Origin of the sequence: Devosia sp., from assembly GCF_028290625.1 — a bacterium.
Lineage (GTDB): Bacteria > Pseudomonadota > Alphaproteobacteria > Rhizobiales > Devosiaceae > Devosia.
Window position 1 is genome coordinate 56,334 of record NZ_JAQGJM010000027.1, and the last position, 55,360, is coordinate 111,693.

The following is a 55,360-nucleotide window of genomic DNA, read 5'->3' on the forward strand; positions in this document are numbered from 1 at the left end:
CAAGAGTCTCGTCTTTTCAGGACGTTACCGCGTGGCGGATGGCTGGCGGGTCATGTCGTTATTAGTTGACTCTCATAATCAGCTTATTTACCAAGCGCAATAGGTGATTTTCTGGGTCATGTTTCATGGCCCATCACAGCCAGCCAGCCTCCGCCAGCCAGCACACACAAGAACACTCAGGAGTTTTGAATGGGGCTGGTAAAGTCGAGCGCGGCTGTGCTGATGTGCGGCGTGGCTTTGAGCGCGATCGGGTTGCAGGGGGCTGCGGGCCAATCAACGAAGCCGACGAATGTGAATGCGACCAATATCACGCTGCTGGAGCGGCTGGTGATCGGCGCCGGCGCGCCCAAAGTGGCGATCAACACGCCCCAGGCCGTGACGGTGATCAACCAGGCCGATATCGACCAGGTGCAGGCATCGACGACGGGTGAGCTGTTTGAAAGCGTGCCGGGCGTGACCATGGTGGGCAGTGAGCGCCAGTTCGGCGAGGCGTTCAATATTCGCGGCATCGGCACGACGGAAAATTCGTCGGATGGCTCGCGCGTCATCGTCAATATCGATGGTACGCCCAAGTTTAACGAGCAGTACCGCATGGGCTCGTTCTTCTCCGATCCCGAGCTCTACAAGCAGGTCGAAGTGCTGCGCGGTCCGGCGTCGTCGACGCTGTATGGCGCGGGTGCGCTGGGAGGGGTGATCAACTTCACCACCAAGGACGCCTCGGACTTCATTCAGGAAGGCTACACCGGCGCGGCGCGGCTCAAGACCAGCTTCTCCAGCAATGGCTTGCAGACGCTGACTTCGGCGCTGGTGGCCCAGCAGGTCACCGATAGCTTCGAAGTGCTGGCGACAGCAAACTGGCGCCGGTCGGAAAATCTGGACCTGGCCAAGGGAACAGAACTGGCCGGCTCGGGCTTTGATACGCTGTCGGGCCTGGTCAAGGGCACCTACCATTTCGGCGATAACAATGAGCAGACGCTGCGCGCGTCGTATCAGCGCTGGTACAGCGACGCCAAGGACCAGCCCTATGCGCAGACCTCGACGCAGGCGGCGTTCGGCGTGACCGACCGCACTGTGGTCGACCAGACGGCGGTACTGACCTGGGAAAATCCGGCGGTGGACAATCCATGGGTCGATTTGAAGGTGTCGCTGAGCTATTCGGACACCACCAATGAGCAGACCAATCACCGCTATGCGCTGGGTGCGCCACGCACGGTCGTTGGCCCGGTGTCGCCGGCTTTTCCACAGAACGTGACGGCCGACAGCATCCTGCTCGACACCACCTATGGCTACAAGACCTGGCAGCTCAAGGCCGACAATACGGTCGAGTGGATCGGCGACGATTTCGAGAATTACTTCACCTTCGGTTTCCAGAGCAGCACCCTGGAGCGCACGGCAACACGGCCGGGCGGCACACCTCTGCCGGCCCATCCGCAGGGCACCGAGGACAAACTGGGGATTTTCGCCCAGAACGAATATATCTGGGATGAGAAGCTGACGCTGATCGCCGGCGCCCGCGCCGACTTCCACTGGGTCAATCCGACCACCACCGGGGTGCCGGATATCGACGGCGCCGCCGTGTCGCCCAAGCTGGCGGCCCTCTACGAGATCAACGACAATGTCGGGGTGTTCGCCTCAATCGCCCATACCGAACGTCTGCCGACGATCGACGAGCTTTATTCGGTCGCTGCGGCGACGCCGCCAAGCGTGCGCAACCCGGCAGGTGGATCGGGCAAGACGGCCAGCCTGGCCCTGCGCAAGGAGCAGGCCAATACGATCGAGGGCGGCTTCACCCTCAGCAATGACGACATCTTCCAGCCGGGGGATACGGCCAGCATCAAGACCACGGCGTTCTACAGCGACCTGACCGACCTGATCGCCTCCAACGCCACGCCGGGCATCGCGGTGCCGCCTCCTTCCTATTACGGCAATATCGGCAAGGCCCGGATTTACGGGCTGGAAGTGGAGGGCGCCTATGACAGCGAGGTATTCTTCGCCAGCCTGGCCTATTCGATCACAGTGGGCGATAACCTGGTGACCAATACGCCGCTGACCACCGTGCCGCAGAGCCGGCTGGTGGCAACGCTGGGGGCGCATCAGTCCGAATGGGACCTGGATTACGGCGCGCGGGTGACGCTGGCACAGGTGGGGCGCTATATCGCCCCGGCGATCCAGCAGGGCCAGGTCGTTGCCGACGGCGAGGCCGAGGCCTTCGCCACGGTCGACCTGTTTGCTACCTGGAAGCCCAAGCATGGGCAGTTCAAGGGACTAGAGCTCACAGGCGGCATCGATAACCTGTTCGATGCGGACTATCGCGAGAACCTGTCGGGCGACCGCTCGATCGGCCGCACCTTCAAGGTGACGCTGGCCAAGCAGTTCGACTACTAAGCCGACGCTGTTCAGCCTATTTTGATGGTTCCCACCCCCTCATCCGCCCTTCGGGCACCTTCTCCCACGAGGGGAGAAGGGGGCCTCAGTGGGTGGGTTTGACTGGGAGCCAACCCTCGCCCCTTGTGGGAGAGGGTGGATCGGCCAAAGGCCGAGACGGGTGAGGGGTTGTCGCCGCAAGTGTGGAACGTCGATTCGGGTTAGGCCAAGCAAGGTCAACAAATTTGGGCGCGGTGACCTGCCGCGCCTTTTTTTACGTGGCGTAGCAAGGCCCTCACTCGGCGCGGCGCGCCGACCTTCCCCCGCAGGGGCGAGGTGATAAGTGCATTGTCTGGCAGCGTACGAGGAACCGAAGCCGGCTTGGGCCGTTGTGCAGGAGCTACAGTTTTTTGACGCTAAAAGCTGGAGCTGCCCTGGTCCTCTCACGAGGGTCAGGGCTTTTTCGTCCCATGGCGAGTACGATATGACCGATACCAGCCTGTTCACCAAATTTTCCCATCATGTGGCCCATGCGGCGGGACGGCCGCAGACCTTTGCGCTGGCTTGCGCGGGGATCGTGATCTGGGCCGTCAGCGGCCCGGTGTTCGGGTATTCCGAGACCTGGCAATTGGTGGTCAATACGGCGACGACGATCATCACCTTCCTCATGGTGTTCGTGGTCCAGAATACGCAGAACCGCGATGGCGAGGCGATCCAGGCCAAGCTGGATGAGTTGATCCGGGCGAGCCAGGCCGAGAACCAGTTTATCGGCGCTGAGCAGTTGACCGAAAAAGAACTGCATCACTTGCGCGAGATGTACGTCGAGCACGCGGCCCGAAAGGCCGAAGCGACGGACTAGGGTCGATCGACACTGCGGCTTCACCGCAGGCTGGCGGCTACCCCGCGGCCGCTTTGTACGCTTTGGTACCAGGCGGTGTGGCGACGATCCAACGCTGCATTTGTGGCGTAAGACCTTGTTGGGCACAGCAGTTGAACTAATTTCGAATTGTGAATTAGTCTTGTGCTGTTTCGCCCGGAGGGGACAGGCGTGCGGCCGATGGCGTCTCGAACCAGTGTGGGAAAGATCAGTGCGCCGGTCGCGACCATCGCGCTGGCGGCGTTGTTCTTCGTGCTGTTTTCGGCGCTGACCGCCTTCATGCTCTATTCCGCCTATCGCGACACGATCGACCGCGCGGAGGCGAGGGCAGCATCATCGGCCTATGTGGTGGCCGCCCATACGCAATGGCTGATGGAGGCGAGCTTCCAGGCCCTGCGGCGAATCGACGACGCCGCGGGCAATCGGCTGCAGGACCCGCCCGCCGACGCCATCGGCGATCTCAACGAAGCAGTGCAGAGCCTGCCGGGCAATGTGCAGGCCTGGGTGTTCGACGCCAATGGGGTGCCGCGGCTGACCAATGCCATGACCACACAGGCGGTCAATGCGGCGGACCGGGACTATTTTCTCGCCGTCAAGGCTGGCAAGCCGTTCGACATATCGCAACTGATCGTGTCGCGCTCGACCGGCGAGGACGTGTTCGTGGTGGCCAAGCGGCTTGAGCGCAATGGCGTGTTCGTGGGCTGTGCCATCATCGTGCTGCCCGCCGCGGCGCTGTCGCAGTTTCGCAGTTCGCTGGAACTAGGGCCGCTCTCGACGGTCGGCTTGTTCCGCGACGACGGGCTGATGGTGACGCGGGACCCGGTGCCCGAGCAGGTGCAGGACCTGAGCAAATATGTGTTGTTCACCGACTATCTGCCCAAAGGCTCGAATGGCACGTATTTCGCGCGGTCGCCCACCGACGGGGTCGAGCGGATCGTGGGCTATCGGCGCGTCGAAGGCCTGCCGCTGGTGGCCGTGGCGGCGATCGCCCAGTCGGAAGCCTTTGCGGACTATTGGGAAATCGTGCGCAATGTGCTGATCGTGGCGGTGCCGGGGCTGATCGGGCTATTGGCGATGGCGGTGTGGATCACCCGGCTGCTGCGGCGCGACGAGCGCTCGCGGCAGGAGCTGAGCCAGGCGCTGGAGGGCAACCAGACGCTGTTCCGTGAATTCCACCACCGGGTGAAGAACAACCTGCAGCAGGTTTCAGCGCTGGTGCAGTTGCAGAAGCTGCCACTTGAAGCCAAGCAGGAAATGGAGCGCCGTATCGCCGCGATGGTGGCGGTGCACGAGCATATTTACCGCTCCGACCAGTTCGACCGGGTCGATGTGGCCGACTATATCCCCAAGCTGGTGCAGGAATTGCGCGACAGCTACGGCGACGGCATTGTCATCGACTGCGCAGTGGCGCCGGCCGAAGTGGACCGCGAACATGCGCTGCCGCTGGGCCTGTTGATCAACGAGGTGGTGGCCAATGCGGTCAAGCACGGCTTTACCGATGGGCGGGCCGGCCGCATCAGCATCGATCTGGTGGCGCTGGACGATGCCCGCGCACGCCTGACAATCAGCGACAATGGCGTGGGATTCGATCCCGCTAGCCATTCCAAGGGCATGGGAACCAAGCTGATTCGCGGACTGGCGGCGCAAATGGAAGGCGAACACAGCTTTGATGCGAGGGAAGGCACCCGATTCGTATTGCTGTTCCCGCTGATGCGGGTCACGACCTAGCAGCGAAGCGAGGCGAGCCTCAGCCTTGCTCTGCGCTATCCGCGGAGGCGGCTACCGGTGCCGTCCGGCGGCTGTTGCGGGCGCGGAAATCCTGGCCGAGCAGGCGGGTATATTCGCTCTCGGCCAGGCCGTAGGAGCCGTTTGCCGCCTGCTCCAGCCCCTCGCGGTCGAGAATGATGATGTGGCCGCGATTGGAGCGGATCAGCCCCTTGCCCTCGATCAGGTGCAGCGTCACGGTGACGCCGGGGCGGCGGCAGGCCAGCATGGTGGCCAGCAATTCATGGGTCACGTCAAGCCGGTCGCTGCTGAGGCGGTCATGGGTCATCAGCAGCCAGCGTGCCAGGCGCTCTTCGAGCTTGGCGCGGCCATTGGCCGAGGCCGTGGAGGCGGTCTGGATTTCGGCGGCGCGCACGAAGCGCAGCAGATGGTCGTGCAGCCGCCGGCTGGTGCGCAGCGCTTCGGTCAACACATCGGCCGGCAAGCGCTGGGCATAGCCGGACACCTGCACATTGGTGGCATAGGTGGAGCGGCCGTCATTGAGCAGCAGGGGCGTGCCCGACATGCCTTCGCGGCCGACAACACCCACCTCGACATCGCGGCTGGTCTCGAAGCGGGAGATGACCGAGAGCATGCCTTCGTCGGGGAAATAAACGAAACTGATGGGCTCGCCGGGGCGTTCGAGAACGGTTTTGGCTTCGAGTTGCACCGGCTCCAGCAGGGAGCCGATCAGCGCGAAGTCTTCAGGGTCCATACCGTTCAGGAGCAAGTTTCGCGATCGGTCGCCAAGTGATGGGGACACAGCTCTTCCCTTGGGCAAGAGCAATTATCTCCCAGCCGTCCGCGCCCGAAAAGACGTGCAGACGATGGGGTTAAGGGTATGCGCCATTCGGCTCAATAGACAGTAAAATATGTACATTCGGGTGAGATCGCCGAAACCAATTGTACAATTTGGACAATTGGTCTGATATTTCTATATTGAGCAATCTTCTTGGTTAAGGGCGTCGGCTTGTGTCCAGTTGCATGGCGACGACGGGGTGGGTTGCCAAGCGGGCGGGCTTGAGCGAGCCTGCGGCAAAGCCGGGGGAAGCGCGCATGAAGCATCTGATCACCACATTGGGACCCTACCGCAAGGATCAGCTCGGCATGATCCTGCCGCATGAACATGTGTTCGTGGATTTGCGGACGCCCGACCAGCCTGGCTATGCAGAGGGAAACGCCGACGAGGTGGTGGCGCTGATGGCGCCGCAGATTTCCGCGATTCAAACGCAAGGGATTACGGCACTGGTGGAATGCACCACCGGCGGCGTGGGGCGGCGGGCGGATCTCGACAAGGCGGTGTCGGTGGCGACGGGACTGCCGATCGTGGTGCCGACCGGCAATTATCGCGAGCCGTGGATTCCGGACTGGGTCCGGGCGGCCAGCGATGGGGAGCTGGAAGGCTGGATGGTGGGCGAGCTGACCGGGCAGATCGAGGACAGCGGCGTCATGGCGGCCTGGATCAAGATCAGCGCCGGCGATGACGGGATCACGCCGCTGGAGGAGCGGATTTTGCGCGCGGCGGCGCGGGCGGGGATGCAGACGGGAGCGGTGATCGGCTCCCATACCATCCGCGGCCGGGTGGTGATGGACCAGCTCGATATCATCGAGGATGAGGGTTATCGGGCCGAGCGGTTCATTTCGATCCACACGCAGGCGGAGCCGGATTTCGAACTGCATAAGGCGGTGGCGGCGCGGGGGGCGTGGATCGAGTACGACCATATCGGGCGTGAGCCGGATGATGAAGTCTGCGCGTTGATCCTGCGCGCGCTGGAGGCCGGACTGGGGCCGCAATTGCTGCTGAGCCACGACCTGGGATGGTTTGACCCTGCTTTGCCGGGCGGAGGGACGCCGCGGGCGTACACACATCTGGTGGACGTGATGTTGCCGATGCTGCGAGCGGCTGGAGTCAGCGAGGAGACGATCGTGGGGCTGACACGGGATAATCCGTTTGAGGCGTTTGCGCGGTAAGAGGGCCATAGCCGACGCCCAATACCGCCGCCGTCATTCCCGCGTATGCGGGAATCCATTCGTTCAGAGGCGGGCGTAAGGAGAGTGGGTTCCCGCTTGCGCGGCAATGACGCCGTGGTGTTGGGGCGGCGTAGGCGTAGCGGCGCTGGACCTGTTCTACCGATCCACGTCCGTCACGTTGCCGCGTTCGGTGATGGCGAAATTGTGCAGGGCCACGCTGGCTTCGATATCCTTGTCGGCGGCGGTGATCAGGGACGAGAAGGCGGCCCGGATGATTTCCTTCTTGGAGGCCTTGGGGTGCAGTTTCTTGGCCTGGCGCAGCATTTCCTTGGGGGACATGTTGGGGGTCGCCAGCTTGAGCAGAGTGGTTTCGAGAGTGTCGGAATTTTCAAGATTGTGCATCGTTCGCTCCGTACGTTTTGCGACAAAATGCACAGATGACTGTCACAAACTAGAACAATCTCTGATTCAGGACTGATGCATCTTGGCAATGCAGCGGTTGTCAGTGCTGCACCTTGCCGATCAGGCGGGTACGCAAGGCATTGGAAATATTATCGAAAATGAACACGACGGCCAGGATCAGCAGGACCATGTAGAACACATTGGACCAGTTGGAATTGGTGCGCATGGATTCCCACAGCTTGAGACCAATGCCGCCGGCGCCAACTGCACCAATGATGCTGGCCGAGCGGGTATTGGACTCCCACTGGTAGAGGGTTTGCGAGATCATCACCGGCAAGACCTGCGGCAGGACGCCATAGCGCTGGGTGGTGATGACGCCGGCGCCGGTGGAGGCAATGCCCTCGCGCTGCTTGTCGTCGATATTTTCCAGGCCCTCGGAATAGAGCTTGCCCAGGGTGCCGGTTTCGGTCAGCGCGATGGCGCCGATGCCGGCGAGCGGGCCGGGGCCGAAAGCGCGGGTGAAGAACAGCGCCCAGATCAGCATATCGACCGAACGGAAGAAGTCGAACAGGCGCTTGATGATCTGGTTGACGGGCTTGTTGGGCATGATGTTGCGGGCGGCGAAGAAGGCCAGCGGGAAAGACACGATGGCGCCGATCAGTGTGCCCGCAAAGGCCATGACGATGGTCTGCAGCAGCTTGGTCCAGACGTCGCCGTGCTGCCACTGGGCGTTGAACCAGATATTGTTCGCGGCCAGCGCGACATTGGAGGTGCCGGGGACCAAATCGGGGCCGGAAACCAGCAGCGAGGTGACCTCACCCGCAGATTTGCCGAAGAAGGGCGAATTGATATCGAACAGGAAATTGGGCCAGCCGAAGGCGCGCTTGCGGAACTTGACGCGATCGGGGCTGACGCGCACGTCGCCCACAAAGCCCATATCGGCGATGGCCTCGCCGCTCTTGACCACGAACCAGGACGGTAGATCCTGCGTCAGGACGCGCACTTCGGCGCCGGTCAGGTCTAGATCGACGCTCTGGCCGGCATTGGTCAGCGTGGCGGCGGTCTTGGTGAAGGTGACAGATTGGCCAGCACCGCCCAATTCGATGGTGTAACCGCCTTCACGGGGAACCAGCCAATCGGGGTGCGGGTCGGCGCCAAGCACGGAAAAGCGCGGGTATTTGCCGACGATGGTGGGTCCATCAAGCCGGTATTCGGCATTGATGTCATAGGCGATCCACTGCTGCATGTAATCGCCGAGGCGATCCCATTTGCCGCCTGAGATGACCGACGGCAGGGCGAAGAACCAGACCGCGTAGAACAGGTAAAGCACGACCGCGACCAGGGCGATCAGCGGCGCGAAGCGCTTGAGCACCGACTGCTTAAAAACCGCCGGATAGCGCTGCTCGAGGGTGAGGGTCATATCGGTCATGGGATCACCTCAGCCGTGGATCAGGAAGGCGGCATCGCCAACCAGCTTGCGGCGCACATACGCGGAAATCTGATCAACGATGATGATGGTGGTGAGCAGCAGGGCAATCAGTGCGATGGTCTTGGGACCGAAACCGCGCGAAATGGAGAGCTTGAGCTCCTCGCCGATACCGCCGCCGCCAACCGCGCCGATAATGGTGGAGGCGCGCACATTGATCTCCAGCCGCAGCATCGCATAGGAGACGAAATTGGGCATGACCTGCGGCAGGGCGCCGAAGCGGACGCGCTCGATCCAATTTGCACCCACTGCTTTCAAACCCTCGTCGGGCTTCATGTCGATGTTTTCGATGACCTCGAAATAGAGCTTACCCAGCGCGCCGATGGTGTGCAGGCCGACCGCGATGATGGCGGCGACGGGGCCAATGGAGAGTACGGCGGCAAACAGGCCGGCGATGACGATTTCGGGGAAGGCGCGCAGCACTTCCATGACGCGCCGAACGACCGAGCGCACCAGGAAGGACGGCATCATATTGCGCGCGGCGAGGAAGCACAGCAGCAGGCCGCCGGTGAAACCGATAATGGTCGACACCATGGCGACGTTGATGGTGATCAACATCAGGTAGAAATATTCGGGCAGGTAGAAGCCGGCGCCGAGCTCGACCCGGCCATCGGGGAAATTGTATTCCAGCGTGCCGTTATCGGCGGGGGTGGGCAGATCGAACAGCGCGCGCGGAACATCCATCCAGTCGTGCGGGATCAGCCAGGAGAGAAAATCGAACAGATGGGGCAGCCGGTCCACGAAATGGCCGGCATTGCTCTCATCGGCAAAGATCAGGGAGCCGACCAGCGCCAGCGCCAGGCCACCAAAGCCGAGAATGGAATAGAGCCGCCGCTGCCGCGCCAGATGGCGCCAGGCCAGATCGACGGTACGAACGGTGTCGGAGGCGGGCTGAGCGAGCACGGTCATGGAAGCAAGGTCCCGATAGACGAAGGGCACCTGCCGGATGGCAAGTGCCCTTCAGAGGCGTGAATTAGCCGCCGATGGTGGCTTTGCGGATGTCGATGATCGGCTGGTAGAATTCAGCCTTCACGGGGACGTAGCCCTTGAAGTCGCCGCCTTCGATGGCCGAGAAGCAAGCTGCGTCTTCGGTGGGCAGGTTCAGGTAGAAGTCGGTGATCTTCTTGGTCAGATCAGCGCCGAGATCGTTGCGAACAACCAGCGGGCCATTCGGGATCAGGGGCGAACGCCAGACTTCGACGAAATCTGCGGGATCAACGGCGCCCTTGTCAACGAGCTTGCGGAAGGTGCCCGAGGTGTAGCCGTCAGCGAACTCACCGATACCCGAGGAGTCGTCAACCGAGACGTCCGACTTGCCATCGAGCAGAGCCAGGACGTTGTTTTCGTGACCGCCGTTGAAATCGGCAGAAGCGAAGAACTGGTCGTTCGGAACGCCGGTGGTGACGGGGATCTGGGTCAGCGGGACGAGGTAGCCCGAGGTCGAATCGGGGTCAGCGTAGCCGAGCTTCTTGCCCTTGGCGGACATGATGTCGGTGATGCCCGAGGACTTGAGGGCGAGGCCGATCGAGTAGTAACCGGTCGAGCCGTCAGCCTGCTGGGTGGTCAGGATCGGGGTCACGGCATCGGGGTTTTCGATGGCGATGGCCGCATAGCCCGAAGCGCCGAGGCCGGCAACGTCGAGGGTGCCGCCGAGGAGGCCCTGGATCACGCCGTCATAGTCAGCGGCGGGGAACAGCGAGACCTTCTCGAAGCCGAGGTCGGTCTTGAGGTGATCGGCGAGGCACGCGTAGTTGCGCAGGCGGTCGGCTTCGTTTTCGCCGCCGAGGATGCCGATACGCAGTTCCTTGACGTCCTGGGCGAAGGTGGCGGTCGAGCCGGCACCGAGGGCGACGAGCGCAACGGCGCTCATAAGCATAGTTTTCAGCATGGTTCTCTCCTGGGTTTAGGATCCGCCCCGCTTTTGCCGCGGGGTTGGATGAGGTGTGCTCGGCGTCAGTTGGCGAAGGCTTCGGCCCGTTGATCGAGGGCTTCGATGCGACCGCTCTTGCCGGCAATGGATGTGGAGGTGATGGCCTCCGAAAATGCTTCCTTGAGGCCATCGGCGCCGTAGATTTCGCGGGCGGCGGCTTCGGTCAACTGCGCGGGCGAACCGTCGAACACCACTTTGCCGGCCGCCATGCCGATGATGCGCTGGCAGTAGACGCGGGCGGTATCCAGCGTGTGCAGGTTGGTGATGACGGTGATGCCGTGGTCGCGGTTGATGTCGCGGAGGCTATCCATGACGATCTGGGCATTGCGCGGATCGAGCGAAGCGATCGGCTCGTCGGCCAGGATCATCTTGGGGCTCTGCATCAGGGCGCGGGCGATGGCGACGCGCTGCTGCTGGCCACCCGACAGGGTGCCGGCGCGCTGGAGCGCAGTCTGGGCGATATCGAGCCGATCAAGCGCCTGCAGCGCATCGAAGCGCTCGGCATGGGTGAAGATGTTGAGGAGGCTGGTGATGGTGGAGCGGCCGTTGAGGCGGCCGAGCAGTACGTTGGTCAAAACGTCGAGACGAGGGACCAGGTTGAACTGCTGGAAGATCATGGCGCAATCGCGCTGCCAGTCGCGGAGCGCCTGACCCTTGTGGGTCGAAACCTTGGCGCCGTCGAATTCGATATGGCCGTCGGAGACATCGGCCAGGCGATTGATCATGCGCAGCAGGGTGGACTTGCCGGCGCCGGAGCGACCGATGATACCGACCATTTGCCCATTGGGGATTTCCAGATCGACAGTGTCGACGGCAGTCTTGTTGCCGAAGCGTCGCGTAACCTTGGAAATCTTGAGCATCGCTGCCCTCCGGCGTTGAACCGAGGGGATGACTAGGGCGCGATGATAAACCTGCGATGTCGGTTGCGTGACGGAATGATGACGATATGGGGGGGTCGGGGCACGCCCTCGTGGTTCGAGGCTCGCGAAGAGCTCGCACCTCACCATGAGGGCTACTGGAGGATAGCGCTTGAGGATACGGCTACTGAACTGCGGCAGTTCAGTAGCCCTCATGGTGAGGCGGGAGTTCTTTCGACCCTCGAACCACGAGGGCGTGGCACTAGGCTTCGTACTTGTCCAGGAACGCCTCGGTCGACAGCGTGCGGAAATCCTTGAGGCCCAAACGCAAATGCTCGTGATCCCAGTCCCACCAGGCCAGGGCATCGAGCCGGGCGGCGATGGGATCGGTGAAGCGCTGCTTGATGGTTTTTGCCGGGACGCCGACGGCGATGGCGAAGGCGGCGACGTCCTTGGTGACGACGGCGTTGGAGCCGATGATGGCGCCGTTGCCGATGGTGATGCCGGGCATGATCACCGCGCCATGGCCGATCCAGGTATCGTGGCCGATGGCGATCGGCGTACTGGCGCGCCATTCGAAGAAGGACGGATCATCTTCCTCGCCCTCGAAATAGGAGGCGGAGCGGTAGGTGAAGTGGTGCAGGGAGGCGCGTTCCATGGGGTGCATGGAGGCGTAGATGCGCACATTGGCGGCGATATTGGCGAATTTTCCAATGGTGGAATAGGCGATCTGGGTGCCGCCCACGGCGTAGGAATAATCGCCCATGCTGGAATGGGCGACATGGGTGCCGGCGCCGATTTCGGTGTAGCGGCCCAGGGTGGAGTTGGTGACTTTGGCCGTGGGGTGGATGGTCGGGGTTTCGGAGAGCTTGGTCATGCGGCGATCCTGGGGGCGAAAGCGGTGACGTCGACGATGCGATCGGCGACCTGGCTGCGGACATCCTCATCGTGGAAGATGCCCAGCAGGGCGGTGCCGGCGGCCTTTTTCTCGGCGATCATGGCGACGACGACGGCGCGGTTGGTGGCGTCGAGCGAGGCGGTGGGTTCATCAAGCAGCAGCACCTTGTGATCGGTGATGAAGCCGCGGGCGATGTTGACGCGCTGTTGTTCGCCGCCCGAGAAGGTGGCGGGCGGCAGGGACCACAGGCGTTCGGGCAGGTTGAGCTGGGCGAGGAGCGTCCTGGCGCGATCCTGCGCTTCTGCCTTGTCGGCACCGCGGATGACCAGTGGTTCAGCGACCACGTCGAGCGCCGAAACGCGAGGCACGGTGCGCAGGAACTGGCTGACATAGGCGATGGTGTCGCGGCGTAGGGTAAGCACGAGGCGCGGATCGGCGGTGGCGAGGTCGATGTCGACCCCGTCATGGGTCAGCCAGATATGGCCGGCATCGACGCCGTAATTGCCATAGACCATCTTGAGGATAGAGCTTTTGCCGGCGCCGGAGGGACCGCCGAGGACGACGCATTCGCCTTCATTGACCTCGAAATCGACGTTATCGACCACGGGGAGGACGACGCCATCGCGCAGGTGCATGGTGAAGGTTTTTGCCAGAGACTGGACGCGGAGAGGGGTCACATCACACCTGCAGGATCGAGGAAACGAGAAGCTGCGTATAGGGCTCGCGCGGATCGTCGAGCACCCGATCGGTGAGGCCCGATTCGATGACGCGGCCATCCTTCATCACCATCATGCGGTGGGAAAGCAGGCGCGCGACCGCCAGATCGTGGGTGACGATGACGGCGGCGAGGCCGAGTTCACCCACGAGACCCCGCAGCAGATCGAGCAGACGGGCCTGCACCGAAACGTCGAGGCCGCCGGTCGGCTCATCCATGAAGACGAGACGCGGGGAGGTGACGAGATTGCGGGCGATTTGCAGGCGCTGGCGCATGCCCCCGGAGAAAGAGCGCGGCTGGTCGTCGACGCGGTCCTCGTTGATCTCGACGCGGCCAAGCCAATCGACGGCCGAGGCGCGGATATTGCCGTAGTGGCGGTCGCCAATGGCCATCAGGCGTTCGCCCACATTGGCGCCGGCCGAGACAGTCATGCGCAGGCCGTCGGCGGGGTTCTGGTGCACAAAACCCCAATCGGTGCGCATCAGGAAGCGGCGTTCGGCTTCGCTGAGGTCATAGATATTGCGCCAGACGTCGTCGCGCATGCGGTATTCGGCGCGGCCGGAGGTGGGGGCGAGATTGGTGGAGAGGCAATTGAGCAAGGTGGTCTTGCCGGAGCCGCTTTCGCCCACCACGGCGAGGACTTCGCCGGGGTAGAGCTCGAAATTGACATCGGTGCAGCCCAGGCGGGCGCCGTAGTATTTGGAGAGATTGGAAACGCGCAGCAGCGGAGTGTCGGTCATTCTGCGGCCTCCAGGGCCTCGCCGCTCAGGGCACCACGGTGGCCATGGGCGCGGCGGTCTTCGCAATTGTCGGTATCGGAGCAGACGAACATGTGGCCGCCGTGGTCATCGAGGATGACCTCATCGAGATAGACGCCGGTGGCAGCGCAAAGGGCGCAGGGCTCGGTAAAATGCTGGATGGTGAAAGGGTGATCTTCGAAATCGAGGCTGACCACCTTGGTGAAGGGGGGCACGGCATAGATGCGCATTTCGCGGCCGGCGCCGAAGAGCTGGAGCGCGGCGGACATGTGCATCTTGGGATTGTCGAATTTCGGCGTCGGCGAGGGGGACATGACGTAGCGGTCTTCCACCATCACCGGATAGCCATAGGTGGTGGCGATGCGGCCGTGGGTGGCGATATCCTCATAGAGCTTGACATGCATCAGGCCGTATTCCTTGAGCGCGTGCATGGTGCGCGTCTCGGTTTCACGCGGCTCGAGCATGCGCAGCGGCTCGGGGATCGGCACCTGATAGACCAGCGTCTGGCCGGCCGAGAGCGCCTTTTCGGGAATGCGGTGACGGGTCTGGATGATGGTGGCGTCGGCGGTATGGGTCGTCGTCTTGACGTTGGCGACCTTGGCGAAGAAGGCGCGGATGGAGACCGCATTTGTGGTGTCGTCGGCGCCCTGGTCGATGACCTTGAGCACGTCATCGGGGCCAACGATAGCGGCCGTCACCTGCACGCCGCCGGTGCCCCAGCCATAGGGCATGGGCATTTCGCGGCTGGCGAACGGCACCTGATAGCCGGGGATGGCGATGGCTTTGAGGATGGCGCGGCGGATCATCCGCTTGGTCTGTTCGTCGAGATAGGCGAAGTTATAGCTGGGGGTGGCGCTCATAATGCTGGCTCCATGATTGTGGAGAGAAACCCCCACCTAGCCTCCCCCTGGGAGGGGGAGGAATGACGCGGTGGATGGGGCTGAATGGTGAAACTGTCGCGGAAAGGTTCCTCCCCCTTCCAGGGGGAGGCTAGGTGGGGGTCCAGCACGAAAGCGGTAATTAGGAGCGTCATTCAGCCGCCTCCTGGGTGGCTTCGAACTTGGCGCGCATGGTGCGGATCAGGTCGAGTTCGGCCTGGAAGTCGACGTAGTGCGGCAGCTTCAGGTGTTCGACGAAGCCGGTGGACTGCACGTTGTCGAGGTGGGAGATGACGAATTCCTCATCCTGGGCGGGGGCGGAAATGTCCTCGCCGAACTCGCGGGCCCGCAGGGCCCGGTCGCACAGCGACATCGACATCGCCTTGCGTTCGGACTGACCGAACACCAGGCCATAGCCGCGGGTAAACTGCGGCGGCACCTTGGCCGAACCCTTGAACTGGTTGACCATCTGGCACTCGGTGACGCGGACGCGGCCGAGACTAACGGGGAAGCCCAGTTCGGGAATATCGAGTTCGACCTCAACTTCGCCGATGCGGATTTCGCCGACCAAGGGATGGTTGCGGGCATAGCCGCGCTGGGTGGAATAGCCCAGAGCCAGCAGGAAGCCTTCGTCGCCACGGGCAAGCGCCTGCAGGCGCAGGTCGCGGTCGAGCGGATATTGCAGCGGCTCGCGGGTGAGGTCGCCGACCTCATCCTGTTCCACCGGATCGAAGCCCAGATCGGGCTCCATCAGACCCTGGTGGCCGAGCATGTCGGTAACGCGGGGCGCCCGAGCCGGATCGGCTTCGGCGGTGACGGGCTCGGCAATATCATTGCCCTCGGCAATCGCCGGGTCGAGCAGGCGATGGGTATAATCGAAGGTGGGGCCGAGGAGCTGACCGCCGGGCAGATCCTTGAAGGTGGCGGAGACGCGGCGTTCGATCAGCATATCAGCGGTATCGATGGGGCGCGAATAGCCGAAGCGTGGCAGCGTGGTGCGATAGGCGCGGACCAGGAAAATGGCCTCGATCAGGTCGCCGCGCGATTGCAGGATGGCGAGGGCGGCCAATTCGCGATCATAGAGCGAGCCTTCGGCCATGCAGCGATCCACGGCGAGGCCGAGCTGCTCGATGATCTGTTCGGTGCGCAGGGCCGGCACCGCGCGGTCGCCACGGCGGCGATCGGCGAGCAGAGCGTGGGCATTGGCGATGGCGGCTTCCCCGCCTTTGACGGCAACGTACATGGGTCAGGCCTTCTTGATACGGGTGGTGCGGGGCAGGCCGATCAGCTGACCATCGGCAACGAGCAACAGGTCGACGCCGCGCGGGAATTGAGCGCCGTTTTCGGCCCATTGGGTGAGGAAATCGGCGGGCAGGCCGTGGGGCGCGATGGTGATGGAGCCGTCGATGCCAGGGCCGGTCAGGCTCAGTGCCTGACCACCGGAAACCGACTGGATGGCCAGAGCCACGGTGGTGGAGCGATCGGGATAGAGATCGGTGCCCTGGTCGAAGTCGGCCAAGGTCATGGTCGGATCGCGGGTGAGGGCGAACTGGGCCTGGGCGCGCTCGGAGGTGATGGGGGCGCTGGTGTGGAAGCGCAGCCAGCCGAGGACGGCGTCGGTGGCCAGATCACGGTCGAGCCATAGGGTGGTGTCGTGATCGCAAAGGGTCAGCGCGATGGCGGCGAGCTCGGGTGACAGCGACGATGGCGGGACGAGGCCCAGGGCCAAATCCTGCACGGTGCCGGGGTTGGCAAGGCCATCCATGACGGCGCGGAAGGCGGTTTGGGACTGCATGACGGGATCGGCGAAACCGCCGTCGAGAGTGTTGGTGTCCATCAATTGTCTCCCCGGACCATGGTGAAGAAGTTGACCTTGGTGGCGGCGGTTTCCTGTTTGCGCTTGGTGTCGGCAGCAGTTGCGCCGGCGCGCAGCGGGGCCAGGATCCAAGTCTCGACCGTTGCGGGATCGCGCTGGAACAAGGCGTCGAAGACGGCGATCAGGCGGGCCTTGTCGAGATCGCGGCCGAGGCAATAGCCGTGACCGATTTCGCCGCTTTCAAGCCGCACGGTGGCGCGGCTGACGCTGGCTTCGCCGAGATTGAAGGGCGCGCCGCCGCCCCCTGCCCTGCCACGCACCATGACGAGGCCGGTTTCGGGACCACGGACAGGTTTGAAGTCGGGCTTGTCGGACCAGTTGGACCAGGCGGCGGTGAGCGCATTGGCATCAGCGGCGGCCAGGGCGTTGAGCGCCAGGCGGCGCGGGTCGGTATCGGGAACGGGTAGTGCGGTCATTTTGCTTGCCTCAACTTGTCTAATGAACTAGACAACTTAGAACGTAATTTCGGTCTTAGGCCTCTCGTGTGAATTTGCAATGACAAAGGTGACGGCGGTTTCAGATTCGCATTTGAGCGGGGTGGCGATCTGGCGACGGATCGCCGACGCGGTCCGGCTCGATATCGTGGGTGGCAAGCTGGCGCGGGGCGACAAGCTGGCCGGGGAGGTGGAGCTGGCGGAACGGTTCGGCGCCAACCGGCATACGGTGCGGCGGGCCTTGCAGGCGCTGGCGGCGGAAGGGGTGATCCGCACCGAGCAGGGGCGCGGCAGCTTTGTGGATTCCGCCAAGCGGCTGAGCTACCGGATCGGCAAGCGGACGCGGTTTTCCGAGGGGCTGGCGGGACAGGCGAGCGAATTGCGCCGACAGGTGCTGGGCACGCGGCTGGAGAATGCCAGCGCCAGCGTGGCGGCGGCGCTTGGGCTGGTCAGCGGCGCCAAGGTGACGCGGCTCGATACGGTGTCGCTGGCGGATGGGCGGCCGGTGTCGCGGGCGACGAGCTGGGTCGGGTATCGCGATTTTCCCGAATTTGCCGCGCGGTTTGCGGAGGAGCAATCGACCACGGCGGTGTTCGCGGGGCTGGGTGTGTCCGACTATGTGCGGGCGAGTACGCGGATTTCGGCGCGGCATGCGGATGCGGAAGAGACGGCATTGCTGAAGCTGGCGCCCGGGGCGATTTTATTGGTGTCCGAAGGGGTGGACGCCGACGTGGACGGGCGGCCGATATTGTATGGGCTGAGCCGGTTTCCGGCGGATTTGATGGAATTGGTGGTTTAGGTGGGCAGAAACCCCCTCACCCTGCCCGCTCCGCTGGACGCGTCGCAGGCTGCCCCTCTCCCACAAGGGGAGAGGGGTGACGACTGAGAGCTATCGGCTCCATCCCTTCTCCCCTCGTGGGAGAAGGTGCCCGAAGGGCGGATGAGGGGGCGTCGCGACCGCCTAAGCCCGTGCCGGCCAGACCTGGCGTTGGGAGGCTTCGAGCAAAATATCCACCAGCCGCTCCCCAGCCAACACCAGCGGACCGGAATTATCCAGTCGCACTGTGGTTGGCCCCAACGCATCTGCATCGACCATGCGGGCGAGGCGGGCAGTGATGGCTTGTGCATCTTCGCGGCCGCGGTTGGCGAGGCGTTGGGCGATGATGTCGGGGCTGGCGGAGAGCGCAACCACGGTGGAGCGGGCGTAACGGCGTTCGATTTCGCTGACGATCTGGCGCGAGACATTGGCGATGACCACCCTGCCCGCATCGATATCGGCATCGATGGACGCGGGCAGGCCATAGCGCAGGCCGTGGGCGGGCCAGGCCAGCGCAAAGCCGCCGGAGCGTTCCAGCGCGGCGAATTCGGCTTCGCCCAGGCTGTCATGGTCCTCGCTTTTGCGATCAGCGGGGCGAGTGACGACGCGGCGGACGAAGACAAATTCGGGCCGGTCGGCGAGACGTTCGCGAGCGAAATTGATCAGCGTGTCCTTGCCGGAGCCGCTAGGGCCGACAATGGCGACGAAAACCCCACTCATATGACGCGCTGGCCTTCGCGCCAGACGGTGCGCACGATCGGGATGCCGTCGCTGAGCCGGACGCGCACCAGATCGGCGCGCTTGCCGGTGGCGATTTCGCCGCGATCATCGAGGCCGCCAGCGGTCGCCGGGTGCTTGGTGACGAGGCGGACGGCGTGGGGCAGCGAGATGGAGTCCACCGAGTCGCCCAGGGTGAAGGCGGCCTGGATCAGGCTGAAGGGGATGTAGTCGGAGGAAAGGATATCGAGGATGCCGGCTTCGGCCAGGGTGCGGGCCGAAACATTGCCCGAATGGGAGGAGCCGCGCACCACATTGGGCGCGCCCATCAGCACGGCGAGGCCAGCTTCGTGGGAGGCACGGGCGGCTTCGATCGTGGTGGGGAATTCGGCGACGTCGATACCCTGGGCGATGGCTTCATCGACATGGCCCAGCGTGGCGTCGTCGTGGCTGGCCAGCACGATGCCATGGTCGCGGCAGAAGGCCGCGATGGCGGCACGGTGAGGGGCCGCATAGGTCTCGGAATCGTGGGTGCGGCGGGCGGAGAATTCAGCCAAAGCGGCGTCGCTCATCTTGAGCTTGCCCTGGTAGTAAATCTTGTAAGCGTCGAAGCTGGCGAACTGGCGCTGGTTGGGGGCGTGGTCCATCAGCGAGGCCAGGCGCACCAGCGGGTCATGCTGCAAGGCGACGAAGTTTTCTAGGCAATCGGGCGCCGAGACTTCGCAGCGCAGATGGATGAAATGATCGGCGCGGAGGCGATTGGCGGCCTTGCCGGCGGTGATTGCCTCGGCCAGCACCTTCATTTCGGCGCTGCCCATATCGGCCTGCTCGTCGGTGCCGACGCGCAGGGCGTCGAACACCGTGGTGATACCGGAGGCCGCGACCTGGGCGTCATGCGCCTGCACCGAAGCGATCGGGTTCCAGCGCACGCGGGGGCGCGGCGCATAGTGGTTTTCCAGATGATCGGTGTGCAGTTCGACGAGGCCCGGAATGATGTAATCGCCGTCCATATCCTCGCCGGTGGCGGAGGTGTCGCCGATTTCGACGATTTTTCCGTTCCGCAGCACGATGGAGCCGGTGATGACGTCGTCGGCCAGGACGATGCGGGCATTGGTAAGCACGGTTTCGGCGGTCAGGGTCATGGGATCAGGCAGTCTTGCGTTGCTGTTGGGCGGTGAAGCGGTGGATGGAATCGATCAGGAAGGGGGCATTAGGCTCTGGTTCGACGAACAGCGCCACCTGCGAAATGCACAAAGGTTCGTCGGTCAGGCTGCCGAAATGGCGATGCAGCATTTGGGCGACGTATTCGCGCTCCAACTCGTCGATGGGCCCGGTCAGGGTCATGTGGAAACGGAACTGGTCGAGCACATAGGGATGGCCCCAGGCCATCAGGTTGGCGAATTGGCGGCCGTTGAGCCGGCCGATATCGCCGCGCGCCAGGTCGAGATCGGTGGTGGGGCTGCGATATTGATCGAACACGGTGACGAAATCGGTGGCCAGCTCGTGCAGTTCAAGATTGGGCGTGGCGGGCACCAGCGCGAAAAAATTCTCGATGAGGGCGATGCGCATGGCATCGACGGTGAGCGGGGGAACGCGGCGGCAGAACTTGACCAGCGCTGCCTGCACGTCGCTCACCCCATGCTCGTCGGCGATGCGGAACGGCGCCTTGAGCGAGCCGTGAAAGCCGATGCGACGGGGCGCGGCGGTCAGGAAGGCGTGGTCGGTTTCCACCAGCCCTTCGACGGGCCAAGCGATGCGCGCACCCGTATAGGGATCGCGCCGCAACCACCGCGCGGCCGCGATCGTCAAGGCATCGTCGGCCGGTGGGGTGAAGCAGATGGCGCAGCGCATGGGGGCGTCCGTTGAGTCGATCCGGCAGGCGCTAGCTGATTTATGTGACAGTGACGCGAATTGGCCGCCACTCCTGCGACCCGGCAGATGAAAGGGCGATGAACGCGGCGCTCAGGCAACATGAAGGCTGGCCCCGTTAGCAAGGCGGCCAAGCGGTGATCACGCCGCACATTCATGGAGAATTCAAATGAAGCTGTCCCGCCGCATCGCCCTGGGCGCCTCGCTTGCCGCAATGGTTCTGACCGGCGTCACTGCCACCTTCGCCGAGGAAAGCGACATGGTGCTGTTCAAGGTCGTTTCCTCCAAAGACGAAGTCATCATCGGGCTGACCGAAGGCCAGTTGACTGCAGCGGGCGGGCTCAATGCCGGCGTCGTCGGCAAGATGCTGGTGGCAAGCGGCGAGCTGGCGGCCTGGCAGTATGTGGTGTCCCGCAATGAAGCCGGCGATCTGGTGGAAGCGCCGACCAACTGGATTTCCATCATTGCCAATGACGCGCTGCGCATCGAGCCCTATCAGGCCGAATGGCCAGTAACGCTGCCTGTCAGCGAATAAACAATCACGACGGGAGCGCCGTCAGGTGACAGCGCTCCCGCGTCTGCACCAACCCTTGGGAGATTTTCATGCGCCTGCCCATTCTCGCCAGCCTGATCATACTGTTTGGTGCGGCGCCCGTTTTTGCCAGCGGTGGCGTGGTCTGCACGTCGGGGGCGGGGCTGGCGCAGTTCGAGGTTTCCATCAGCATGGGACGCGACTTCGGAGCGGGAATTTTGAACATCGGCGGCGAGCTGATCGCCAAAATTCCAAATGTCGCCCCTGACCTGCGGCAGTTGCATTTTGCGCCGGAAAATCCCAACCAGATATGGATCGACCGCGACGTGGTGTATTTCGAAATCTCGATACCGCACCGGGGCGACGGGCCCTACGGCTATGCCGATCTCATGATCAAGACCCAGTCGGTCGACGAAGGCAGCTATGTGGGCACCTATGTTTTGGACATTTATGACGCGGGCGTCGAAGTGGACGGCGTGCCGCAGAACATCACGGTGGACGGCGCCGTCAGTTGCATGACGGATTAGCCATGCGCTTTGTTCCCCCGGCGCTGATGGCAATCATTGCGGCCGGGTTCTTCCGGCTGTTCCTGACGCGCTACTGGTTCTATCGCGATTGTATCGAGGCGGCGGCATCGAGCTGCATAACCCCGGACGGCGTCAATCTGATCCAAGGCGGAGCGCTGTGGATCGTGCCCTGCGCGATTTTCGCGCTGCTGGCCCTGCTGATGCTGCGGCACCGCCGGTAATCCCAACACTGTGAGACCCCCCAATGGCCGTCAATCTTGCCAAACTCATCTGGACCACGGTGCAGCCGCTGTCGTTGACGCTGCTGCTGATGGTGTTGGTGCTGCTAGCTCTATGGGTGGGTCGACGCCGGACCGCCGGCATCCTGCTGGCGCTGAACTGCGCGCTGTTTTTCCTGATGACCTTTACCAGCCTGGGCTATCTGCTGATCGCGCCGCTGGAGAACCGCATTGCGCGCCCGGAACTGCCTGAGCGGATCGCCGGCATCATCGTGCTGGGTGGCGGCATCGATGGCGAGGTGGGGCGGGCGCGTTCGATCACCGAACTGACGGCGGGCGGCGACCGGTTCGTGGAGGGCTTGCGGCTGGCGCTGTTGCATCCCGAGGCCAAGATCATCATTTCGGGCGGGTTTGGCTCGCTGGTGGCGGAGGGGGACAGCGACGCCACGGCGGCTGAGCGGTTTTATACCGGTATGGGCATTGCTCGCGACCGGCTGGTGCTGGAAGGGCAATCGCGCAGCACGGCCGAGAATGCGGCGATGACGCGCGAAATGCTGGGTGCGGACGAAGACGGCGCGCTGGTGCTGATCACATCGGCCTTCCACATGCCGCGCGCTACCGCATTTTTCCGCGCGGCGGGGCTGAGCGTGGTGTCGTGGCCAGTCGACTATCGCTCGACCGGCAATGAGCCGTTCCGGATCGATCCGACCAATCCGCCGGAAAACCTTTTGACCACGACGACGGCAATCCGCGAGTGGATCGCGCTGTTGATCTATTCGACGCTGGGGCAGATCGACAGCATCTATCCCGAGGGCAATCCGTAGGAGACCGGCGGGGCTAATCCCGCCGGCCCGAGGATCACGCGGCCTGTTCGGCCACGACCATGCGGTGCTCTTCGGCGACTTCCTGCTTGCGGGTCGAGCCACCCCACCACGACGCCCAGGCCGCGGCGAGGTAGAGCACCAGCGAGATCGAGAACGCGATCTTGATACCCACCATGAACGGGCCCGACAGCAAGTCGGGGAAGAAATGCTGGCCGGTGATGATCGCCACCTGATCGGCCGACAGTGCATGCAGCGCGGCGGCGGGGATCAGTTCGCCCATCGGATTGTAGCCGAGGAAGGCCGCGAAGAGGCTGGCGACCGGCGGGGCCGAGGCGACCTGTGCGGCGACATCGGCCGGCAGGCCCTGGGCGATCAGGCGAGATTCCATCACCGCCGGCAGGCTCCAGGCTAGGCCGATGATCATCAGCGTGAAGAACACGCCGATAGAGAGCACCTGCCCCGCATTCATGGTGGTGGCGCGCACGCCCGAAGCCTGGCCACGCTCGGAAGCGGGAACCGCATTCATGATCTGGGTGCCGTTCGGCGCGCTGAACAGGCCCGAGGCGACGCCGTTGACGAAGAGCAGCGCGGCAAACACCGGATAGGGGAAATCGGCGCCCAGCAGCATCAGGCCAAGAAAGGTCGTGGCGCCCAGCACCATGCCGCCAGCGGCAAAGCGATGAGAGCCGTAGCGATCCGACAGGATGCCGGCGGCGGGTCCTGACAGCAGCACGCCAACGGTCAGCGGCAGCATGAAGATGCCAGCCCAGAGGGGCGTGGATTCAAAGCTATAGCCGTGCAGCGGCAGCCAGATGCCCTGCAGCCAGATGATCAGCATGAACTGCAAGCCACCGCGGGCGATGGAGGTCAAGAGGCTGGCCGTAATGCCGGCGGCGAAGGGGCGGATGCGCAAGAGGTTGAGATCGAACATCGGCAGCTTGACGCGACGTTCGATGATGTAGAAGGCCACCAAGAAAGCGATGCCGATGAGCAATTCGGCCAGCACTTTGGGGCTGCCCCAGGCCATCAGATCGGCGCCATGCGGCTGGATGCCGTCATTGACGCCGACCAGCACCAGCACGAGGCCGATGGCGAAGGTGATATTGCCCCACCAGTCCAAGCCACCGCGCTTTTGCGGCGCAGCCTTGTCGCGCAGGCTGATGAAGGCCCAGATGGTGCCCACAATGCCGATCGGGACATTGACCCAGAAAATCAGCCGCCAGTTGATGTCGGCCAGCAGGCCCCCGGCGATCAGGCCGATGAACTGGCCCCCGATAATGGCCATGGTGTTGATGCCGAGCGCGAGGCCTCGCTGATGTGGCGGGAAGGCGTCGACCAGGATAGCGGTGGAGGTAGCGGTGAGCATGGCGCCGCCAATGCCCTGGATAATGCGCATCCACACCAGATAGCTGGCGGCGAAGTCGCCGGTGGGCATGAAGCTCAACGCGATCGACGCCAGGGTGAAAATCAGGAAGCCCAAATTGTAGATTTTGGCACGGCCAAAAATGTCGCCGAGTCGCCCGAAGGTAACGACCAGCACGGCCGTGGCCACCATATAGCCCATGATGGTCCAGAGCAGGGTATTGGTATTGCCCGGATCGAGCGGCTGCAGGCCGATGCCGCGGAAAATCGCCGGCAGGCTGATAAGGATGATCGATCCGGTGACCGAAGCGGCAAAGACGCCGAGCGTGGTATTGCTCAGCACGATCCACTTGTGACGGTCGCCGTGGGCGGCACTTGTATCTGGGTTCGACATGATTTCAACATGGATGGCGTGTCGCGTCCGGTCGGGCCGTTTATCCTTGTGATGGCGGCCGCGGACGTCCGGGGGTAATATAACGTGACACTGTATATAGCTAGGATGCTAACTAATTAATATGAGCGATTTTGCAGAGCTGCTGCGCATTTTCACCGCCGACATGGTTGTTTCGGCCCGGCTATGGCGAAAGCTGGCGCGGGAACAGGTGGCGCGTTATGGCGTGGCTGAAGCCGGCGCCGGGCCGCTGTTGTGGATCGGCAGGCTGGGCGGCAAGGTGCGCCAGAACGTGCTGGCGGAATATTGCGGCATGGAAGGCGCCTCGTTGGTGCGCATCCTCGATGAATTGCAGGCCGCGGGGCTGGTGGTGCGGGTGCCCGATACGACGGACCGGCGGGCAAACCTGCTGGACCTGACCGAGGCGGGAGAGACCAAGCTCAAGGAAATCGAGGCTGAACTGGCTGCGTTTCGGCTGCGGACATTCGAGGGGCTCAGCGCGGCGGAGATCGAAGCGGCGCTCAGGGTGTTTGCCGCCGTCAAGGCGGCGGCGGCGCGGGACGAAGAGGGCAAGGACGCCGACTAGCTCGGATCTTCCAGGTCTTCGGGGTCGTCGGGCTGGCGCTCGATATAGCCCTGATCGGTCAGCCATTCGCGCAGGATGGCGTTGATGGCGTCATTGCGGCTGAGATGGCCGGCACCTTCTTCGGCACGATCGGCAATGAAGCGGTCGATGCCGTTGATCAGGTCTTCATCGAGGTCAGGTATCGGGCTGAGATCGGTCACGATGGACTCCGGGTTATCGCCGGAGCAACACTGGACAGACCAGTTGGTTCCACAAACGCAAACGGCGCCCGAAGGCGCCGTTCTTTTTCAATGTGCCGCGCTAAAAAGCGCGGCGTCTCGTATTTACTGAACGAGGGTCAGGTTCGTTGCCGAGATCTTGCCGTCGCGGCCGGTCTCGAGTTCGTAGGTGACCTTGTCGCCTTCATACAGGCCCTGCAGGCCCGAACGCTCGACGGCGGAGATGTGGACGAATGCGTCCTTGTCGCCGCCTTCAGGCGAAATAAAGCCGAAGCCCTTGGTGGTGTTGAAGAACTTGACGGTACCGTTGATGGTGGCCATGATTTTAATCCTGATAGCCCGAAGCAGAAGCGAACGAGCGAATGCCCAATGGCAACATGCCAAAGGGGTCTAAACGTTCGCAAAATAAGAAGGGAGCCGGGGGCCGGCGAACCGGCGATCAGGCAGCCGACGATGGCTGAAAACGTGAATGAGGTTATCTACGCCTTTTGCGGCGAAGTAAAGGCGTTTGCAAAAACGGGCCGTGGCGGTCATGCGACAGGCCGCAACATTGCCTCTTGCCTCGAGCCGCCAATGCGCTGAAATGGCGAGCAAACAGGGAGGCGGGCAATGGGCGCTTTGACGATCGGCATCGATCACGTGGGGCTGACAGTCTCGGATTTGCAAGCTTCGGTGGCGTTCTTCACCGGCTGCCTGGGCTGGAACGTGATCGGAGGCAAGCCGGACTATCCGGCGGCCTTCGTCAGCGATGGGACCAGCCGGATCACGCTGTGGCAGGTGGCCGATGGCGACAGGTTCGTCCCGTTCGACCGGCAGCACAATGTGGGGCTGCACCATCTGGCGCTGAAACTGGCGAGCGAGGCGGAGTTGGAGAGGCTGTTCGCACTGGTGTCGGACTGGGACGGCGTCGTCGTGGAATTTTCGCCCGAGCCATCCGGCGGAGGCCCCAAGATTCATTGCATGATCCGTGAGCCCGGCGGGTGCCGGATCGAGTTCGCCTGGGACCCGCGCTAGGTCTTGTCGAGCCGAGGCGCCCACATATCGACATCGGGGAATAGTTTTCCGCGCCTTTTCTAGCACGGGCAAAAGCGAACCTTCGCTACACCTTGAGTAAGTTGGTAGACTAACTAAATTGATGCGTCCGATGCGGCGCAGGCCGCTCCTTCGCCAAATCAGCCAAGAGCGTGCCATGACCTATCAGCGTAGCCTCAACCTCAATGTCGGGATCAACACCACCGGCTATTTGGGCAATGCCTGGCGCTATCGCAGCGGCAGCCGGGCGGACATCAACGATCCGGCATATTACACGCGGTTGACGCAGTTGGCGCATCGCGGCCGGTTCGACGCGGTGTTCTTCTCGGACCACCCGGCGCTGATGACCGATCCCAAGGGGCGGCCGTTCCACACGCTCGATCCGCTGATCCTGTCCGCGGTGCTGACGGCGCAGGTGCCCGATATCGGCGTCGTGGTGACGGCGTCCTCGACCTACAATTCGCCCTACAATTTCGCGCGCCGCACCCAGACGGTGGACATCACCTCGGGCGGGCGGCTGATCATCAATATCGTGTCCTCGTTCAACCCGGCGGTCGCCGCCAATTTCGGCAATGCGCCGCTGCCGCCGCGCAGCGAGCGCTATGCCAAGGCACAGGAATTCCTCGATGTGTGCAAGGCGCTGTGGAACAGCTGGGACGAGGACCGCGAAGGCGAGGTGCCGCCCGAGCTGTTCTGGGACGCTGCCAGCGCCCATCCGATCGAGCATGAGGGCGCCTTTTACTCCGTGAAGGGGGCGCTCAACGTGCCGCGCGGGCCGCAGGGGCATCCGGTGATCGCGCAGGCCGGCGCCTCGGAGGGTGGTATCGACCTGGCGGCCCGGCATGGCGAGATCATCTATTGCAACGTGCTGTCGCGCTCGGCCGGGCAGGCGTTCGGCAAGAAGGTGCGCGACCGGGCGGCGACCTATGGGCGCGACCCAGCAAGCATCAAGATCGTGCCGGGTTTGGTGCCGATTATTGCAGATAGTCGCGAAGAGGCGCTGCGCAAGCACGAGCTGTTCAGCGGCGCCGGCTCGGAAGACGGTCTGCTCAAGCGGTTTGCGAACGACCATGGTTTCGATCTCGCTACGTTCGATCCGGACGCAGTGCTCGATGCCGAGCGGTTCGTGCCGGACCCGAACCGGGTATTGGCCGTGGGCATGGGGCTGGGCCTGTCGGACCTGCTTGGCCACGAGAAGCTGACGGCGCGCGAGGCCGTACGGCGCTCTGAGGGGGCGCACCGGTTGCTGCTCGGCACGCCGGAGGAGATTGCCGACGGGCTGATCGATCTGTGGGCCGATGGCACGGTGGACGGCTATACGATCCAGCCGCCACGGGCACCGGACGATATCGAGCTGTTCGTCGACAAGGTGGTGCCGATCCTGCAGGACCGCGGCGTCTATCGCCGGGAATACGCTGGCGACACCGTGCGCGAACGCTACGGCCTGCCCTTGCCGCCCGCGGAGGCGGCGCCGTCAGGCCTGAAGCGCGGCGCCGCTTGAGGCGTCGAACAGGCGGACCTGTTGCGGATCGACCGACAGGGTGAGCGTATCGCTCGGCCGGGGTTCGACGCGCTCGCGGAACAGGCAGGTCAGGTCCTTGGTGCCGAGACGCACGACGATCTGGGTTTCCGAGCCCATGGGTTCGACCACCTGCACCCGCGCGGCAAAGCCGTTGGGATCGATGCGGAAATGTTCCGGGCGGATGCCGTAGGTCACGGGCTTGCCCTCGATGGCGCTGGACGTGGCCGGCAATGGCAGGCTGACCCCATCGGTGGTGAAGAACAGACCGCCCGTCACCGTGCCATCGATGAAGTTCATCGCCGGGCTGCCGATGAAGCCGGCGACGAACTTGTTGGCCGGATTGTCGTAGAGATCGAGCGGACGCCCGATCTGCTCGACCCGCCCGTCGCGCATGACGACGATCCGGTCGGCCATGGTCATGGCCTCGACCTGGTCATGCGTCACATAGATGATGGTGGTCTGCAGCCGCTGGTGCAGTTCCTTGATTTCGGCGCGCATCTGCACGCGCAGCTTGGCATCGAGATTGCTCAAGGGCTCATCAAACAGGAACACCTTTGGATCGCGCACGATGGCGCGGCCCATGGCGACGCGCTGGCGTTGCCCGCCCGAAAGCTGCTTGGGAAAGCGCTGCAACAGCGGTTCCAAATCGAGGATGCGCGCGGCTTCCTGCACGGCCTTGGCGGTCTCCTCCTTCGAGGCGCGGCGCAGTTTCATTGAGTAGCCCATGTTCTGGGCGACGGTCATGTGCGGGTAGAGCGCGTAGTTCTGAAACACCATGGCGATATCACGCGCCTTGGGCGGCAGCTCGTTGACGGTCCGGTCGCCGATGCTGATTTCGCCGCCGGTGATGTCCTCCAGCCCCGCGATCATGCGCAGGAGCGTGGACTTGCCGCAGCCGGATGGCCCGACCAAGGTGACGAATTCGCCATCGGCGACATCGATATTGATGCCGTGCAGCACCTGGGCGGTGCCATAGGCCTTGCGCACGTCCGCGATTGTTACCGAAGCCATGGTGCGGTCTCTCCTTGCGAGAACTTGCGAGCGCTCATCCCTTCACCGCGCCGGCCGTCATGCCCGCCACGATCTGGCGATTGAAGAACAGGAAGACGATCAGCGGCGGAATGGTGATGAGCAGGATATTGGTGAACAGCAGGTTGTAGGACGTGTTGTACTGGCTCTGGAAATTGTAGAGCGTCAGTTGCACCGTCACGTTCTTGGTGCCCGGCAGGTAATAAAGCGGGTTGGTGAAATCGTTGAAGATGGCCACCGATTGCACGAGGATCACCGTGATCACCACGGGTCGGAGCAGCGGCAGCACGATCTCGAAGAACAGGCGCAGGGGGCTCGCGCCATCGATGATCGTCGCCTCGTCCAGTTCGCGCGGAATGGTGGCGACGAAGGCCTTGAACAGCAACACGCAGAAGCTAAGCCCATAGGCCACTTCGATGAAGATCAGGCCGTGCAGGGTCTTGAACAGGCCCAGGCCCTGCAGCACCCAGATGGTGGGCACCACGGCGGGCGGAATGATCAGCCCGGCGAGGACGAGGAAATTAACCAGCCCGGTCCACGCTGACGGCTTGCGCTGCAGCACGAAGCCGACCATGGCGGCGAAGATCACGAGGAGAGTGACGCTGGCGACGGTCAGGATGGCGCTGTTCACGAAGGCGGTCAGCACCATGTAATTGCGAGTCTGGATCACCTCGACCAGATTGTCCCAGAGGTGAAATCCGTTCGGTAGCGAGAATTCGCGCAAGGACGATTGCCGTTTGTCCTTGAGCGCGGTCAGCACGATGAAGGCGAAGGGCACGAGGAACACAATGGTCGACACGAGGATGGCCAAAATGCCGATCCAGTTGCGGCGCAGATAATTCACTGGCCATCCCCCTGGCGGTTGAGAAAGCCCGAGAGCGGAATGATGATGATGGCGACCATGACGAACAGCACCACATTGCCAGCGGTGGACAGGCCATAGAAGCCGGCCTGATACTGCTTGTAGATTACCGAGGCGATGACGTCGGAGGTGAAGCCCGGCCCGCCCTTGGTCATGGCCCAGATCAGATCGAAACTGCGCAAGCCGCCGATCAGGCTGAGGATGATGACGGTGACTGTCGCGGGCTTGGCCAGCGGCAGGGTGATGTTCCAGAAATTGTCCCAGGCGCTGGCGCCATCGATCAACGAGGCCTCGTAATATTCCTGCGGAATGGAGACGATGCCGGCGATGTAGATGACCGTGGCGAGACCCACGCCCTTCCACACATCGACCAGGGCCACCGAGAACAGCGCCAGGTTGGGATCGGTCAGCCAGCCGGGACCCTTGATGCCGAACAGGCCCAGCGTTTCGTTGATGACGCCGGTGGTGGGGTGCATCATCACGGTGAAGGTAATGCCGACGCCGACGGTGGAGACCAGCACCGGGAAGAACAGCACGGAACGGAGATAGCCGCGGGCGATGATCCGGGAGGTCAGCAGCACGCCGAGCAGGAAGCCGAGTACGACCTTGAGGCCGGATGTGAGCACCGCATAGATCAGCGTATTGACCAGGCCCTTGACCAGGAACGGCTCGCGGAAGAATTGCACGAAATTGTCGAAGCCGATGAAGGTGGCGTCGAACAGGGTCCAGCGCGTCAGGCTGAAGAACAGCGAGGCGACCGTGGGGAACAGGAACAGGACAGCATAGATGATGGCGGCAGGCAGGTAGAACCAACTCGGATAGGCCGAGGTGGTTCGTCGCTTGGGTCGCGGCGCGGCGTGGGTCGCGTCACTCATGGCATCGTTCCTCCCGGTCGCCGAAGCCCGGCCCCATATCACCATGGGGTCGGGCTCCGATCTCGATCAAACCTGACAGATTACCAGCCGGCAATGCCAAGCTGCTGGGCCTGCTTCTTGACGTCCTCGTCGTAAAGCGCGGCGCCGTCGGCCGCCGAGCGGATGCCGGAGCCGACTTCAACGGTGATCTGCTCCAGTGCCGGCCCTTTGATGGGCGAGAGGAATTCGAGCGCAGGAGCGGTGCCGCCATCGCGCTGGAAGTAGGGAAGCAAGTCGGCCACCACGGCCGGAACATCGGCCGGCAGGGTGCAGTCCTTGATCAGGTAGGGACCGGTGACGCCGACGGCCTTGGTCTGCACATCGCAGCCTTCGGTCGAGGCCACGAAGGCCAGGAACGCCTTGGCCTGATCGGCATGTTCGGTGGTCTTGGGGATATAGAGGCTCGATGGCATCCAGGCGGTCAGGCCGTTCTTGGCAGCGTCGTCACCCGGCAGGGCGAAGAAGCCGACATCGGCCTGATTTTCGGGATAGTTGGAGACCACGCTACCAGCGGCGAAGCTGAGCATGGGGTAGTGCGCGCCTTCGCCGGTCGCCAGCATGCGAATGGCGTCGTCGAACTTGGCGGCGGCGAAGTCTTCGTTGAGATAGCCGCCCTTGAACACGGCTTCCTGGCGCTCGAAGCCTTTGATGGCTGCGGCGTCGGTGGCGTATTTGGCCTGATTGTTGGTGTATTTATCCGCGAAATCGGGCTCGGCGGTGATGACGTTGTAGAAGTCGCCCAGCACGAACAGCTGGCTGGTCCAGGTATCGGCGAAGCTCTGGATCACCGCGACCTTGCCGGCGGCCTTGATCTTTTCGTTGTTGGCCATGAACTCGTCCCAGGTCTTGGGAACCGAGAGGCCGAGATCGGCATAGATTTTCTTGTTGTACATCACGCCGCCACCCATGGCGGTGGCGAAGGGCACGCCGAACACGTCGCCACCGGCGGTGACGGTTTTCTGGAAGGTGTCGATGACATTGGCCTCGAAGGGCTCGGCGGTCAGCGGCATCAGGTTCTGCTGCGGATTGATGGCCTGGAACAGCGAGCCGGCATTGTAGAGGAACACATCGGCCATTTCGCCGGTCGCCAGGCGCGTCTTGACGATGTTGTCGCCCTCGCCGCCACCCGGACGGGTTTCCAGTTCGATGGCGATATCGGCGTTCTTGGCCATGAAGGCGTCAGCCAAAGCCTGGGCGACCGTGACGGTGGACGCATCGGTATTGTCGACCAGGAACGACAGGGTGACATCCTGCGCCATGGCGGTGCCGACGAAGCTGGCCGAGAGCAGCAGGCCGGCGGCCAGGCCCGCAAGCCGTGATCCCTTGAATTTTGAAGTCATGCAGTTTCCTCCCATTGGGCCCGCTTGCTGCGGGCAGTTTGACGTGCCGCTCGTTTATGGCGTGCGCGAGTGACCCATCGGCCCGCCGTGAACCTCCCGCGGCGGGACCGAATAGATGAAGTCGACAATGTGCTCGCCGGGACCGGCGCTGATGTCCGCGCCCGATGCGATCGACACGCCATCAAGGACAGCATCGCGATATTCCGGACGCAGGCGGAGCGTTGCGGTGGCGCCGAGGGGCACGACGAAGCGGTAGCGGATGCGGTCGCCATCGACGGTCCAGCCGGCCTCGATGCGCCCATTGGGGCTATCGTGATGCGCGGCGACAGGTGACAGGCCATCGAGGATGGTCGGCTCGAAGATGATGTGGGCAAAGCCCGGCGCCGTGGGATCGGGACGGAAGCCGGCCACGCCTTCGAGCAGCCACTGGCATACGGCGCCATAGGCGTAGTGATTGTAGGAATTCATCTGCGGATTGTAGATCGAGCCGTCTTCCTGGATGGCGTCCCAGCGCTCCCAGATCGTGGTCGCGCCCTTGCGCACCTGGTAGAGCCAGCCCGGCACGTTTTCCTGCAGGAACACTTCGGAGGCGAGGCCCATCTCGCCGATCTGGACCAGCGCCGGCAGCAAAGCCGGGGTGCCAATGAAGCCGGTGCCGATGCGCCCATCGGTGCGATGGATCGAGTTCTTGAAATAGGCCTTGGCGGCGCCCTGGCTGTCTTGCGGGATCAGGCCATGGAGGAACGCCAGCGCATAGGAGGTCTGGTCGTCGCCGGCCACGCGGCCATTGGGCGTGATGAATTCGCCAGCGAAGGCGGCCTTCACCTTGCCGGCGATATCGGCCATGCGGATGGCGGTGGCTTCGTTGCCGACAATGCCCGCGATACGCCCGACCAGGGTCGAGGTGATGAACAGGTACATCGTCGCCGCGGCGTCGTCGCTGATGGTCGGCAGGGGCTTGGCGGAAGGACCGCTGGGCTGCAGCCAGTCGCCGAAGGTGAAGCCGCGGCCGCCCCAGGCCCGCGGCGGCTTGACGATGGGGCCATTGCTGATCGACCAGACGAAGTCGACCCATTTGACCATAGCGGGCAGGGTTTCGGCGAGGAAATCGGTGTCGCCATAATGCAGGTAGACTTGCCACGGCACCATGGCGATGGCATCGCCCCAACCGGTCGAGCCATAAAAGCCCGGATAGTCCTTGGGATTGAGGCGGGTGGGATCGGGCACCACATGCGGGACCGCGCCGTCTTCGCGCTGGTCGGCCATAACGTCGCGGATCCATTTACGGAAAAAGCCCTGCACTTCGCCGAGATAACAGGCGGTGCCGGCAAAGACCTGCGCGTCGCCGGTCCAGCCCAGGCGCTCGTCGCGCTGCGGGCAATCGGTGGGGACTTCGATGAAATTGGCGCGCTGCGACCAGACAGTGTTGAGGAACAGCCGGTTGACCAGCGCATTGCCGGAGGTGAAACCGGCCTTGAGTTCGTGCACTGAACTGATCGGCACCGAGACGATATCGATGAGTTCGGCCTGCCCCTCGATGGTCACGCGCGCATAGCGGAAGCCCTGGAAGGTGAAGGTCGGGCGGTAGTGTTCGTCGCCGTTTCCGCTCAGTGCATATTCGAGGCGCGCGGCGGCGGTGCGTAGGTTGCCATTGTAGAACTGGCCGTCCTTGTCGAGGATTTCGGCGTGTTCGACGATGATGCGGGCGCCAGCCTGGCCTCGCACGGTGAAGGCCACATAGCCGCCGCTGTTTTGGCCGAAATCATAGACCCGGCGGCCGGCATCGTCGGTATGGTTGGCGACCGGTTCCAGCGCCGCGAGTTCGCGCACCGGCGGCGCTTCATAGGCCACGAGGCGAGCCTGATCGAACGGCACAACTTCGCTGCCCGCCGTGACGGCCGGGGTGAAACCGGCATCGTAGATTTCGCCGAAATAGATGCCCGACTTGCGGATCGGCAATTCGCCGCTCTGCCAGCTCGCATCAGTGGCCAGCAGCAGCTTGCCGTCGCCACCACGCAGTTCGGCAATCGCCGCGATGGTGTCGCCCCAGGTATTGTAGATCGGCGCCTCGCCCCACATCATCTGCGAGCGGAACCACCCATCGGCCAGCCAGATCTCGATGACGTTATCGCCAGCCTGCAGCAGTGGGCCGACATCATAGGTCTGGTAGGACAGGCGCTGGTCATAGGCGGTCCAGCCGGGTGTCAGCAGGTCATTGCCGACGCGCTGGCCATTGATGAAAGCGCGATACAGCCCCTGCGCGCTGATGCGCAGCACGGCATCGCCGGCGCCATCCACAGTGAAGCTCTTGCGCAGGAAGGTGGCTGGCGTCTCGACGCCGCCATCCGCCAGAGGGCGCACCATCTGCGCCGTCCAGTTGACCTTTGGACGTGCGGACAGGGCTGTTGCGGCCCGGACGGGCGACGCGTCATTCATCAGAAATCCTCCCAGAGCAGACGAGCCGTTAGCCGGCTTCTCCTGCGGCACCCGGCTAACCCGAGTGCATATCATTGCGCGTGTATCGTTCTACGTGTATCGTTCTACACAATCTAAGCACGGCACCAAATTCCCCACAAGAGAAAAAATGGGAGTGGTGAAGTGTTGGAATCGACCATGGGTGCGACCCCTGCTAACTGTGGCGACCGGAGGATGGACGGGACATGGCGCCGAGAAAGAAAAGCGAGCGGGTAACGATTCGCACCGTGGCCGAGGATGCCGGGGTGTCGGTGGCCGCGGTCTCCAAAGTGCTGCGCGACGCCTATGGGGTCAGCGACGCGATGCGCCTCAAGGTCCGCCAATCCATGGACAAGCTCAGCTACCGCCCGCACTCGGCGGCCCGCGGCATGCGCGGCCAGACCTATACGGTCGGCGTGCTGATGGCCGATATGAAGAACCCGTTCTTTCCCGATCTCATCGACGGCATCGATGATGGCCTGGCGGGCACGCAATACCTGCCGCTGTTCGGCGTCGGCCGGGGGTCGTCCTCGGTGGAACGGGCGATCGTGCATGCCATGGTCGACCGGCAGATCGATGGCCTCATCATGATCGGCCAGCGCATGGCGACCGTGGATCTTGAAGGGATCGCCAGCGAAGTTCCCATCGTGGTCATCGGCCACCATGCGCCGGATGCGCAGTCGTTCGATTCGGCCAACAATGATGACGTGCGGGGCGGCGCCATCGTGGCCGAACACATGCTGGCACAGGGTTACCGGCGGCCGGCGATGATCACGCTGGGGCGGAACGACCTGATGTCGGCAGACGTGTCGCAAAAGCGCGAACGGGGCTTTGCGGATGCATTGCGTAGCGCCGGCTTTGCCGAGCACGACATCCGCATCGCGTCGGCCGATGACGGGCTGGATGATGTGACGGCGACGGTTCGCGCCTTGCTGGAGAGCCCCCAGCGCCCCGATGCCATCTTCGGCTGGGCCGACTATTATGCGCTCGAAGTGCTCAGCGCTGTTCGCGCACTCGGTTTCCGGGTGCCGGACGATATGGGGATCATCGGCTATGACAATTCGGCGCCGTGTGCCTTCACCCAGAACAATCTGACTAGCGTCGACCAATTCGGCCGGGAAATCGGCCGTCAGGCGACGCGGTTGCTGATCGAGCGCATCAAGGGCCGCACGCAGGCCGAGCACTTCGTCGTCACCCCGAGGCTGGTCGCGCGCGGCAGTTCGATGGCGGTCACAGGAGCCGATCAGGGCGCGTAGGCGCCGAAGGCCCTGGCCTCCTCTGCCAGCCATTGGCAGAACATTGCCGACTTGCGATGCCGGTGCGATCGGCGCATCGCCACATATTCCTGCCCGCTGGCGATGAACCCTAGCGGCGCCGCCAGGACACCGGCGCGCAGGTCGTCGGCCACCATCGGCCAGGGTGCGATGCAGACGCCAAGCCCGGCGGATGCCGCTTCCAGCATGAAGTAGAAATGCTCGTATTCGTTGCCGCCATCGCCGCTGGTCGGCACGCCGGCGCGACGGCTCCAATCGGTCCAGGCATGGCGGCGCGTGCGCGAATGCAGCAGCGGCACGGTGGCGATATCGTCGGCCACCGCCCGCGCCAGGATTGGCGCCGCGACGGGGCCGATCTGTTCGTCGAACAGATGGGTGACCTCAAGACCGGCCGGCCATGGACCGGCGCCGGCCCGGATGGCGACATCGACATTGTCGCGCGCGATATCGACCGGCTTGCTCGACGCGCTCAGGCGCACCTCGATCTCGGGATGCGCCTGCCGGAAGCGATACAGTCGCGGGATGAGCCAGCGCATGGTGAAGGTGCCGGGACACGATACGTCGAGCGTCCCCTCGTCGGTATCGGCGACTGACCGCACCGCCAGGTCCAGCTGATCGAAGGCCGGCGTCAGGCCCAGCATCAGCCGATTGCCGGCATCGGTCAGCCGTAGCGCATTCTTGGGGCCCTCGAACAGCGCGACGCCGAGCCGCTGCTCCAACTGCTGCACCTGGCGGCTGATGGCGCTGTGGGTGACATGCAGTTCCTCGGCCGCAAGCGTCATTCGTCCATGCCGACCAGCCGCTTCGAAAGCGCGTAAAGCGTTGAGCGAGGGGAGTTTTCTCATGTGAGCTTTCCGAACATAGCGTGTTCGATCATATCGGTTTTCAGCGCGCGCCGCATGCTGTCTTCTGCCGGCAGATCGAGGAAAACCAGATGACACAGCGACATGTCGACGGCAGCGCCGGCGACGCCAATTACGGCGTGATCGGCGTAAACTACACAAACTACCGCCAGCCGGAACCGTATTTTGCACAACGGATTGGTGACGCACTGGGCGCGGCGCGAAGCGTGCTGAATGTTGGGGCCGGTGCCGGTTCGTACGAGCCGGTCGATCGGGAGGTGACGGCGATCGAGCCCTCTGCCTCGATGCGGGCGCAGCGTCCGGCGCATCTGGTGGCTGCCGTCGACGGCGTGGCGGAGCGCCTGCCCTTTGCCGACCAGAGCTTTGATGCCAGCATGACGACATTCTCGGTGCATCAATGGCAGGACCTTGCGGCGGGCCTCGCCGAAATGCGGCGCGTCACGCGCGGGCCAGTGCTGATCCTAACCTGCGATCCGGCGGCGCTCGATCGGTTCTGGCTCAATGATTATGCGCCCGAAGCCATCGCCACCGAGGCGCGGCGTTATCCCACCATGGCATCCATCGTCGAGGGGCTTGGGGGACAGGCGGAGGTGCAGGACATACCGGTACCGCTCGGCTGCATCGACGGGTTTAGCGAGGCGTATTACGGCCGGCCGGAACGGCTGCTGGAGCCGGGCGCGCGGCTGGCAAACTCGGCCTGGAGCTTTGTCGATCCAGCGGTCGGGCCGCGTTTCGTGGAGCATCTGGGACGCGACCTGGCGGATGGCACCTGGGATCGCAAATATGGGCATTTGCGGAGCCAGCCATTTTTCGATGGTTCGCTGCGGCTCATCGTGGGGCGGCCATGACCGCCTCGCCCACCCGCCTTTTGCTGCGCAAATTGCCCAGCCTTGCCGGACCGCTGCCGGACTTCGATCCGGTGGCGATCGCCGAGGTGCCGCAGGACCAGTTTGTCATCTGGCTCCGCGAGGCCATTGCGGCCGGCATCACGGAGCCACATGCCATGACACTCGGCACCGTGGACGCACAGGGCCGGCCGGATGCCCGGGTGCTGATTCTGAAGGACCTGGACGAGCGCGGCTGGCATTACGCCACCAGCCGGAAAAGCCCGAAGGGCCAGCAAATAGCGGGCACGAGCGAGGTGGCGCTGACCTTCTATTGGCCGTTGTTGGGGCGGCAGGTTCGTGTTCGCGGCACGGCAGTGGATTTGGGTCGCGAGGCGGCCGCGGCCGATTTCTGGGCGCGCTCGGCGGAAGCCCGCTCCGGTGCCGCACTGGAGCGGCAAAGTCAGATCATGGATGCCGACCTGGAACAGAGTGCCGCCGATCCGAGCGAAGTGCCGGGCGGTTGGTCGGTATTCGCGGTCAGGCCCGACAGCGTCGAGTTCTGGCAGGGCTGTACCGACCGGCAGCACGTCAGGCTGCTCTACAATCGCATCGATCGCGGCTGGAAAGCCACGCGGCTCTGGCCCTAGGGATCGATGCGCTGCGGCGCGTAGAGGAAGTAGCTGAAATCGGCGGCGGTCGCGGTGCCGTTGAGGTCATTGGCGGCGACGCCGACGAAGGCGCCGGTAAAGCTGCCGTCGACCCCATAGGCACCGCCCTCGTCGGAAAGCAGGGAAGCATCGAGTACGGGGCCAATGGGGATGAGATCGCCGTCGGCTCCGAGGCCGTAGAAGAATTGCAGCCGGGCCTGCCGGATCGATAGTGCCAGACGAACGGCCCCCGTCGGCGGTAGCCGGACCGGCGCGGCGGGGAACCGCAGATTGCCGTCGGGGAAACTGCTTTCCGAGCTCATGATCAGCAGTTCGCGGTTGCCGTCCGCATCGGCGGTAACCGCGAGATAGTGGAAATTGTAGCGCTGGTAATAGGCGACCAGACCGGCCATCACGCGTTCGTCGGTCGGCGAGATTTCCACCAGGGTCTCGGCGTCATAGTCGAAATGGGTCTGTCGGCGGGCGACCAGGGCCTGTTCGAACCATGAGCCAATCGATTCACGCCCGAACAGGCGCAGCCGGCCATCGGCGACGGCAAATATCCGCTCTGGCTCCGGTGTCCTCAGCCACTGGAAATCGGCGGGCAAGCCGGCGTCAAAGTCATAGTGTTTCGGCGCCCAAAACAGGTCATCGTCGCGGGTGCCAGCCACATCCGTGGCCAGATGGGGCAACAAACCGCCGCCCTTGAGCCACAGCCAGTCGTCGCGCCATTCGACTTCCTGGATCGCGGTTTCGCGGCCCAGCACGCAACGCCGTTTCTGGGTGATGGGCCGCCCGGCCAGATGGACGATATAGTGGCGGCCATCAGGCGTCTCTACCCAGTCGCCATGGCCGGTGCGTTGCAGGGGATGAAGCGGGGCATCCTTGGCGGTGAAGATATGTTTTTGCGGATGTGTCTCGTAAGGACCATCGATCTGGCGCGATCGCGCCAGCGACACCGCATGATCGTAGCCGGTGCCGCCCTCGGCGGTCAGCAGATAGTACCAGCCATTGCGCTTGTAGAGATGGGGGCCTTCGGTCAGTCCCAGCTCGGTGCCATGCCAGATCGTCTTCATCGGCCCCACGAGAGAGCGCGCGACGGGGTCGTATTCCTGCAGGCGGATGCCGGCGAACATGTTGGGCCGGCTGCGGTGATCCCACAGCATGTTGACGAACCACTTGCGGCCGTCATCGTCGTGGAACAGGCTGGGGTCAAAGCCTGAGGAATTGATGTAGACGGGATCGGACCACGGCCCTTCGATCTTGTCCGCCCAGACGATATAGTTGTGCGTGTCCTTGAACGAGCCGTCCTTGCGCTTGACGTCGGTATAGACCAGCCAGAATTTTTCCCCGTCATGGCTGAGGCAGGGCGCCCACACCCCGCAACTGTCGGGGTTGCCGCGCATGTCGAGCTGGCTCTTGCGGTTGAGAGGCCGCGTCAGCAGCGTCCAGTTCGCCAGGTCGCGGCTGTGATGGATCTGCACGCCCGGATACCATTCGAAGGTCGAGGTGGCGATGTAATAGTCATCGCCGACACGCAGGATGGACGGGTCCGGATTGAAGCCGGGTAGGATGGGATTGGTGACCAGTGGCATGGGGACCCTCAGATGTTTGAAAGGCGATAAGGGCTAGACGGCGTCAAGGACGCCGCCGAGCGCGGACCCACCAAAGCTCTTCATGGCTCGACCTGAACCTTGATGACGCCATCCTTGCCGATGGCGCGATCCATGGCGCTGGCCATTTCATCCAGCGGCATCACCGCATTGACCAACGGCGCGACATCGACACGGCCGGAGGCCATCAGATCGAGCGCGATGGCGAAGACATTGGCGAAGCGGAACGAGCCCACATAGCTCAACTCGCGCGCCATGATGGTGTTGAGCGGGGCGGTAACATCGGCTGGCAGGGTGCCGATCTGCACGATGGTGGCGCCGCGCCGCGCCAGCGCGATGGAGAGAGGAACGGCAGGTGGCGCGCCGGAGGCCTCGAACACCACGTGAAAGCCGCCCGGTGTCAGGGCCAAACCACGTTCGACGGCAACGGGATCGGAAGCATCGAGATTACTGTCGGCGCCGAGCTGGACTGCCAGATTGCGCGGAAAGGCCGCGATGTCGGCAAGCGTCACCGTGGACGCGCCGAATGCCCGTGCCACGAGGGCCGTCAACTGACCGATGGCGCCGCCACCGGTGACCAGCACGCTCTTGCCGGCCACGCCGCCGGAGCGCATCACCGCATGCACCGCCACTGACAAAGGTTCGGTCATTGCGGCTTCGGCCCAGCCCAGGCCGTCGGGCAGGACATGACAATTGGCGGCGGGCGCGACCACATATTCGGCAAAGCCGCCATCGACATGCGGATCGGTGCTCGCCGAGCCGTAGAAGCGCATGTTGAGACAGAGGTTGTAGCGTCCCTCGCGACAGAACGCGCAGGTGCCGCAGGGTATCGATGGATCAACCGCCACACGCCTGCCGGCAAGCGCCGGATCGACGCCCGGGCCGAGTTCGGCAATTTCGCCGGCAATCTCATGGCCCAGAATGAAGGGGCGCTTGGGCACGAAACTGCCGGCACGGCCATGCACAAAGTAGTGGATGTCGGAGCCGCAGATACCAGCCCGCCTTACCCGCACCAGAACCTCGCCAGGGCCCGGCATTGGGGTGGGGACCAGCTCGGCCCGAAGGTCCCGCTGGCCATGAAGGACGAAGGCTTTCATAGGTCTACTTTCGGTTCAGATCTCGGTCTGCGCGCTTGCGGGGCGCAGAGTATTGCCATCGGCACCAAACAGGTGCAGCCGGCTTTGCGGCGCGGACAGCGCCACCGCGTCGCCCTGCCGCAGGGCGCTGTCGCCCGGCAGCTTTACGATGAGCGGTTCAGCACCCCCGACATCCACGTAGGCGATGGCCAGCTCACCGAGATTCTCGATGATGGACGCGGTGCCGCGCACCAGCGCCGGGCCGGTGGTCAGTACCAGATCCTCGGGCCGCACGCCGAGCATGAGGGAGCCGGAGGGCTGGAAGGCAAATGGAATGGCCACCGGATCGCCCGAGCTGGACTTGACCTGGCCGTCCACAATGGGGGTAACGGCGACGAAATTCATCGCTGGCGAGCCGATGAAGCCGGCGACGAACTGGTTGGCCGGATTGTGATAAAGTTCGAGCGGCGTGCCGACCTGCTCGATATGGCCGGCGCGCATCACCACGATACGGTCGGCCAGGGTCATGGCCTCGACCTGATCGTGGGTGACGTAGATCATCGTGGTTTGCGGCATGGACTGCTTGAGGCGGGCGATTTCGATACGGGTCGCCACGCGCAGGGCGGCGTCGAGATTGCTCAGTGGTTCATCGAACAGGAACACTTTGGGATCGCGGGTGATGGCGCGGCCGATGGCGACGCGCTGGCGCTGGCCGCCCGAAAGCTGCTTGGGCAGGCGATCGAGCAGCAGCGTCAGTTGCAGCATGTCGGCGGCGGCGTTCACGCGACGGTCGATCTCGGCCTTGGGCGCCTTGGCCATGCGCATGCCGAAGCTCATATTGTCGCGCACGCTCATATGGGGATAGAGCGCGTAGGACTGGAACACCATGGCGATGGCGCGGTCGGCCGGCGGCATGTCGTTGACCACCTGCCCGCCAATGGAAATAGTGCCCGCGGTGATCTCTTCGAGGCCCGCGATCATGCGCAGCAGCGTTGATTTTCCGCAACCGGACGGCCCCACGAAGACGACGAACTCGCCCGAGTGGATCGACAGGTCGATGCCCTTGAGCACCGGCACGGCACCGTAGGACTTGTTGAGGCCAGAAATCTGCAGGTCGGACATCGTGGCCACCATTGCCAAATAAACTGATATATCGGTATATTGCTATATCGGTAGTGTCAATGTCCGCCGAGCCGGATAGGATGACGCATACGATCCACCTGTTCGAGACCGCCCATGCCAAGGCCGAGACTGAGCGCCGCCACCGACATAGCGAGCTCAATCAACTTCTCCGTTGCCGATATCAACCAGGCGCTGCCCAAGACCGCGCAGGTCTATGAGCTGGTGCGGCGGGCGATCGTATCGCTGGACATGCCCCCCGGCATGGCGATCAATGAAAAGAAAATCTGCGAGGAGCTGCAGATTTCACGCACGCCCCTGCGCGAGGCCATCCTGCAACTGCATGCCGAGAACCTGGTCGACGTGCGCCCCAATGCGGGCACCTTCGTTGCCCCGATCGACCTGCGCTACGTGCTGGAAGGCCAGTTGGTGCGCGATGCGCTCGAGATGAAGGTCGTGCGGTTTGCGGCACGGCGCGTCGACAAACAATTCCTCGCGCGCCTCGACCTCAACATGCATCAGCAGCGCACGCTTGCGGGCGAGCGGGACTATGACCAGTTCTACGAGCAGGACGAGGCCATGCATCAGCTGATCTGCGAACACGGCGCATCCCAGCGTATCTGGCGGCTGGTGACCGGCGCCAAGGCACAGCTCGACCGCGTCCGCCGCCTGCAGATGCCCGAACCCAATCACATGACCATCGTGCTGGCCGAGCATGTGGCCATTGTGGAAGGGATCCGCGCTGGTGACGAAAACGCCGCCGCGCAGGCGATGAAGATCCACCTGGACCGGGTGTTCCTCACCATCCGCCACCTCATGGCGGAACGTGCCGAACTGTTTGCCCCCCAGGCGGGACCCTTGCTGGAAGAGTTCGAGCGCTTTTCGGCTTAGCGAGCAGGGTCGGCGGAGCGGGTGGAGGTCCGCGCCGCCGACCTTGCTAGCGTCGGGGCCGGAAGCTCACGGCGACCGGGACCGTCGCCGATAGTTCCACCCAGACGATAAGGTCGCTCCGCTCGGCGCTATGCCGCCAGCCGATGCGCAGGCTGTCGCCCTCGGGCCGCACCTGGCCGTCGATCACAACATCCATGGCGCCCGCTGACCAGCCTTCCAGCACAAAGGCCGGATTGATGACCGGGGAAGCTTCACTTGCCTGCAGCGTGAAGGACAATTCTGCCGGGCCTGATAGCAGGTAGGCCTTCTCCAGCGGATCGAAGACGCCGTTCGCGCCTTCGGTCAGGCCGGTGAGGGGCGCGGGCGACAGCCATGCGGCGGCCAGCGGGACCAAGTCCTCAGCCTTCTGCGTGGTCAGACCATGCAGCATCACGCGTTGGCGCGAGGTGGGCGTGACCTTGTAATCGGCCCATTCGGACCCGGTCAGCACCGAGGAATGCGAGGCCCGGTCGGCCGCCACGGCGCGCCGTCCGTCCGAGGGAATGTCGCTGGTCGGCCAGTGATTCCACCAGGGGAAGGTCTGACCGTCGCCCAGGGTCTCGTGATAATAGGGCGGGAATAGCGGCCCCGGTTGCGGACCGTCATCGCGCGTCAGGCATGGCTCGTCCGACACGATCATGTAGGGCCGCTGGGCGGATTTCGTGTTGATCATTGCGATATTGGCGCGGGCCGGCTCCGGTAGGTGGCGCGGCCGCCCATTGGCCCAGGAATAAGTGTGGGCTTCGCCCGCCATATTGGCCAGGGTCACGGGTTCGAGCTCCAGCACATCCTCGGGGCGCTGGCCGGGGCCGAGCACGACGATGGATTCCTGGAATTCGTGCGACTCCATGGGCTGGGTGGAATGCAGCGTTATCGAGCGCGTGGCCGAGCCGTCCGGATAGATGGTGTAGACTTCGTCGGAGAAATCGCTCCAGCCGCTGACGGGGTCCTTGCGCGGGCGCACGTCGAGCACGTCGACCAGCGCGTAGCGCCAGTGCACCACGACGCGAGCATCGTGGCTCTCGATGATGCGCACATGGGAATAGGCGCAGTGCTTGTCCGACATCGGTTCGGCGCAACCGGTGGCGCCATTGCCCCAGGTTTCGTTGAACTCGTTGGTGTACCAAATGCCGTCGCCGCTGACCCAGCAGGGGATGTAATTGGTGCCGCGCCAGAACACGACGCGATAGTCGGCCTTGTCGAAGCGCACGAGGACGTCGGGGTGCTCTCCTACCCGCCAGCGGCGATCCCAGCCATCGTAGTATTTGAGGTGTTCATAGGTCGCGCCGAAGCGTCCGGCGCCGACAGGACCGGCCGGCAGGCGACGTGGGGCGATATCGGCCCTGCCCTCAGCTTTGGCTGCCGTCACCGGCGCTGGACCGGTGCCGACCGTTACGCCCTCGATGAGGCCATCGAAATAGACGGTGATCGGCAGATGCGCGTAGGGGCGGATCGGGCCGGTGGGGATGATCTCGTGGCGCGTGCGGCCAATCAGGGCTTCGGCGGCCTCGGACGGACGGTAGCGCCCGGAAATGCTGGTGCGGCCGATCTCGACGCCATCGAGGGTGATGGAGAGCGCGACGTCCGGTTCGAACGCGAAGACCAGGCGGTGCCACTGATGCAGGTCTAGCGCAGTTTCGCCATTGACCACGTGAAGGCCCGTGTGGGTGACAAGCGCGAAGCGTGGCCGGCCACGATCGCCGATACCGACGCTGAAGCCGGATTCGCCGCCATCGCGCTCGAGGGTCAGCACGTCGAGGATCGGGCAGACATTCCACGGATAGGCAGCCAACGCCACATTGGCCGCGATATGGAAGGCGCCAGGCAAGGTGCCAGGCAGGGGCGCGGCCACATAAGCCGAAAAACCATCAAAGTTCAGCGCCGTGGCGCTGTCGAGCCCGGCGGCCGGAACCGCGTGGCCGTGGCGCACGAAATCGGGCTGTTCGGCGGCGGCGCTCCAGCGGAACGCGATGTCCGAAGGTGTGGTCTGAGACATGAAAAGTCCTTGGATTAGCGGATCAGGCCTTGAGGGCGCCTTCGATCAGGCCGTTCTGGATTTGGCGACGGAAGATCAGGAAAATGACGAGCGGCGGGCCGGTGGCGATGATCAACGCGGCCACCTTCAGGTTCATCAGCGCGGCATGGCTGCCCTGGAACGCCATCATGCCCAGCGTCACGGTGCGCAGGGACTGATCGTTGAGATAGATCAGCGGCCACATGAAATCGTTGAAAATCCAGATGAAGTAGACGATGCCCACCGTGGCCATCGCCGGTTTGGCCAGCGGCAGCATGATGCGGATGAAGATATTCCACTCCGAGACGCCCTCGACGCGCGCGGCTTCCGCCAATTCCTTGGGGATGCCGCTGAAATAGGCGCGGAAGAAGAAGATGGCGAAGGGCACCCAGGCGAAATAGGTGAGGATCACCGCCGCATAAGTGTTGATCAGGCCCAGCGTCGCCATCAGCTTGAAGCTGGGGACCATGATGACCTGGGGCGGGATCATCATGCCGGCCAGGAAGTAGATGAACACCGCTTCCTTGGCGCGGAACTCGAAATGGGCGAGCGCATAGCCGGCGGCACTGCAGAAGGCCAGCAATCCGGCTACCGCTACGACAGTGATGCCGAGGGAGTTGAGATAGAGCTTGGTGAAATCGCCCTGCACCCAGGCATCGACGAAGACCCAGAAGTTGGGCGTTGCGGGCAGCGAGAACGGGGATTGGTTGATCTCGCCGGTGGTCTTGAGCGCGGTCGAGATCATCCACAGGAAGGGCAGTACCACCGATGCCGCGAGGGCAACCAGCAGGATATAGGCGAAGATGCGGACGAGGAGCGGCAGGGATTTGAACATGATCAGGCCTTCTGTCCGCGCCCGCTCAGGGCAAGCTGAATGCCGCTGACGCAGAGAATGATGACGAACAGCATCATGGCGATCGCAGTGCCATAGCCGGGATTCCCCTTGAGGAAGGCCTGGCTGTACATGAAGACGCTCAGCACTTCGGAGCCATGGAAGGGGCCGCCATTGGTCATGACGATGACCAGGTCAAACAGCAGGAAGGCATTGGTGGTGACCAGCACGATGACCACGGTCAGCACCGGTCGCATCAGCGGCAGGGTGATATGGCGGGTGATGTTCCACGGGCTGGCGCCATCGATGCGCGCAGCCTCGATATAGTCGTTGGGAATGGTCTGTAGTCCCGCCAGCAGCAGCAGGATGGCAAAGCCCAACTCGCGCCAGATATAGACCAGCATCACCATGGGCAGCGCCGTTTCCTTGCTGCCCAGCCATTGATATTGCTCGACGCCCGGTATGCCGACGGCCGCCAGCGCCGGACCGACGAGCCCCACAGTCGGGCTCAGCATCTGGGTGAACAGCAGCCCGATGACGACGCTCGAGAGCACGATGGGGATGAAGAAGATGGTTGAAAATACCGAGTGTCCGCGCGGCTTGGCATTGAGGATGAGCGCGTAGGTCATGCCCAGGATGATGATGGAGCTCAGCACCACGGCGACGAACAACAGGTTGTTGCGCAGTGCGTTCCAGAACCAGCGATCGTCGAAAAGTTCCAGGTAATTGGCCACTCCGACCCAGTGGATGGAGGCGAGGCTGATGCCGTTCCACTGCGTGAAACTGGACAGCAGCGCGATCAGCGCCGGGGCAATCCAGAACACGGTATAAAAGACAAAGGCCGGTAGCAGCAGCCAGATGTGAAAATTGGTCCGGCCAGGGCGCGCCACGGCATTCTCCTATCAAGGCAGGGCGGCGGCGACCGCTTGGGCCGCCGCCGTCGGGGGAGCTTACCAGCCGCGCTCTGCGCGCAGGTCGGTGACGCATTCCTGATGCATGTCGCCGGCTTCCTGCGGCGACAGATCGCCGGTCAGGACTGCCACATTAGCCTCGTTGACGTTTTCCTGCATGCACTTGACGTCCTCGATCATATCGAGAAACGGCGAGGCATTCTGGGCATTGTCGAGCAGGCCGGCAATCTGGCGCAACATGGGATCCATGGTCCAGCCTGAGCTGTCGTACTGATAGGGGCTCAGGTCGAAGTTCTCCTCGACATAGAGCTTCTGGACGGGCTCGCTGGTCAGGAATTCGAGGAATTTCTTGGCCGCATCGGCGTCGCTGGTCGTGGTCGGGATGGTGAACAGCAGTGAATTGGTGACGATCGCGGTCGGCTCGGGGCTATCGGCCACGGGCGGGAACAGCGTCAGGGCGACGTTTTGCGCGCCATTGGCCTTGGCCATGCCGACACCCCAGCTCCCCGTGGAGTAGAACGGCGCCCGGCCGGCGAAGAACAGGCCCGCCGCGGTGTCGTTGTCGTCCGACAGATAGCCCGGGGTGAAGTAGCCGGCATCGGCCACGGCCTTATAGACCTCCCAGGCGTGGACCGCCTTGGGGTCGCTCCACTTGAGAGCCGACGTGATCGAGGGATCGAGTGTCTGCAGACCGATATGGTCATACTCGTCCTTGGTCAGGATGCCGTGCAGGATGTGGTTGAAATAGTGATTGCCGGTCCACTGGTCGCGGTCGCCGAAGGCGATGGGCGTAATGCCGGCATCGAGGAACTTCTGGCTGGCGGCCATGAAGCCTTCCCAGGTGGCCAGCGAAGCGGGATCGATCCCCTGCTCTTTCAGCATGACGGGATTGTAGTAGAGCACATTGCCGACCTTGAGGCCCCAGAGCACGCCATAGGACTTGCCGTCATACTGGTACATGGTCTCAAGACCCGGACGCAGCTTCTCCTCGATGGGTTTTACGAAATCGGTGAGGTCCATGAGCTGGCCCGACTGGGCATATTGGAACGCGTTGGAGCCAGCATTGACCTCGGCGATATCGGGCGGCGTGCCACCCGCAAAGGCGGTGCGCAGCGCGGTCTCATAAGCGGTGTTCTCGAACGAGGTGTGCTTGACCACGATGCCCGGATTGGCAGCGTTGAACATCTCGACGGCTTTGTTGAGCACGGTGGACTCTGGCGGAGCCGACAGCTCCGACCACAGATTAAGCGTGACGGTCTGGGCCATTGCGCCGCCATGGGCGATCAGCAAGGCCACCCCGGCTAGGGTCAGGGCACGCAGACTACGAAACTTTGACATGACGGATCGATCCTCCCTTGGAAAGGTATTTGGTCCATGACCTAAATACTGATATATCGGTATATCGGAAAGATCGAGCCGTCAAGACAGCCGCGTATGGGCTTTGGCCAAGCTCACCGGCCGCCATCGACGGCAATATTCTGACCGGTGATCATTCGTGTGAGATCCGATGCGAGGAAGCCGACTCGGCCACATCCGTGGCTTCGATGCGTCGTGAAGCCCTGCTTGTCCCGCACCCAGCCGTCGTATCGCTCGAGCCGGACCGCGGCTTTCCGAAGCGTTTACGCTTGGCGTGGCATGCTTGTCGCCATGAAGATGGCCGAGACATTGGCGCTGCGGAACGCGCGGGCGCTGCTGCGTTTCAACAAGGCTCTGCCGGAGGTATTTCCTGCGGCTGTGCTGGCACACGCCATGGCCAGACGTTGGACCCCGCCGACACCACGGCTCGCCATTGACAGCTATTGGCGGGCGCATCCATTGCGAGCCGACCGGCTGGCACGGGCCTTGGCTGCCAAGAGCGGGACACCCAAAGGTTGGACATGGCGGCTTCGGTCTACCGATGAGCCCGATCTTGCCGCCAGTTTTCGCCTGCCACCCGCGCCATACCGCCAACAGGCCTTCTCACGAGGACCCGGCCACTGCGTGGTCTGCGGACAGCCCGTCTATCGGCTTGGCTGGCATGTCGATCTCTGGGACAAGGGCCCCAACAAGAACGCCGTCTGGCACACCGCTTGCGTCACCGCCTGGCAGTTGTGGAACGCGCCTAGCAACCACGTCAAACTGCTACGGAAATTGCAAGCCCGGCGCTGCGCGACAAGCGGAGCGCGGCTCTTGCGCACTTCGGAAGTCGACCACCGCACGCCTCTGTTCCGCGTGTGGGGTGAGCATCGCGATGCCGACTGGCCGACGCTTTTGAATTATTGGGGCTTGCCCAACCTGCAAGTCATCAATCGCGATGCCCATGCGCAAAAATCCGCAGCCGAAGCAACGACCCGCCGGCGTGGCAACGTCATTGACGATGGTAAAAATCAGTTTCCCTAACGGCTTCAAAAGACGAGTCGCCGTCCGTGGCGCTCCGACCGGTCACATAGACCGTCGCCCCTACTGCGTAGCGGCGATAGGCAAACGCCTTCATCTGAGCCGCCGTCTTCAGAAGGCAAACGGCAGATTGTGGATGATCCGGAGCGCTTCGATCAGCCACGCCCCATCCACCCGAACGAGCGACTGACGATAGTAGCCCGACTCGATCGGGGTGATTGTGCCCTGAGCGCCAGAGACGCCCCTCGGCCAGCCCGTGTCGGGCTTCTCCGCGCCCACGATATTGAAGACCATGAACTGAGCATCGACCGTCGCACGATCACCGTCGATCTCGACGAGGAGCCCGTCGGTGGCGTTGTGGCTCCATCCGCGCGGCGGGTGCGGCTTCATCAAGTTGACGACACCGTTGGCGATCGCGTCACGCCCCACGAGTTCGCCCAGCGGCTCCAGCTCGCCAGCATTGTTGTAAAAGATCGTCACACGTGCCTGGGGCGTATAGAGGGCCCCCATGGCGGCGCCGTCGCGCCGATCGTGAGCCCGAACGTAGTGGGCGATAACCTGCTGCACAGCCAGTTCATCAGACATCGAAGGTCTCCTTGAGAGATATATGCGCCAAACATGGATACATATACCGAGCTTGATATGCAAGAGTGAAAGATACATATTATCGGAGCTAGGAGAAGAGCCATGATCGATGTCCGTTTCCCGACCGCGTTGCAGATGATGCTCAGCCTGGCGCTGGCTCAGGCCGAAGGCACCGAACGGGTGAGTTCCGCCGAGTTGGCTGAGGGGGTCGACTCCAATGCAACCTTTGTCAGGCGATTATTGGTGCCCCTGATGCAGGCGGGTCTTGTTCGTTCGACCATGGGGCGAGATGGCGGCGTCAGCCTGAGCGTCGACGCCGCCGCGATCACGCTCGGCGAAATCTACAAGGCGACTATGGGCGACAAGAGGCTGTGGACCGGACGTAGCGATATCCCCCACCGATGCGTCGTCACGCGCAATGTCGAACGATTCTTTGGGAACTTGGCCGACGAGGTAGACGAGTCGGTGGAGCGCCTGTTGGGTGGGCAAACGCTGGCCGATGCCCTCTTGGAGCTTCGCACCCTCGATGCGGCGCCCGTTTAGAAAGAGAGTCTGCTTTAGGCAAGCCGGACGGGACCGAACATTCATCCTACTCTATTGCTGGTCAGGCCAGATAGGCTGCGCGCCAGTTTTCCGAAGCGCCAATTGCCTGTCCGGTGGCGTCAAACAGGTGCACGAAATCCTCGCTAAACCCTATGCTCATCGTGTCGCCCGATTGCGTGCCGCGGATGCCGGGCAGCGCGGCGGTGAAGGGCTCGCCTGATGCGAGCGTGGCATGGATGATGGTCTGCGAGCCGAGCACTTCGGTGGTTTCAACACGCAGGTTTAGCGCCCCACGACCGACCACGGTATGCTCGGGACGGATGCCCAGCGTTACCTCACTGCCGTCGGTCAGGTCGACCTGGCGCCCGGGCAGCGGGATAGCGGTGCCATCGCCGAGCGCCACGGCAAGGACATTGCCGTTTCGTTGAATCGTGCCCTTCAGCATGTTCATCGGCGGCGCGCCGAGAAACTTGGCGACGAAGGCATTGCGCGGGCGGGCGTACAGTTCCACCGGCGAGCCCACCTGCTCGATCTGTCCTTCATTGAGCACGACGATCGTGTCCGCCATGGTCATGGCCTCGACCTGGTCATGGGTGACGTAGATCATGGTGGATTTCAGCCGCTTATGCAGGCTGATCAGTTCGCCGCGCATCTTGATGCGCAATTCGGCGTCGAGATTGCTCAGCGGTTCGTCGAAGAGGAAGGCCTTGGGCTCCTTGACGATGGCGCGGCCGATGGCGACGCGCTGGCTCTGGCCGCCGGAGAGCTGATTGGGACGGCGCGCGAGCAGATGTTCGATCTGCAGGATTTCCGCCGCCTTGGCGACGCGGGCAGCGATTTCGGACTTGGCGAGCCTTTGGTTTTCGAGGCCGAATTTGAGGTTCTGCTCGACGCTCATATGCGGGTAGAGCGCGTAGGACTGGAACACCATCGCCATGCCGCGGGCGGAGGGCAGCAGGTGATCGCAGCGGGCGCCATCGATCTGCACTTCACCGGCGGTGACTTCTTCGAGCCCGGCCATCATGCGCAGAAGGGTGGACTTGCCGCAGCCGGAGGGCCCGACGAAGACGGTGAAGGAGCCGTCCTTGATATCGAGATCGATGCCGTGGATGACCTCCACGCCCTGGAAGCTCTTGCGGACGGATTTGAGTTCGATACCGGCCATCAGATTGCCTGGAGCTGTTGGGTGGCGCCGGCGGCGAGCACCGTGGAATTGTCGAAAGTCTTGGAAGCGAAGCCGGCCACCGAAAGTTCGCTTAGCTTGATCGAACCGCCGAGGACTTCGAGGATGACTTTTTCGCCCTCGCGGGTCAGCGTACCAAAGCCGGTGCCGGCCGACCAGAACAGGCGGTAGTCGCCACTGATTTGCGGCGCAAATGCTAGCGTTCCGCTAACGAAATCGGCACGCAGGCCCGAAAATGCGTTGACGAGCTGCCAGGCCGACATGGAGCGGGCGTAGTAGGAGCCGCATTCGATATCGTTCCAGGGATTGCGGCGCGAACCGTCGTGGCGGTTGCGGGCGGCGCGGACGATGTCCCTGCCCTCCTCGACCAGGCCATGCATGATCAGGTGCGAGGCGGACATGTATTCGATGCCGGTCCAGACCTCCTCGGCGTAGGGCGCAGCGACCATGGGCTGGCGGATGCCTTCGGGGTAGGTGGCGATCAGCAGACCGCCCTCGTCCTCGAAAGCGTAGTTGCGGCCGGGGTTGAAGTGATTGCTGAGGTCCGGGCGGAAGTTGTTGGCGTGGACGGAAGTCAGCGCGGTTTTGACCTTGTCGGCGTCGAGGAAGCCACCAATGCCGGCGACTTCGGCGTGCCATTGACCGAGGATCTGGTCGGAGATGCAGCCTTCACCCATCTGGTATTTGGCTTCGGAGAATTCCTCGGACCAATAGGTTTCCATGAAGCCATCGGCAAGCACGCCCGCGGTGCGGCCGACATCGAACGGGGTGAGCACGGATTTGTCGGAGAGGTCGATGTTCTGGATGAACCAGCGGCCGTTGAAGAGGTGTTCATTGATGTAGTCGGCGCCGGCCTTGCCGAGGCGAGCGGTCTTTTCGGCGAAGTCGGTATCACCGACGGCCTTGGCCATTTCGGCAGCGCCGAGGAGGGCGGCGACATACATGGAGGCGAGCCAAGAATTGGGCTCGAACAGTTCCATGTCCAGCGTGTGGTGCTGGCGGCCGGAGAGGATGCCGGTCTGGTTGGGGTCCCAGCGGTCGGGGTTCTGGTCGCTCCAGGCGTATTCCACGGCGCGTTTGACGTGGGGGAACCAGGTGCGGAGCCAGTCGGTGTCGCCCGAGAGTTTCCAGTCGCGGAAAGTCTTGATGACGGCGCCGAAGTGGCCGTCGGCGCAGGGGCCGATGATGTCGAAGCTGGAGCCCAGGGGTAGTTTCTGGCGGAAGGTCAGGCCGCCGGAGGGGAGCTGGTTGAACTTGAATTCGGTCTCGCGTAGCGAGCGTTCGAGCGTCGGGAACAGGTGCGATAGCGCCTGCTGGTAGTTCCAGACGTGAGTGCAAGAACCCTCGCACGAGCCGTCCTGGGTGTGCTGGCCCTCCCAGCCCCAGAGTTCGCCGCCTTCGAGGCGAATGACGGTGGCGGTACGCAGCAGAGCCAGGGTGGCGCTTGAGGCGTCCTTGACCTCGGCGGGCAGGGTGGTGCCGAAGAGGCCATCGCGGAAGGCGGTGGTCTGGGCGGCGAGATCGTTCCAGCGGGTCAGGGCATCGGTCGCGCTGGCGGTCGAGTCGGCCCATTGGGTGGCGTAGAAGTTTTTCCAGTTGGGGGTGGCTTTGTCGGGGATAATGCCATCGGGCTTGGGGCGGTAGGCCCAATAGATATCGCCGTGCGGGAAGCTCCAGGAGATGACGAAGCGCACTTTTTTGGCTGTGCCGGCGGGGACAGTGACGCGGGCGCCGAGCGTGCCGTGCTCGGGCTGCATGCTCATGTGCTTGGACGCGCGGGGCTGATCGTAATGCCGGGCCGGGAGGCGGCCGGGGCGGGCGAACTCCTTCCAGTAGACGGCGAGGTCGTCGAACCACTGGCCACGGAAATGGTGGTCGGTGTGGTCGACATCCTCTGCATCGGTCGCGATGGTGAGGTCGCCGCGCTGCGTCTCGGGCAGGTCGGTATCGGACGAGGTCAGATGCAGGCTGGAAATGCCGTTCTGCTGCTTGAAGGTGTGCCTGCCGGAGTTGGAGAGGTAATTGCCCAGCGTTCCGGCCAGCGTGTAGGTCAGCTCGTCGGCGGTCGAATTGACGATTTCGAATTCGAACATGGCGACCGGCATGGAGCTGTCGCGGTCGTTGTGGGGAATGAAAGGGCTGAGCGCGGTCAGGCGGATATCGCCGGGGAAACGCTCGTCCTTGTAGACGAGGTCGGCGGTGGGAAAGCGACCGTAGAACTCGACTTCCTTGAAATGCGGAACGCCGGCAAGGGTCTGGCGATTGGCGCCGTGGCCGAAGCCGTCGAACATTTTTCGCACGGCGGGCGCGCCGGAGGGATTGAGGTCATAGGGGCCGTTGAGGACGCGGGCGTCGACCAATTGGCCATCCTTTTCCGCCTTGATGGCGAAATGGGAATAGCCGTTATAGCCCTGAATGCCGGGGCGGTTGCGGATCGACCAGTCGATCAGCCGGCCGCTGCCGGAGATGGAAAAGCCGCCTGAGCCAATGCCGCCGAGCGGAAAGGCCAGGTAACGGGTGCGCTGGCCCGTATAGGCAAAGCGCTGGTCGATGGCGGCGAGGTCGTCCCACATTCTTGATGATCCTAGGAAAATTAGCCCCTGATTCCGCTCATCGTGACGCCTTCGATCACGAATTTCTGGGCGAGCAGGAACAGGAGGACAACGGGCAATACGGCCATGCTCATCGCCGCCATCACCACCGCCAGGTTGCCCGAGCCGAGGTAGCCGCGCAGGATGTCCATGGCGAGCGGCAAGGTCATGGCGTTTTGCGGCCCGAGCAGGGCCTTGGCCTGGAAGTAATAGTTCCAGGTCTGGGTGAAGGTGATGATGGCGAGCGCCGAGAGCGCCGGGCGGAGCTGGGGCAGCGAGATGCGCCAGAAGATCTTGAGATAGCCGGCGCCATCCATCAGCGCGGCTTCCTCCAGCGCCTTGGGCTGGCTCTGCATGAACTGGCGCATCAGGAAGACGCCAAAGCTGGAGGTGAGGTACATGAGCGCGAGCCCGATCGGCTTGTTGATCAGCCCGGTCTTGGCGTAACCGAGGAAGATCGGCAGGATGGTCACCTGCGCGGGAAACATCAGCCCGACCAAGAGGATGAAGAACAGGCTATCGCGCCCCGGAAACTTCAGGCGGGCAAAGGCAAACGCGGCGAGCGTGCAGGTCACGAGCTGGCCCAGCGTCACCACCACCGCGATCATCACCGAGTTCATGTAGATCTGGAGGAACGGCACGTTGGCCTTGAGCACCGCCGCGTAGTTCTTGAAATCCAGATTGGGCGGGATGAAGCTCGGCGGCATCTTGTAGGCGTCCGCGACGGTGCGGAACGACATGGAGAACAGCCAGGCAAAGGGCAGCAGCATGAAAATGCCGAGCAGGACCAGCACGGCGATGATTGCCCGATCGATCCAGCGGGCGGCCGCCTTGGTCTGCATGCCTTGATGTGCGGTTTTGCTCATTTGGACACCAACCAGCTTGAGGCAAGCATCTGCATGCCGGTGATGATCAGGATAACCACCGTCATCACCACGGCGACCGAGGCGGCGTAACCGATCTGGAACGAGCCGAAGGCCTCCTCGACGATGTTGATCGACATTGACCGCGTCGTATCGCCGGGACCGCCCTTGGTCAGGATCCAGATTGATTCATAGACTTGCAGCGCCCCGATGGAGGCATAGACCACGGCAAAGAACACGACCGGTGAAATCCAGGGCAGGGTGATGCGCCAGAACCGCCGCCATGGGGGCGTGCCGTCCATGATCGCCGCTTCCATGATGGTTTTTGGCACGCCCTGCAGCGCCGCGATGAAGATGACCATGAAGAAGCCGGTGTTCTTCCAAACGTCCATGAACACGATCGAGGGCATCGCTGTCTGCGCCGACGTCAGCCAGCGCACGGTGGGAAGGCCAAGCAGGTTCAGGTAATAATTGAAGATACCGCTGTCCTGGTAGAAATAACCCCATACGATCGACACGAAGGCGGCGGCGATGATCACCGGCAGGAAAAATGCCAGCCGGAAGAAATACAGCAGCCAGCCGGGCATCGACCGGTTCAGCGCCAGCGCCAGCAACAAGCCGACCGACACGTTTCCGGTGACCGCGAACAGCGTGAACTGCAGCGTATTCCAGAAAATCTGCACCGAGCG

Annotated in this window: 55 protein-coding genes (1 of these 55 running past the window's edge); 18 read left to right on the forward strand and 37 right to left on the reverse strand. The window is 63.3% G+C overall.

Translation table 11 applies throughout. The annotated features are described in order from the left end of the window. Positions 1–189 precede the first annotated feature (189 nt). The 3 genes from JWR51_RS14530 to JWR51_RS14540 all read left to right on the forward strand — a co-directional run bounded on the left by JWR51_RS14530 (position 190) and on the right by JWR51_RS14540 (position 4,969). Complete coding sequence (locus tag JWR51_RS14530) at positions 190–2,385, forward strand: TonB-dependent receptor (protein ID WP_299748738.1); 2,196 nt, start codon at positions 190–192, stop codon at positions 2,383–2,385. Positions 2,386–2,848: 463 nt separating this feature from the next. After that, complete coding sequence (locus JWR51_RS14535; protein WP_299748741.1) at positions 2,849–3,223, forward strand: low affinity iron permease family protein; 375 nt, start codon at positions 2,849–2,851, stop codon at positions 3,221–3,223. Between the two features lie 216 nt (positions 3,224–3,439). Then, a complete protein-coding gene (locus JWR51_RS14540; RefSeq protein WP_299748744.1) occupies positions 3,440–4,969 on the forward strand; it encodes a histidine kinase dimerization/phosphoacceptor domain -containing protein in 1,530 nt (509 codons plus the stop codon). A gap of 19 nt (positions 4,970–4,988) precedes the next feature. On the opposite strand, the gene JWR51_RS14545 is transcribed toward JWR51_RS14540, so the two are convergent. Next, on the reverse strand, positions 4,989–5,735 hold the full coding sequence (locus JWR51_RS14545; RefSeq protein WP_299748746.1) for a Crp/Fnr family transcriptional regulator: 747 nt from the start codon (positions 5,733–5,735) through the stop codon (positions 4,989–4,991). A gap of 326 nt (positions 5,736–6,061) precedes the next feature. Between JWR51_RS14545 and JWR51_RS14550 the strand changes: the two genes are divergently transcribed. Beyond that, positions 6,062–6,976, forward strand: a complete 915-nt coding sequence (locus JWR51_RS14550) for an esterase (protein WP_299748749.1) — start codon at positions 6,062–6,064, stop codon at positions 6,974–6,976. A gap of 156 nt (positions 6,977–7,132) precedes the next feature. Here the strand turns inward: JWR51_RS14550 and JWR51_RS14555 are convergent, their stop codons facing one another. The 12 genes from JWR51_RS14555 to phnG form a co-directional block, all read right to left on the reverse strand. Then, entirely contained in the window at positions 7,133–7,378 is a 246-nt protein-coding gene (locus JWR51_RS14555; RefSeq protein WP_299748752.1) for a hypothetical protein, read from the reverse strand. Between the two features lie 100 nt (positions 7,379–7,478). Next, positions 7,479–8,807: a phosphonate ABC transporter, permease protein PhnE gene (phnE, locus tag JWR51_RS14560; protein WP_299748755.1), complete on the reverse strand. Its 1,329-nt coding sequence runs from the start codon at positions 8,805–8,807 to the stop codon at positions 7,479–7,481. Positions 8,808–8,816: 9 nt separating this feature from the next. Beyond that, a complete protein-coding gene (gene phnE / locus JWR51_RS14565) occupies positions 8,817–9,773 on the reverse strand; it encodes a phosphonate ABC transporter, permease protein PhnE (protein ID WP_299748758.1) in 957 nt (318 codons plus the stop codon). A 64-nt stretch (positions 9,774–9,837) separates the two neighbouring features. After that, positions 9,838–10,752, reverse strand: a complete 915-nt coding sequence (gene phnD / locus JWR51_RS14570) for a phosphonate ABC transporter substrate-binding protein (protein WP_299748760.1) — start codon at positions 10,750–10,752, stop codon at positions 9,838–9,840. Positions 10,753–10,817: 65 nt separating this feature from the next. Continuing rightward, positions 10,818–11,654, reverse strand: a complete 837-nt coding sequence (phnC, locus tag JWR51_RS14575; protein ID WP_299748762.1) for a phosphonate ABC transporter ATP-binding protein — start codon at positions 11,652–11,654, stop codon at positions 10,818–10,820. Between the two features lie 259 nt (positions 11,655–11,913). Continuing rightward, complete coding sequence (locus tag JWR51_RS14580) at positions 11,914–12,528, reverse strand: DapH/DapD/GlmU-related protein (RefSeq protein ID WP_299748765.1); 615 nt, start codon at positions 12,526–12,528, stop codon at positions 11,914–11,916. Beyond that, positions 12,525–13,226: a phosphonate C-P lyase system protein PhnL gene (gene phnL, locus JWR51_RS14585; protein WP_299748768.1), complete on the reverse strand. Its 702-nt coding sequence runs from the start codon at positions 13,224–13,226 to the stop codon at positions 12,525–12,527. Before phnL ends, JWR51_RS14580 begins: the two co-directional genes overlap by 4 nt. A 1-nt stretch (position 13,227) precedes the next feature. Further along, positions 13,228–14,004: a phosphonate C-P lyase system protein PhnK gene (gene phnK / locus JWR51_RS14590; RefSeq protein ID WP_299748771.1), complete on the reverse strand. Its 777-nt coding sequence runs from the start codon at positions 14,002–14,004 to the stop codon at positions 13,228–13,230. Further along, on the reverse strand, positions 14,001–14,882 hold the full coding sequence (locus JWR51_RS14595) for an alpha-D-ribose 1-methylphosphonate 5-phosphate C-P-lyase PhnJ (RefSeq protein ID WP_299748774.1): 882 nt from the start codon (positions 14,880–14,882) through the stop codon (positions 14,001–14,003). Before JWR51_RS14595 ends, phnK begins: the two co-directional genes overlap by 4 nt. A 169-nt stretch (positions 14,883–15,051) precedes the next feature. After that, the gene (locus JWR51_RS14600; protein WP_299748777.1) at positions 15,052–16,143 is read right to left on the reverse strand and encodes a carbon-phosphorus lyase complex subunit PhnI; all 1,092 of its coding nucleotides are present in this window, start codon (positions 16,141–16,143) and stop codon (positions 15,052–15,054) included. A gap of 3 nt (positions 16,144–16,146) precedes the next feature. After that, positions 16,147–16,737, reverse strand: a complete 591-nt coding sequence (gene phnH / locus JWR51_RS14605) for a phosphonate C-P lyase system protein PhnH (RefSeq protein WP_299748780.1) — start codon at positions 16,735–16,737, stop codon at positions 16,147–16,149. Further along, positions 16,737–17,192, reverse strand: coding sequence for a phosphonate C-P lyase system protein PhnG (gene phnG, locus JWR51_RS14610; RefSeq protein WP_299748783.1), 456 nt, complete (start codon positions 17,190–17,192; stop codon positions 16,737–16,739). Before phnG ends, phnH begins: the two co-directional genes overlap by 1 nt. A gap of 79 nt (positions 17,193–17,271) precedes the next feature. Here phnG and phnF point away from each other — a divergent pair, with 79 nt between their 5' ends. After that, the gene (phnF, locus tag JWR51_RS14615; protein ID WP_299748786.1) at positions 17,272–18,009 is read left to right on the forward strand and encodes a phosphonate metabolism transcriptional regulator PhnF; all 738 of its coding nucleotides are present in this window, start codon (positions 17,272–17,274) and stop codon (positions 18,007–18,009) included. Between the two features lie 162 nt (positions 18,010–18,171). On the opposite strand, the gene phnN is transcribed toward phnF, so the two are convergent. From phnN to JWR51_RS14630, 3 genes are read right to left on the reverse strand one after another with little or no spacing between them, the layout of a single operon-like run. Continuing rightward, on the reverse strand, positions 18,172–18,747 hold the full coding sequence (phnN, locus tag JWR51_RS14620; protein ID WP_299748789.1) for a phosphonate metabolism protein/1,5-bisphosphokinase (PRPP-forming) PhnN: 576 nt from the start codon (positions 18,745–18,747) through the stop codon (positions 18,172–18,174). After that, positions 18,744–19,880 carry an alpha-D-ribose 1-methylphosphonate 5-triphosphate diphosphatase gene (locus JWR51_RS14625; RefSeq protein WP_299749368.1) on the reverse strand — a complete coding sequence of 379 codons (1,137 nt, stop codon included), beginning with the start codon at positions 19,878–19,880 and terminating at the stop codon, positions 18,744–18,746. Before JWR51_RS14625 ends, phnN begins: the two co-directional genes overlap by 4 nt. Before the next feature lie 10 nt (positions 19,881–19,890). Then, positions 19,891–20,595 carry a DUF1045 domain-containing protein gene (locus JWR51_RS14630; protein WP_299748819.1) on the reverse strand — a complete coding sequence of 235 codons (705 nt, stop codon included), beginning with the start codon at positions 20,593–20,595 and terminating at the stop codon, positions 19,891–19,893. Positions 20,596–20,782: 187 nt separating this feature from the next. Between JWR51_RS14630 and JWR51_RS14635 the strand changes: the two genes are divergently transcribed. The 4 genes from JWR51_RS14635 to JWR51_RS14650 all read left to right on the forward strand — a co-directional run bounded on the left by JWR51_RS14635 (position 20,783) and on the right by JWR51_RS14650 (position 22,714). Beyond that, complete coding sequence (locus JWR51_RS14635) at positions 20,783–21,148, forward strand: hypothetical protein (protein WP_299748822.1); 366 nt, start codon at positions 20,783–20,785, stop codon at positions 21,146–21,148. 68 nt (positions 21,149–21,216) lie between these two features. Continuing rightward, complete coding sequence (locus JWR51_RS14640) at positions 21,217–21,672, forward strand: hypothetical protein (RefSeq protein ID WP_299748825.1); 456 nt, start codon at positions 21,217–21,219, stop codon at positions 21,670–21,672. A 2-nt stretch (positions 21,673–21,674) separates the two neighbouring features. Beyond that, positions 21,675–21,893: a hypothetical protein gene (locus JWR51_RS14645; RefSeq protein WP_299748828.1), complete on the forward strand. Its 219-nt coding sequence runs from the start codon at positions 21,675–21,677 to the stop codon at positions 21,891–21,893. Positions 21,894–21,916: 23 nt separating this feature from the next. Further along, entirely contained in the window at positions 21,917–22,714 is a 798-nt protein-coding gene (locus JWR51_RS14650; protein WP_299748831.1) for a YdcF family protein, read from the forward strand. Between the two features lie 34 nt (positions 22,715–22,748). Here JWR51_RS14650 and JWR51_RS14655 read toward each other — a convergent pair whose 3' ends face one another. Next, positions 22,749–24,470, reverse strand: coding sequence for an MFS transporter (locus JWR51_RS14655; RefSeq protein ID WP_299748834.1), 1,722 nt, complete (start codon positions 24,468–24,470; stop codon positions 22,749–22,751). Between the two features lie 121 nt (positions 24,471–24,591). Here JWR51_RS14655 and JWR51_RS14660 point away from each other — a divergent pair, with 121 nt between their 5' ends. After that, positions 24,592–25,053 carry a MarR family winged helix-turn-helix transcriptional regulator gene (locus JWR51_RS14660; protein ID WP_299748837.1) on the forward strand — a complete coding sequence of 154 codons (462 nt, stop codon included), beginning with the start codon at positions 24,592–24,594 and terminating at the stop codon, positions 25,051–25,053. Here the strand turns inward: JWR51_RS14660 and JWR51_RS14665 are convergent. Beyond that, complete coding sequence (locus JWR51_RS14665; protein WP_299748840.1) at positions 25,050–25,253, reverse strand: hypothetical protein; 204 nt, start codon at positions 25,251–25,253, stop codon at positions 25,050–25,052. The genes JWR51_RS14660 and JWR51_RS14665 overlap by 4 nt on opposite strands. Positions 25,254–25,376: 123 nt before the next feature. Continuing rightward, complete coding sequence (locus tag JWR51_RS14670) at positions 25,377–25,592, reverse strand: cold-shock protein (protein ID WP_299723032.1); 216 nt, start codon at positions 25,590–25,592, stop codon at positions 25,377–25,379. A gap of 288 nt (positions 25,593–25,880) precedes the next feature. On the opposite strand from JWR51_RS14670, the gene JWR51_RS14675 reads away from it, so the two are divergent. Then, on the forward strand, positions 25,881–26,285 hold the full coding sequence (locus JWR51_RS14675) for a VOC family protein (protein ID WP_299748842.1): 405 nt from the start codon (positions 25,881–25,883) through the stop codon (positions 26,283–26,285). A 175-nt stretch (positions 26,286–26,460) separates the two neighbouring features. Then, positions 26,461–27,804 (forward strand): NtaA/DmoA family FMN-dependent monooxygenase, encoded by a 1,344-nt coding sequence (locus tag JWR51_RS14680; protein WP_299748845.1) that lies wholly within the window; start codon positions 26,461–26,463, stop codon positions 27,802–27,804. Here the strand turns inward: JWR51_RS14680 and ugpC (JWR51_RS14685) are convergent. The 5 genes from ugpC (JWR51_RS14685) to JWR51_RS14705 all read right to left on the reverse strand — a co-directional run bounded on the left by ugpC (JWR51_RS14685) (position 27,778) and on the right by JWR51_RS14705 (position 34,406). After that, positions 27,778–28,836 carry a sn-glycerol-3-phosphate ABC transporter ATP-binding protein UgpC gene (gene ugpC / locus JWR51_RS14685; protein ID WP_299748848.1) on the reverse strand — a complete coding sequence of 353 codons (1,059 nt, stop codon included), beginning with the start codon at positions 28,834–28,836 and terminating at the stop codon, positions 27,778–27,780. The genes JWR51_RS14680 and ugpC (JWR51_RS14685) overlap by 27 nt on opposite strands. A gap of 34 nt (positions 28,837–28,870) precedes the next feature. Continuing rightward, on the reverse strand, positions 28,871–29,698 hold the full coding sequence (locus tag JWR51_RS14690) for a carbohydrate ABC transporter permease (RefSeq protein ID WP_299748851.1): 828 nt from the start codon (positions 29,696–29,698) through the stop codon (positions 28,871–28,873). Further along, positions 29,695–30,591: a sugar ABC transporter permease gene (locus tag JWR51_RS14695; protein ID WP_299748854.1), complete on the reverse strand. Its 897-nt coding sequence runs from the start codon at positions 30,589–30,591 to the stop codon at positions 29,695–29,697. The genes JWR51_RS14690 and JWR51_RS14695 overlap by 4 nt, the downstream gene beginning before the upstream one ends. Positions 30,592–30,671: 80 nt before the next feature. Further along, positions 30,672–31,970, reverse strand: a complete 1,299-nt coding sequence (locus tag JWR51_RS14700; protein ID WP_299748857.1) for an extracellular solute-binding protein — start codon at positions 31,968–31,970, stop codon at positions 30,672–30,674. Between the two features lie 54 nt (positions 31,971–32,024). After that, on the reverse strand, positions 32,025–34,406 hold the full coding sequence (locus JWR51_RS14705; RefSeq protein ID WP_299748860.1) for an alpha-L-rhamnosidase: 2,382 nt from the start codon (positions 34,404–34,406) through the stop codon (positions 32,025–32,027). A 224-nt stretch (positions 34,407–34,630) separates the two neighbouring features. On the opposite strand from JWR51_RS14705, the gene JWR51_RS14710 reads away from it, so the two are divergent. Then, positions 34,631–35,680, forward strand: a complete 1,050-nt coding sequence (locus tag JWR51_RS14710) for a LacI family DNA-binding transcriptional regulator (protein WP_299748862.1) — start codon at positions 34,631–34,633, stop codon at positions 35,678–35,680. On the opposite strand, the gene JWR51_RS14715 is transcribed toward JWR51_RS14710, so the two are convergent. Continuing rightward, a complete protein-coding gene (locus JWR51_RS14715) occupies positions 35,668–36,543 on the reverse strand; it encodes a LysR substrate-binding domain-containing protein (RefSeq protein ID WP_299748865.1) in 876 nt (291 codons plus the stop codon). The two genes, JWR51_RS14710 and JWR51_RS14715, sit on opposite strands and share 13 nt — an antisense overlap. 89 nt (positions 36,544–36,632) lie before the next feature. Here JWR51_RS14715 and JWR51_RS14720 point away from each other — a divergent pair, with 89 nt between their 5' ends. Beyond that, entirely contained in the window at positions 36,633–37,409 is a 777-nt protein-coding gene (locus JWR51_RS14720) for a class I SAM-dependent methyltransferase (RefSeq protein ID WP_299748868.1), read from the forward strand. Further along, complete coding sequence (locus tag JWR51_RS14725) at positions 37,406–38,035, forward strand: pyridoxal 5'-phosphate synthase (protein ID WP_299748871.1); 630 nt, start codon at positions 37,406–37,408, stop codon at positions 38,033–38,035. Before JWR51_RS14720 ends, JWR51_RS14725 begins: the two co-directional genes overlap by 4 nt. On the opposite strand, the gene JWR51_RS14730 is transcribed toward JWR51_RS14725, so the two are convergent. From JWR51_RS14730 to ugpC (JWR51_RS14740), 3 genes are all read right to left on the reverse strand, one after another. Continuing rightward, complete coding sequence (locus tag JWR51_RS14730) at positions 38,032–39,624, reverse strand: glycoside hydrolase family 43 protein (RefSeq protein WP_299749371.1); 1,593 nt, start codon at positions 39,622–39,624, stop codon at positions 38,032–38,034. The two genes, JWR51_RS14725 and JWR51_RS14730, sit on opposite strands and share 4 nt — an antisense overlap. An 86-nt stretch (positions 39,625–39,710) precedes the next feature. Further along, the gene (locus JWR51_RS14735) at positions 39,711–40,745 is read right to left on the reverse strand and encodes an L-idonate 5-dehydrogenase (RefSeq protein WP_299748874.1); all 1,035 of its coding nucleotides are present in this window, start codon (positions 40,743–40,745) and stop codon (positions 39,711–39,713) included. 15 nt (positions 40,746–40,760) lie between these two features. Continuing rightward, positions 40,761–41,846 (reverse strand): sn-glycerol-3-phosphate ABC transporter ATP-binding protein UgpC, encoded by a 1,086-nt coding sequence (gene ugpC / locus JWR51_RS14740; RefSeq protein ID WP_299748877.1) that lies wholly within the window; start codon positions 41,844–41,846, stop codon positions 40,761–40,763. A 114-nt stretch (positions 41,847–41,960) separates the two neighbouring features. Here ugpC (JWR51_RS14740) and JWR51_RS14745 point away from each other — a divergent pair, with 114 nt between their 5' ends. Beyond that, positions 41,961–42,734 carry a GntR family transcriptional regulator gene (locus tag JWR51_RS14745; protein ID WP_299748880.1) on the forward strand — a complete coding sequence of 258 codons (774 nt, stop codon included), beginning with the start codon at positions 41,961–41,963 and terminating at the stop codon, positions 42,732–42,734. Positions 42,735–42,780: 46 nt separating this feature from the next. Here the strand turns inward: JWR51_RS14745 and JWR51_RS14750 are convergent, their stop codons facing one another. Genes JWR51_RS14750 through JWR51_RS14765 form a run of 4 tightly spaced genes read right to left on the reverse strand, consistent with a single transcriptional unit; the run spans position 42,781 to position 47,868 of the window. Continuing rightward, positions 42,781–44,769: a LamG-like jellyroll fold domain-containing protein gene (locus JWR51_RS14750; RefSeq protein ID WP_299748883.1), complete on the reverse strand. Its 1,989-nt coding sequence runs from the start codon at positions 44,767–44,769 to the stop codon at positions 42,781–42,783. A 22-nt stretch (positions 44,770–44,791) separates the two neighbouring features. Continuing rightward, on the reverse strand, positions 44,792–45,622 hold the full coding sequence (locus JWR51_RS14755) for a carbohydrate ABC transporter permease (protein ID WP_299748886.1): 831 nt from the start codon (positions 45,620–45,622) through the stop codon (positions 44,792–44,794). 2 nt (positions 45,623–45,624) lie between these two features. Further along, on the reverse strand, positions 45,625–46,509 hold the full coding sequence (locus JWR51_RS14760) for a sugar ABC transporter permease (RefSeq protein ID WP_299748888.1): 885 nt from the start codon (positions 46,507–46,509) through the stop codon (positions 45,625–45,627). Positions 46,510–46,569: 60 nt separating this feature from the next. Then, positions 46,570–47,868: an ABC transporter substrate-binding protein gene (locus JWR51_RS14765; protein ID WP_299748891.1), complete on the reverse strand. Its 1,299-nt coding sequence runs from the start codon at positions 47,866–47,868 to the stop codon at positions 46,570–46,572. A 297-nt stretch (positions 47,869–48,165) separates the two neighbouring features. Between JWR51_RS14765 and JWR51_RS14770 the strand changes: the two genes are divergently transcribed. Continuing rightward, entirely contained in the window at positions 48,166–48,909 is a 744-nt protein-coding gene (locus JWR51_RS14770; RefSeq protein WP_299748894.1) for a hypothetical protein, read from the forward strand. A 108-nt stretch (positions 48,910–49,017) separates the two neighbouring features. On the opposite strand, the gene JWR51_RS14775 is transcribed toward JWR51_RS14770, so the two are convergent. Further along, positions 49,018–49,491, reverse strand: a complete 474-nt coding sequence (locus tag JWR51_RS14775; protein ID WP_299748896.1) for a nuclear transport factor 2 family protein — start codon at positions 49,489–49,491, stop codon at positions 49,018–49,020. Between the two features lie 102 nt (positions 49,492–49,593). Here JWR51_RS14775 and JWR51_RS14780 point away from each other — a divergent pair, with 102 nt between their 5' ends. After that, positions 49,594–50,034: an Rrf2 family transcriptional regulator gene (locus tag JWR51_RS14780; protein ID WP_299748899.1), complete on the forward strand. Its 441-nt coding sequence runs from the start codon at positions 49,594–49,596 to the stop codon at positions 50,032–50,034. A 61-nt stretch (positions 50,035–50,095) separates the two neighbouring features. Here the strand turns inward: JWR51_RS14780 and ugpC (JWR51_RS14785) are convergent, their stop codons facing one another. The 4 genes in view from ugpC (JWR51_RS14785) to JWR51_RS14800 are tightly spaced (at most 20 nt apart) and all read right to left on the reverse strand, a layout consistent with a single transcriptional unit that may run on beyond the window. Beyond that, a complete protein-coding gene (gene ugpC, locus JWR51_RS14785) occupies positions 50,096–51,199 on the reverse strand; it encodes a sn-glycerol-3-phosphate ABC transporter ATP-binding protein UgpC (RefSeq protein ID WP_299748902.1) in 1,104 nt (367 codons plus the stop codon). Next, positions 51,199–53,790 carry a GH116 family glycosyl-hydrolase gene (locus JWR51_RS14790; protein WP_299748905.1) on the reverse strand — a complete coding sequence of 864 codons (2,592 nt, stop codon included), beginning with the start codon at positions 53,788–53,790 and terminating at the stop codon, positions 51,199–51,201. Before JWR51_RS14790 ends, ugpC (JWR51_RS14785) begins: the two co-directional genes overlap by 1 nt. Positions 53,791–53,810: 20 nt before the next feature. Continuing rightward, positions 53,811–54,674 carry a carbohydrate ABC transporter permease gene (locus JWR51_RS14795; RefSeq protein WP_299748908.1) on the reverse strand — a complete coding sequence of 288 codons (864 nt, stop codon included), beginning with the start codon at positions 54,672–54,674 and terminating at the stop codon, positions 53,811–53,813. After that, a protein-coding gene (locus JWR51_RS14800; protein ID WP_299748911.1) for a sugar ABC transporter permease crosses the window boundary here: on the reverse strand, positions 54,671–55,360 show its 3' portion. It continues 207 nt past the right edge of the window; 690 of the gene's 897 nt are visible here — the last part of the coding sequence; its start codon lies beyond the right edge, outside the window — the gene reads right to left on this strand; it ends in the stop codon at positions 54,671–54,673. Before JWR51_RS14800 ends, JWR51_RS14795 begins: the two co-directional genes overlap by 4 nt.

What these genes read in the sequence shown, in the direction of transcription:
- JWR51_RS14530 (WP_299748738.1), top strand. Translation starts at nt 190, where the DNA reads ATGGGGCTGGTAAAGTCGAGCGCGGCTGTGCTGATGTGCGGCGTGGCT.
- JWR51_RS14535 (WP_299748741.1), top strand. Translation starts at nt 2,849, where the DNA reads ATGACCGATACCAGCCTGTTCACCAAATTTTCCCATCATGTGGCCCAT.
- JWR51_RS14550 (WP_299748749.1), top strand. Translation starts at nt 6,062, where the DNA reads ATGAAGCATCTGATCACCACATTGGGACCCTACCGCAAGGATCAGCTC.
- JWR51_RS14555 (WP_299748752.1), bottom strand. Translation starts at nt 7,378, where the DNA reads ATGCACAATCTTGAAAATTCCGACACTCTCGAAACCACTCTGCTCAAG.
- phnE (WP_299748755.1), bottom strand. Translation starts at nt 8,807, where the DNA reads ATGACCGATATGACCCTCACCCTCGAGCAGCGCTATCCGGCGGTTTTT.
- phnE (WP_299748758.1), bottom strand. Translation starts at nt 9,773, where the DNA reads ATGACCGTGCTCGCTCAGCCCGCCTCCGACACCGTTCGTACCGTCGAT.
- phnD (WP_299748760.1), bottom strand. Translation starts at nt 10,752, where the DNA reads ATGCTGAAAACTATGCTTATGAGCGCCGTTGCGCTCGTCGCCCTCGGT.
- phnC (WP_299748762.1), bottom strand. Translation starts at nt 11,654, where the DNA reads ATGCTCAAGATTTCCAAGGTTACGCGACGCTTCGGCAACAAGACTGCC.
- JWR51_RS14580 (WP_299748765.1), bottom strand. Translation starts at nt 12,528, where the DNA reads ATGACCAAGCTCTCCGAAACCCCGACCATCCACCCCACGGCCAAAGTC.
- phnK (WP_299748771.1), bottom strand. Translation starts at nt 14,004, where the DNA reads ATGACCGACACTCCGCTGCTGCGCGTTTCCAATCTCTCCAAATACTAC.
- JWR51_RS14595 (WP_299748774.1), bottom strand. Translation starts at nt 14,882, where the DNA reads ATGAGCGCCACCCCCAGCTATAACTTCGCCTATCTCGACGAACAGACC.
- JWR51_RS14600 (WP_299748777.1), bottom strand. Translation starts at nt 16,143, where the DNA reads ATGTACGTTGCCGTCAAAGGCGGGGAAGCCGCCATCGCCAATGCCCAC.
- phnH (WP_299748780.1), bottom strand. Translation starts at nt 16,737, where the DNA reads ATGGACACCAACACTCTCGACGGCGGTTTCGCCGATCCCGTCATGCAG.
- phnG (WP_299748783.1), bottom strand. Translation starts at nt 17,192, where the DNA reads ATGACCGCACTACCCGTTCCCGATACCGACCCGCGCCGCCTGGCGCTC.
- phnF (WP_299748786.1), top strand. Translation starts at nt 17,272, where the DNA reads ATGACAAAGGTGACGGCGGTTTCAGATTCGCATTTGAGCGGGGTGGCG.
- phnN (WP_299748789.1), bottom strand. Translation starts at nt 18,747, where the DNA reads ATGAGTGGGGTTTTCGTCGCCATTGTCGGCCCTAGCGGCTCCGGCAAG.
- JWR51_RS14630 (WP_299748819.1), bottom strand. Translation starts at nt 20,595, where the DNA reads ATGCGCTGCGCCATCTGCTTCACCCCACCGGCCGACGATGCCTTGACG.
- JWR51_RS14635 (WP_299748822.1), top strand. Translation starts at nt 20,783, where the DNA reads ATGAAGCTGTCCCGCCGCATCGCCCTGGGCGCCTCGCTTGCCGCAATG.
- JWR51_RS14640 (WP_299748825.1), top strand. Translation starts at nt 21,217, where the DNA reads ATGCGCCTGCCCATTCTCGCCAGCCTGATCATACTGTTTGGTGCGGCG.
- JWR51_RS14645 (WP_299748828.1), top strand. Translation starts at nt 21,675, where the DNA reads ATGCGCTTTGTTCCCCCGGCGCTGATGGCAATCATTGCGGCCGGGTTC.
- JWR51_RS14650 (WP_299748831.1), top strand. Translation starts at nt 21,917, where the DNA reads ATGGCCGTCAATCTTGCCAAACTCATCTGGACCACGGTGCAGCCGCTG.
- JWR51_RS14655 (WP_299748834.1), bottom strand. Translation starts at nt 24,470, where the DNA reads ATGTCGAACCCAGATACAAGTGCCGCCCACGGCGACCGTCACAAGTGG.
- JWR51_RS14660 (WP_299748837.1), top strand. Translation starts at nt 24,592, where the DNA reads ATGAGCGATTTTGCAGAGCTGCTGCGCATTTTCACCGCCGACATGGTT.
- JWR51_RS14670 (WP_299723032.1), bottom strand. Translation starts at nt 25,592, where the DNA reads ATGGCCACCATCAACGGTACCGTCAAGTTCTTCAACACCACCAAGGGC.
- JWR51_RS14675 (WP_299748842.1), top strand. Translation starts at nt 25,881, where the DNA reads ATGGGCGCTTTGACGATCGGCATCGATCACGTGGGGCTGACAGTCTCG.
- JWR51_RS14680 (WP_299748845.1), top strand. Translation starts at nt 26,461, where the DNA reads ATGACCTATCAGCGTAGCCTCAACCTCAATGTCGGGATCAACACCACC.
- ugpC (WP_299748848.1), bottom strand. Translation starts at nt 28,836, where the DNA reads ATGGCTTCGGTAACAATCGCGGACGTGCGCAAGGCCTATGGCACCGCC.
- JWR51_RS14695 (WP_299748854.1), bottom strand. Translation starts at nt 30,591, where the DNA reads ATGAGTGACGCGACCCACGCCGCGCCGCGACCCAAGCGACGAACCACC.
- JWR51_RS14700 (WP_299748857.1), bottom strand. Translation starts at nt 31,970, where the DNA reads ATGACTTCAAAATTCAAGGGATCACGGCTTGCGGGCCTGGCCGCCGGC.
- JWR51_RS14705 (WP_299748860.1), bottom strand. Translation starts at nt 34,406, where the DNA reads ATGAATGACGCGTCGCCCGTCCGGGCCGCAACAGCCCTGTCCGCACGT.
- JWR51_RS14710 (WP_299748862.1), top strand. Translation starts at nt 34,631, where the DNA reads ATGGCGCCGAGAAAGAAAAGCGAGCGGGTAACGATTCGCACCGTGGCC.
- JWR51_RS14715 (WP_299748865.1), bottom strand. Translation starts at nt 36,543, where the DNA reads ATGAGAAAACTCCCCTCGCTCAACGCTTTACGCGCTTTCGAAGCGGCT.
- JWR51_RS14720 (WP_299748868.1), top strand. Translation starts at nt 36,633, where the DNA reads ATGACACAGCGACATGTCGACGGCAGCGCCGGCGACGCCAATTACGGC.
- JWR51_RS14725 (WP_299748871.1), top strand. Translation starts at nt 37,406, where the DNA reads ATGACCGCCTCGCCCACCCGCCTTTTGCTGCGCAAATTGCCCAGCCTT.
- JWR51_RS14735 (WP_299748874.1), bottom strand. Translation starts at nt 40,745, where the DNA reads ATGAAAGCCTTCGTCCTTCATGGCCAGCGGGACCTTCGGGCCGAGCTG.
- ugpC (WP_299748877.1), bottom strand. Translation starts at nt 41,846, where the DNA reads ATGTCCGACCTGCAGATTTCTGGCCTCAACAAGTCCTACGGTGCCGTG.
- JWR51_RS14745 (WP_299748880.1), top strand. Translation starts at nt 41,961, where the DNA reads ATGCCAAGGCCGAGACTGAGCGCCGCCACCGACATAGCGAGCTCAATC.
- JWR51_RS14750 (WP_299748883.1), bottom strand. Translation starts at nt 44,769, where the DNA reads ATGTCTCAGACCACACCTTCGGACATCGCGTTCCGCTGGAGCGCCGCC.
- JWR51_RS14755 (WP_299748886.1), bottom strand. Translation starts at nt 45,622, where the DNA reads ATGTTCAAATCCCTGCCGCTCCTCGTCCGCATCTTCGCCTATATCCTG.
- JWR51_RS14765 (WP_299748891.1), bottom strand. Translation starts at nt 47,868, where the DNA reads ATGTCAAAGTTTCGTAGTCTGCGTGCCCTGACCCTAGCCGGGGTGGCC.
- JWR51_RS14770 (WP_299748894.1), top strand. Translation starts at nt 48,166, where the DNA reads ATGCTTGTCGCCATGAAGATGGCCGAGACATTGGCGCTGCGGAACGCG.
- JWR51_RS14775 (WP_299748896.1), bottom strand. Translation starts at nt 49,491, where the DNA reads ATGTCTGATGAACTGGCTGTGCAGCAGGTTATCGCCCACTACGTTCGG.
- JWR51_RS14780 (WP_299748899.1), top strand. Translation starts at nt 49,594, where the DNA reads ATGATCGATGTCCGTTTCCCGACCGCGTTGCAGATGATGCTCAGCCTG.
- ugpC (WP_299748902.1), bottom strand. Translation starts at nt 51,199, where the DNA reads ATGGCCGGTATCGAACTCAAATCCGTCCGCAAGAGCTTCCAGGGCGTG.
- JWR51_RS14790 (WP_299748905.1), bottom strand. Translation starts at nt 53,790, where the DNA reads ATGTGGGACGACCTCGCCGCCATCGACCAGCGCTTTGCCTATACGGGC.
- JWR51_RS14795 (WP_299748908.1), bottom strand. Translation starts at nt 54,674, where the DNA reads ATGAGCAAAACCGCACATCAAGGCATGCAGACCAAGGCGGCCGCCCGC.